Below are 57,671 nucleotides of genomic sequence, written 5' to 3'. Positions count from 1 at the left end.
TTCAGTATCACATAGCGATAAGCACGTGCCTCGGCACTGAAACGAGCATGGAACTCGGCAGGCATGAGCTTTGCCCAGGTCACCCGGATATCCGATGGCAATCGGGTGTTGACGCCCTGAACCCAGGCTTTGTTCGGTCGCTCGGCCCGGGTATCAAAATGCGCTACCTGACCCAACGCATGCACACCGGTATCGGTTCGACCCGCACAGGCCATTTCCACCGGTTCATTGGCAATAAAGGCCAACGCGTCCATCAATTGACCCTGGACCGAATCGCAGTGAGGCTGGTACTGCCAGCCACAATACCGTGTGCCAGCGTACTCAACCCCTAGGGCAATGCGTTGAGACATCGGAACGATTCGATTGCCGCTTACAAGTGATCTTTGATCAAAAGTTCCGCAATCTGAACGGTATTGGTCGCCGCACCTTTACGGACGTTGTCTGCCACCACCCAAATGTTCAGCCCGTTATCGCAGGTGATGTCCTCACGCACGCGCCCAACGTACACAGGGTCGGTATCCGCCGCATCGGTCACAGCCGTCGGATAACCGCCGTCTTCATGCTGATCCATCAGCACAATCCCATCGGTCTTTTCAAACAGGGCCTTGGCTTCGTCTGCGGTAATTTTTTTATCGGTTTCCAGGTGAATGGCTTCGCTGTGTCCATAGAACACCGGCACACGCACCGCCGTCGGGTTCACCAGCACTGATTCGTCTTCCAGAATCTTTTTGGTCTCCCACACCATCTTCATTTCTTCCTTGGTGTAGCCATTGTCCTGAAACACGTCAATCTGCGGGATACAGTTAAACGCGATCTGCTTCGGATAAACCTCCGTCTTGACCGGCTTGAGATTCAGGATGTCACGGGTCTGCCCGGCCAGTTCTTCAATCGCTTCTTTCCCCGAACCCGACACCGCCTGATAGGTCGACACATTGATACGTTTGATGCCCACTGCGTCGTGAATCGGCTTGATGGCCACCATCATCTGAATGGTCGAACAGTTGGGGTTGGCAATGATGTTACGCTGAGTGTAGCCCGCCACCGCATCGGGGTTGACCTCCGGGACCACCAGCGGTACATCGTCGTCATAACGAAACTCAGAGGTATTATCAACCACAACACATCCTGCCGCCGCCGCTTTGGGGGCGTATTCTCGCGAAACACTGCCACCGGGTGAGAACAACCCAATCTGGACTTTGGAAAAGTCAAACGTAGCCAGATCCTGGATTTCCACCCAGCTGCCGTTGAATTCTATTTTTTTGCCAGCTGAGCGACTGCTCGCCAGAGGATACAAGTTACGAACCGGAAAGTTGCGTTCCTCCAGAACTTTCAGAATGGTTTCGCCTACGGCACCGGTGGCGCCAGCAACGGCAATGTCATACTGTTTTGTCATCATTCAACCCTTCGTTTCACATTCAAATTCAATTCGTTCAAAACCAACCAGTCCCTTTCGGAATGAGGCGTTCAATCAACCTTAACGACCAGCTTCCTGCAACACATCTTCACTGGGCGCAGGCTGGCTTTGCTGTTTTTTATGCTCGACCACCTTTTTGGCTTCCAACACTTCATCGGTTGGCTCATAAAAGGTTTTTTCTTCGGCCTCGGGGAAGCTGACAATCAAGCCGCCCTCGGTCAGCTCACGGCTTTCACCGATGAACTTGCCACCGGCTTCAATCATCATCTCGCCGCAGACCACTTCGCCCATCAGCTTGCCGGTCGACAAAATATCGATGCTTTCACACACCACCTTGCCTTCAAGCACACCACTGACAACGATGTTTTTGGCGCGAACCAGCCCACTGACGGTGCCCTGGTCGCCGATTGAAATCTCATGCTCGGTTTCCAGAATGCCATCAATTTCACCGTCTATGTGCAGCGCGCCTTCGAGGTCACGCACTTCGCCCTTTAATTTACATCCCGCAGCGATAATTGTTTTTCCACCCGCTGGACGCGACCCTGAATGATTTGACTTAAAGATCCCCATGGAACACCTTCCACTTCATTAAAAATTTCGTTGTAGTTTTTCAAGTCCCAATGCACAAACGCAGTCGGGTTGAGTTTGCGCTGCACAAACGACACTTCATAATGCAAATGCGGCCCGGAAGACAAACCGGTCGACCCGATAAACCCAATCTCCTGGCCTTGACGCACCACTTCACCGGTTTTGACCTTCAACCGACTCATATGACCGTACAGCGTTTTAAAGCCATGATCATGCGACAATATGACCAAGTTACCATAGCCGCTTTTTTTATGGTAGCCGGCGTATTCAACCACGCCATTGGCGGTGGCAATCACCGGGTCTTTTGCATCCCCCCGATAATCAATGCCGCGGTGGTATTCACGCGTGCCCTTGACCGGGTGACGTCGCCAGCCAAAACTGCTGCTGACCCCTTTGAAATTTTTAACCGGGCGCCCACTGGGTAAATCTTCCAGCAAAAGCTGTTTTTCCAGAGTGGTCAACTGGGCCAGTTTGACCCGATCGGTCACCAGTGCATCTTCTTCCGGCTGCACACCGATCAAATCTTCCAGTCCCTGCAGAGTCTGATCGAGAAACTGAACCTGCTTGGTTTTGTTGTCCAGCTGGTCCTGAATCATTTGTTTTTCTTTTTGCAAACTTTGGTACGCATTGCGACTCTTTTCCAGCACACTCTGATATTCAGCCTGAGCATGCTGGCGTTTGCTCTCGATCACCTCAATTTCCTGGTTGAGCCACCAGATGGTCAGCGCTGCCGCCGCAAACATGAGCACAATGGTAAACACCACAAAAACGGCAAACTTTCGTACAAACTGCTTGAACGAAAAATGCCGTGATCCGTGAACGTCACTGATCGTAATGGTAAAGTGGTTTTTCATAATCGCTCAGTTGATTCGGCAGACAGGCTGCCAGGCCTGGTAAAAACTATACTCCCAGCGCCTTCACGACGGCATCGCCCATTTCACGTGTGCCCACAACGGTATCACCTTCGCCGGCAATGTCACCGGTCCGCAACCCCTGATCCAGTACCTGGCTGACCGCCTGCTCAATCTTGTCCGCCAGCTCGGGACGCCCGAGACTGAAACGCAACATCATGGCCGCCGAAAGAATGGTCGCCAGCGGGTTGGCTTTGTTCTGTCCGGCAATGTCGGGCGCCGATCCATGACTGGGCTCGTACATGCCTTTATTGTTCACATCCAAAGACGCCGAAGCCAGCATACCAATTGAACCGGTCAACATCGAGGCTTCGTCTGACAAAATATCGCCGAACATGTTGCCAGTGACCACCACATCAAACTGTTTTGGGTTGAGCACCAACTGCATGGCCGCATTGTCGACATACATGTGAGACACTTCCACATCGGGATAGTCACAGGCCATCTCATCCACAATCTCGCGCCACAGTTCTGTCACCTCCAGCACATTGGCCTTATCGACCGAACAAAGCTTTTTGTTGCGTTTTTGCGCCGCTTCAAACGCGACTTTGGCAATGCGGCGGATTTCGGACTCTCTGTACACATAGGTGTTGTAGCCTTGACGCTCGCCGTTTTCTAGAGTGCGTACGCCACGGGGCTGACCAAAATAAATCCCCCCGGTCAGTTCCCGCACAATCAGAATGTCCAACCCCGCGACCACTTCAGGCTTCAGGGTCGAGGCCGAGGCCAGCTGCGGATAAAGATACGCGGGACGAAGATTGGCAAACAGTTCCAAATCGGAGCGCAAGGTCAGCAGTCCCTTTTCAGGGCGAACGGAAATGTCCAGCGATTCCCACTGGTAACCGCCGACGGCACCCAGCAAAATCGCATCCGCCTGCCGGGCTTTTTCCAGGGTTTCATCTGCCAGAGGCTTCCCGTGTGCGTCGTACGCCGCGCCACCGACCAGATCTTCGCTTAAGGTAATATCCAAGCCGTCGGCTTGACGCAACGCGTCCAACACCTTGACGGCTTCTGCGGTAATTTCAGGCCCGATGCCATCGCCGGGCAACACCAAAACTTGCTGTGTCATCAAATGGTTCCTGTCTCTTTCTGCGCCCTCACGCAGGGCATATTATGGATAAAACTCACTGTGCCGGTTCGGCAAACAACCAAGGCGCTCGCTGACGGTAGTCGGTTTCAAACGCTTCGATCTCGTCACGGTGCTGCAATGTCAGCCCGATGTCATCCAGGCCGTTGAGCAGACAGTGCTTGCGAAAGCTGTCGACGTCAAACGCGATCGGCTCGCCATCAGGCTGGATCAGTTGCTGATTTTCCAGGTCCACCGTCAAGGCATAACCTTCCTGGTCATACACCGCCTGAAACAGCCGCTCTACAGTGTCCGCTGGCAGCACAATCGGCAAAATGCCGTTTTTAAAACTGTTGTTAAAGAAAATATCGGCAAAACTGGGTGCCACAATCACATCAAACCCATAATCTTTCAGGGCCCAGGGGGCATGCTCACGGCTGGAACCGCAGCCAAAATTTTCACGGGCCAACAATAATTTTGCCCCCTGATAACGCGGCTGATTAAGCACAAAATCCTTTTTCAACGGACGCTGACTGTTGTCCATACCCGGTTGCCCAACATCTTCATAACGCCATTCATCAAACAAATTAGGGCCAAAACCGGTGCGCTTGATCGACTTCAAAAACTGCTTGGGAATGATGGCATCGGTGTCCACATTGGCTCGATCCATGGGGGCGACCAACGCCTCGAATTTGGTAAATTTCTGTAAACTCATGCGCTGGCCTCCTGCATCAAGGGACGAACATCAACAAAGTGCCCGGCCACGGCCGCCGCCGCTGCCATCTCGGGGCTGACCAGGTGGGTCCGACCACCGGCGCCCTGGCGCCCTTCAAAATTCCGGTTGGAGGTCGAGGCACAGTGCTTGCCGGCCGGCAACTTGTCCGCGTTCATCGCCAAACACATGGAGCAACCGGGATTTCGCCATTCGAACCCGGCTTCGAGAAAGATGCGGTCCAATCCTTCGGCTTCCGCCTGCTGCTTGACCAAACCGGAACCGGGCACCACCATAGCCAGTTCGACACTGTCGGCGACTTTACGCCCTTTCACCACCTGCGCCGCCGCACGCAAATCTTCAATGCGCGAATTGGTACAGGAGCCGATAAAAATATAATCCACCCCAATATCCACAAAGGGCGTGCCAGGCTGGAGCCCCATGTATTGCAAGGCCTTACGGATGCTCTCAGCCTTGACCGAATCCGACGCCTGATCCGGGTCCGGGACCCGACCATTGATCGCGCCCACCATCTCTGGCGATGTCCCCCATGACACCTGCGGTTCAATGGCCGACCCATCCAGCTCAACCACCTTGTCAAACTCAGCGCCCTCGTCAGACTTGAGAGTCCGCCAGGCCTCAACTGCCTGATCCCAAAGCGCACCGGACGGCGCATAGGGACGACCTTTCACATACTCAATGGTCTTTTCGTCCACCGCTACCAGACCCACACGCGCCCCGGCTTCAATCGCCATATTACAGACGGTCATGCGGCCCTCAATCGACATGTCACGGAACACCTGACCACCAAATTCGATCGCATAACCCGTGCCACCGGCGGTGCCGATCTCTCCGATCACCGCCAGGATCACATCTTTGGGTGTGACACCGGGGGCCAGTTTGCCATCCACCTTGACCAGCATGTTTTTCATTTTCTTTTGAATCAGGCACTGCGTCGCGAGGACGTGCTCGACTTCAGAAGTGCCCACGCCATGGGCCAGCGCACCCAGCGCACCATGCGTCGCCGTATGCGAATCACCACACACCAGCGTCATACCGGGCAGGGTAATCCCTTCTTCCGGCCCCACAACATGCACAATCCCCTGACGCGGATCCCCCATTGGAAATTCCAGAATGCCAAATTCCGCCGCATTCTTATCCAGTGTCTGCACCTGAATGCGGGACACCGGATCTTCGATGGAAGACACCCCGCCTTTCAGGGAGGTGGTCGGCACATTGTGGTCACAGGTTGCCACATTGGCCTCAACCCGCCAAGGTTTTCGACCGGCCAGGCGCAATCCCTCAAACGCTTGCGGCGAGGTCACTTCGTGCAGAAGCTGGCGATCAATGTAGATCAATGCGGTGCCGTCGGATTCCTCTCGAATCCGATGCGAGGCCCACAATTTGTCATACAGAGTCTGCGGGGCGGTCGTGTCTGTCATGCTCTGTTTTCTCCGGCGATGAATTAAACGATCTATCCTGGTTCGGTAAGCGATTTTTGCTCACCGGCCTGTTAAAATGGTCCAATATTGTAGCATTTTCGCGACTTGACCAGGGCAATTTTTCACCTGGGTTGAGATGGGTGAGAGGGACCTGACAACGATGGCGTACCGCATCAAAGAAGCATTTTATTCACTGCAGGGCGAAGGGTTTCATTCCGGCCGCCCCGCCATTTTCTGCCGGTTTGCTCACTGCAACCTCTGGACGGGCCTTGAAGCGGATCGCCACAAAGCCGTGTGCCAGTTCTGCGACACCGATTTTGTGGGAACAGACGGTCAGAACGGTGGGCGCTTTGACACCGCAGAGGCACTTGTCAGCCACCTGCTGGGCCTTTGGCCCGATGAAGTCGAACAAGACAAAACGGCGCCCTTTGTCGTCCTAACCGGCGGTGAACCGCTGCTACAGGTCAATACTGATCTGATCGACGCCTTTCACCAGGCTGGCTTTGAAATTGCCGTGGAAACCAATGGCACGCAAAAAGCGCCGCCAGGCATTGACTGGTTATGCGTCAGCCCCAAAGCGGGTGCCCCGTTGATTCAAGACCATGGCGACGAACTGAAACTGGTATACCCCCAACCCAACCTGCACCCGCATCAGGTCGCAGACCTGGATTTTGATTTTTTCTATCTTCAACCCATGGCCGACCCGAACACCCCCTCGCAAAACACAAGCGCCCATTTAAAAGACACGCTGGCCTATTGCCTGGCTCACCCCCAATGGCGCCTGAGCTTGCAGACCCACAAATTACTGGGCATTGACTAAGGCCTCAGGGGGTTGAAGCGGCCAACGCCTGGTCGCCAGTCTGCAAAGCCCGACGGAACCGTTGAGCAAATTGCCAGCGCGCATCCAGTGGCCCTGTGTCATTCAACAGCCACACAAACGGCACCACCGACTGATCACAACTGGTCGGACACACATATCCGGCGAGGGTACGCACGCCTTGCAAGGTGCCGGTCTTGGCCCACACCCCGGTTCGCTCCTGTGGCAACAATGAACGCCAGGGAGCAAACGCGTTCAATACCTGCCCGAGCTGTCGTGCGCTCAGTCGATTCTGACGACTCAGTCCGGCGCCCTCGTAAACCGTTACTTCCGCCCAGCCAAAACGCGCCTTCAACGCATGCGACAGGTAGCGCCTGACACTTGCCATGGTCGCTGGCGGGCCGAAACGCTCCGCACTGAGCTTTAAAATCAGATGATGCGCAATCAGATTGGTTGAGTATTTGAGCATGGCACGCACCTGCTCTGCCAAAGGCTTGGGGTTTTCAAAACGCAAAAAGGGGGTTTTTGACCAGGCCTGGTTTTCCGACAGCGCGACCGAATCCGGCGTCCGACGCGAGACGCTCTGCACAGTCACGTCTTCACGCGCCAGAAACGTCTGCAGCAACTGGCCGAAATACACCGCACTGCGCTCGGGGCGCTGCCCCAGATTGATTCGTCCGACAGCCTGATCCGCGGGCAAACGCTCTGACGCGATCGATGCCGCCAAAGCGGTCAACGGGGTTTGCGGCTCGCCACTTCGAATACGACCGTCTTCGCGTCGCACCTTGAGGGTATTGAAATTGGCCATCAGGGCCGTTGGCAGCGCATCGTATGGATTGTCTGTCTGCGACAACCCGGGGACCGTTTCCGGAGCTACATCAAAATACCCATCATCCAATACCAAACGCTCAATGCGGCCAATACCCTTTTGCTTCAAACGTTCGGTCAAGCGAGCGGCCAGTGTGGCCAAGGTTTCTGACACCAGAAACGGATCGCCATACCCTTTGACCACCAGCTCCCATCCGCGCTCGGTAGACTGCAGATGCACGTCCGTATGAAAGCGATGATCTGGCGACCAGGTCTCCAGTGCCAGAAGGGCAGTAATGAGCTTGACCGTGGACGCCGGAATTCTGGGAACCTGATCCTGCATGCGCCAAACCGTCGATATCGCGCCCGCCTCCGCAGTCCAGACAGACAGGGCATCAGACGAAACCAACGTTCCCGGCAGAGACCGGGACTGATCCGCCCAGGTCAGCTGGGTGGCACCGGCAACCCAGAACAATCCCGCGGCACAGACAATTGAGACGATCCATTTCGAAAAATTCGTGGCCAAAATGCTATACTCTGCTGTAAAGAACGTCACCGACTCAACCGACAAAAAAGCGAACAATACGGTGACCAAAATGAGCTGCTTTTCATAAATGCTCTGAGATTATCATACACCAATCCTGACCGATCTGACCCGGCCTTTGGCGAATAGGAACCCCATGCAACAACATGATCTGGAAAAATTTTCGCAGATAATGACCACCGTCTTTGCCTATTATGAAAAAGACTTGACGGAAATGACCTTTGAACTTTACTGGAACGGCTTGAAAAACTATTCAATCGAGCAGGTCCAGCAAGCGTTCAATGCCCATATGCAACACCCGGAAGAAGGCAAATGGTGGCCCAAGATTTCCGACATCATCAAACACTGCAAAGGTGGCAGCCAGGACCGGGCCCTGAACGCATGGAATCTGGTGGAAAACGCAATTCGTCGTGTCGGGGCCTATCAGGACGTGGTGTTTTCCGACCCGCTGATTCATCACATCATCCATCGCATGGGCGGCTGGATCGCACTGTGTAATCTGCCGGATGAAAAATCGTTAACTTTTAAAGCCAATGAGTTCAAAAATGCCTATCGGGCATTGTATGGAACGCCTGCGGCCCAGCATCTGCCCGAGGCACTCACCGGCATCGTGAATCAGCAGAATGCCAAAATCAAAGGCGCTCGGCTGCAACCACCGGTTTACATCGGGGATGCCGAACAGGCACGGCAGGTCGCGCGCCATCTCAAGACACCTCAGGCACCGATTGAAGTCGCCAAAGCCAGTTCAAAATGGCTGAGCCAACAGCCCCCATCGGATCCGGCGTAAACCGCTCAGGATGACTGTTTTATGAACATCACCTTTGACACTCAGGTTGCCCAGACCCTTTCCATGCACGAAGCGGTGTTTCTCGGCTGGATGAACGAACACTACGACCAGCGCCCACTGAAAACCCAAGAGCTGGTGGAAGTCTTTGATTTCTGGAAACCCGAACTGGTCTACAAGGTCCTGTTGCGACTGGAAGAGCGCGACATCTTGCACGTCAAACGCGACAACCGGGGATTCTGCCGCCTGTCACTCAATCCGAATGCCTACCAGGCCCAAACCGGACAGACCTGCCCGGTGCACGCCACTCCGCCAGTGATGGACGACAACCTCAAGCGCCACCTCAAGCGTTTTCAGGGAACCGACAACCTTCTCCATCAAAAGTTGTCGGAGCTGGTTGCGCACCACAGCGCACAAATGCTCGATTACGCCCAGCAGGAAGGATTGAATGAACCCACAGCCAAACAATCACTGGATAAGTTCCTGCATTATGTCAGTGCCGACCCTGATCGGTTCTGGAACTCGGATCTGATCGCTTATTGGCGCTTTTGGGTCAGCAACACTCTGGAACGACAACCCTCCCCAAAATACCCACAGGACGGCAAACGGGCCCAGATGGAACGTTCCGCGCAACACGCCGCCTCCACTTGGCTCAAGAAAAAATCCATGGCCAACGACCTGCACACCACCGTACCCATCGAAACCGGCAAAAAAACCTGACTACAACACACCCTATACAAAAACAATACAAAACACTTCAAAAAACCCTTTCTATCATGGACAGGCCTGGTCAAAACATGAATAATGATTAAAAGGCCAAGGGTTCGGATGAATCCAACAGGAGGTCCCATGATCAAGTCATTACACACTCAGCTCGCCCGCCCTGTCAGAAGGGGGCTGCTCCTCTTTTTCCTGCTGAGCAGCTCTGTCGCGGTTGCGAGTCAGGCGCTATCGATTGGACAGACCGCACCGGATTTTCGCTTGATGGATCAGCACAACCAGCCCCATCAACTCTCCGACTACCAAGGCAAATGGCTGGTTTTGTACTTTTATCCCAAAAACGATACCCCCGGCTGCACCACAGAAGCCTGTAGCTTCCGCGACAACATCAACCGCCTGATCCAGCAGGACGCAGTGGTCTTGGGCGTGAGCGTTGATTCTCAAGCCAGCCATGCGGCCTTTGCTGAAAAACATGACCTGCCGTTCTCACTGCTGGCCGATACCGATGCAGACGTGGCGGCGCAATACGGTGCCCTGCTGGATCTGGTCGTGGTCAAATTTGCCAAACGCCAGACCTTTATCATTGCTCCAGACGGGACATTGGCCAAAATTTATCGGAATGTTGATCCGGACACACACGTCAAACAGGTTTTGACTGACTTGAAACAATTGAAAACGGTTGCCACACTGGAGGGAGATTGAAATGCTTACGTTCCGCACCCTTTTGCTGGCGCCATGGCTGGCTTTTTCACTGAGTTTAACTGCTTGCGCCAAGGAGGCCCCCATGAATGACATTGCTGTCTCACAACTGCCCGACAACGCCGAGTCCATCGTGCTCGGCATGGGATGTTTCTGGGGCGCGGAAAAACGCATGGGCGAAATTGACGGCGTGCTGCGCGTGGAAAGCGGCTATGCCGGAGGCGATGACCCGGACGCAGGTTACTACGACGTACTGGGGTTGGAAAAACAGATCCGCATGGGAGTAAGCGACCAACGCAATCACGCCGAAGTGGTGCGGGTGTTTTTTGACCCGGAAGCCGTCAGTCTTGAACGAGTGCTGGCCGGATTCTGGGAAAACCACGATCCCACCCAGAAAAACCGTCAGGGCAACGACGTCGGCACCAACTACCGCAGCGCGATTTACACCCAAAATGACGACCAGATGACTGTGGCACGTCAAACCATGGCGCGCTATCAGCAAGCCCTAACCGAGGCCGGAAAGGGCACAATCCAAACCGAAATTGCGCCTTTGAAAAATTACATCACCGCTGAAGACTACCATCAGGACTATCTCGCCAAAAACCCCAACGGCTATTGCGGCCTCGGCGGTACAGGCGTGGCCTACCCTGGACTGGCCAGCAGGGAAAAAGCCGCCGATGTGGCCCCCGCCCTCGATGGCGAGGCTCTGAACTTTGAACAGCAGCTGGTGGTGTTTGAAGCCAAAGACTGCGCCTTCTGCGATCAGTTCAAGCGGGAAATCCTCAACGACTGGCAGTCTGAGGTAGCCGTCACCACCACCCTCACCCCCGAGGCACCGACGGGTTGGGAGCTGGCCAAACCACTGTTTGCCACGCCGACCATGGTGCTTTTCAAGAATGGACGCGAAGTAGCGCGCTTTACCGGCTACAAAGGCGAAAAAACCCGTTTCTGGGAATGGCTCGGCTTTCAGATCCTGACCCCGGAGCAGCAGCGCATCGCGTTCGAAAGTGGGACGGAGCGCCCCTTTACCGGCTCGCATCTGGATGAAAAACGTCCAGGTACCTTCGTTGACCCGATTACCGGCGCCCCGCTGTTTCGCACCGACACCAAGTTCGAAAGCGGGTCCGGCTGGCCCAGCTTTTTCAATCCCGTGCCCGGTGCCATCACCGAGCACCCGGATGACTCACATGGTATGAATCGAATCGAAGTACGCAGCGCCAGTTCAGGCATTCATCTGGGACACGTCTTCAACGATGGTCCACCGCCGACCGGCAAGCGCTATTGCATCAACGGCAATGTCCTGACATTTGTACCGGATGAAGACGAGGCGACCCAATGAAAATCGTGATTACAGGCGGCACAGGTTTGATCGGGCAGGCGCTGGCAGCCCATTTTGAACGCCACCACGAGGTCATCACCTATGGGCGTGAAGCCTTTGCCACGGACTTTGACCTGTCCAAAGCGCTGCAAGGCGCCGATGCCCTGTTTCATCTGTCTGGCGCCAACATTGGCAAGCGCTGGCACAAAGGGTATGAAGACGAACTCTGGCACAGTCGCATCGACACCACGCAGGCCCTCGCAAACGCATTGAAAACGCTCGAACCGGAGCAACGGCCCCAACGCATCATCAGCGCCTCAGCCATCGGGTTTTACCCGGAACGCTCGTGTGATGCACCACTGGATGAAACCCACTCCCAGGCCGGCGAGCATTTTCTCGGACGTCTGTCCGAGGCCTGGGAAGCCTCGGCTCAAAAACTGAGTGATGACGTCCTGATCTTTCGTTTTGGCGTGGTGCTCGACACCAAAGGCGGCGCACTCGCTAAAATGCTGCCCGCTTTCAGGCTCGGGCTGGGCGGGCCGGTGGCTGGAGGTAAACAATGTTTCAGCTGGGTCTGTATTGATGATTTGGTGAGAGCGTTTGGACACGCCCTGAATCATCCGGATCTGACCGGCGTGGTTAACCTCACCGCGCCGACCCCCGTGACCCAGCATCAATTTGGGCAAACACTGGCTAGAGTACTCAAACGCCCTTTTGGCTTGCCTTTGCCAGCCTGGCAACTAAAACTGATGTTCGGGCGTGGCGCTCAGGTGTTGATGCTGAGCCACGCGGTTTTGCCAACCCGGCTTCAGGCTTACGGGTTTGTCTTCCATTACCCCACGCCCGAAGCAGCTCTATCTCACCTACTAGAAAAAAATTGACCTTCACCAAGCCTGGTAAAAACATGACATAAAAAGGAACCGAGTCAAGAAAAACGGCTCTCAAAAAAGCATGGAAGGCAAAGACAAGCATCATGAAAAGAACCATGACTCAAAAAGACACATGAAGTCAGTGTGGGCAGTCGAGCCAAGGATTAAGCTCGACTTGTTTTGCCAAAGTTGGCAGAACTTACTTCATCATACAGTAGCGATATTGAATGCCGAACAAAACGCTTTGACTGTCGACATCCCATTCATTCGATCCAAACACTTCATCACCACTTGAGCGCTGATACTCAAAAGAGGCAGAAAGCATATCTGTTAATGCATATTTCATACCTAAACCGTAAGTCATCGTATCAATGTCTTCTGAATCACTGCTAGAGCTGGTAGAAATTTCAATTTGACCGATACCAAAACGCCCGTAGGCTAATAAATTCCGAGTGATGTAGTAACCTGGAATCAACGACGCATTCCAGATCTTATCCGCTTCGACCTTTCCACTCCAACTGCCAGAGCTGTTCAAATCAGCATATCCCAGACCATTATCTAAATATTGATAACTGGCCCCCAGATATAAATCATTAAAGCTTCGTCCCAGACCGGCCTCAAAACCGATACCCGCTTCCATTCCATTGCTGTCAAAACCAATTTTGCTTGACGTTGTTTTATTAGTAATGTCGCCATCCAGTTTCGAACCATTCAATGTCAACCCAGCGTACACACCATCCAGTGAACCGGGCTCGGCTGCATTGGATTGCAAAGGTATTGCGCAAGCCAGTGCCAGAGTCGCCATTGATTTTGCGATATTTCTTGATTGGTAAGTAAAAGTCACACAGTCTCCATTTCGTTTAGAACCCTAATCATAACTCTCTTTTAAGGAACTTGGGATACTCCCTAAGATCATACCTTAAAAGCTTAAATATTAGCATAAACACTTACCAGCAAACAACAAAGAAAATCCATTCCTCTAAATCCATAAGACTGAAATCAAATTTTGACTGGTGCTGTAAAAAAGTCGATGCCATTTAGGCCTCAGGCGTCTTGACGCAACAATGAACTGAGTATACGGGCGGTCATGTCCACCCGGGGCACAATGCGATCGTATGGCATGCGGCTCGGCCCAACCACGCCCAAAACCCCCAGCACCTGCCCGTCGCGTTCATAGGGTGTGGTGATCACACTGCAGTCCTGATACGAATCCGCTCCGCACTCTTTGCCGATAAAGACCTGAACCCCTTTTGCATCCATGCTCTTGTTGAGCAGCTGCAACATGTGCGAATGCTCTTCGAACGAAGAGAAAAGCGCCTTGAGCTTGTCTGATTGGGCCAATTCTTCATAGTTGAGCAGATTGGACTGACCGGAAACAAAATACGGCAAGTCCTGCTGCATTTTCTGCTCGATCACCTGATCGGTTGCCTCGACAATGGCCAGCATCAGCTGGTCCATATTCTGGCGCAATGTATCCAACCGCGCCACCATGTGGTGCTTGACGTCCGACAGCGGCAACCCGCGAAAATGCTCATTCAGATAGTTGGCCGTCTGAATCAGGTGGCTTTCCGATACCGGCGCGTCAAACTCAATGATCCGGTTCTGAATGTCCTGATCGTTCAGGACCAGCACCACCAGCACCCGGGTCTCACTCAGGCGTACAAAATCAATGTGGCGCAACACTTCCTGTTCTTTGCGCGGCACCATCACCAGACTGGCCATGCCGGTCAAACCGGAAAGGATGTTCGAGGCCGAGCCCAGCAATTCATCCTGCGTCTGAGCCTGCTCGAACCCTTTTTCGATGCGAGCTTTAAGCTGCTGATCCAACGGCTGCAGCGTCAGAATCGAATCCACAAACACCCGAAACCCCTGATCCGTGGGCACACGCCCCGCGGAGGTGTGGGGCGCATGCACCAGCCCCAGACGTTCCAGGTCGGCCATCACATTGCGCACCGTGGCGGGACTGACCCCGACATCGGGCATTTTCGCCAGCGCAGTCGACCCGACTGGCCGCCCCTCGTTCAGGTATAATGCCATCAAGTGCTTAAACAACAATTGCGCGCGATCGTTAAACGGGTCTCTCATACTGGATTTCCTGAATACTCGTGCGACATCGACAAGTGCACGTGGGCCCGGTCATTGCAAACCGGACATGAAACGTTATTATGGGGGCGTTTCGACATTTTTCAACGGCAGAACAGACATGTTTCAAACCATTGGCATTTTTGGCAAATACAACGGCATCCAATCCTGGGAGCTGATCGACAAGCTGGTCTTATACTTTCAGACCCACAAAAAAGACGTTCTGCTGGATGCCTCCTCCTGCAAAGACTTTCCGGTGGATCGCTACGGGATAACGCTGGCTCCCAGAACAGAACTGCTGGAACGCATCGATTTTGCGGTGGTGGTCGGCGGTGACGGCACCTTTCTGGACGTGGCCCGTGCTCTGGTGGATTATGATGTGCCGGTGCTGGGGGTTAACCTGGGTCGACTGGGCTTTTTAACCGATGTATCGCCCGAATACATGATGATCACCTTGGACGAAGTGCTGGCCAACAACTACGAATGCGAAGAACGCACTCTGCTGGAAGTTTTGATCAAGAAAGATGGCAAAGCCCTCTACCGGGACGTCGCTTTCAATGACGTGGTGCTGCACAAAAACGATTCCCCACGCATGATCGAGTTTGAGACTTTCATAGATGGACGCTTTCTCAACAGCCAGCGCTCCGACGGCCTGATCATTGCCACCCCCACCGGATCGACCGCCTACGCCCTGTCGGCTGGCGGCCCCATCATCGAACCCGACTTGAACGTGGTCACCCTGGTCTCGATCAACCCGCACACCATGAGCAACCGTCCAATTGTCACTTCGGGGGACAGCCAGATACTGATTCGCCCGCACGAAAACTGCTGTGGCACTGCCTCGATCATTTGCGACGGGCAGGTGACCTATCAGTTCAGCGCGGGCACCGAAACCCATGTCACCCGTCATCCCAAATTCATCAAAATGGTGCATCCCAAGGAACATGATCACTACAAACTCTTGCGCGCCAAACTCAACTGGGGACAGAAGTTTTAATGTTACAAGCCTTAACCATCCAAAACCTCGCCTTGATCAGCCGCCTGCATCTGGAATTTACCGCAGGCTTTACCACTCTGACCGGTGAAACCGGGGCCGGGAAATCGATTTTGCTGGATGCGCTTGGGCTGACGTTGGGCAATCGGGCCGATGCTGGACTGGTTCGCCACGGCACCGACAAAGCCGATGTCACCGCCGATTTTGACATTCAGAACGTGCCTGCGGCACAAGCCTGGTTGGCCGAACAGGAACTCAATGCCGAGGGCGACTGCCTGCTGCGACGCACCCTGAGCAAAGAAGGACGCTCCAAAGCATACATCAACGGGCTGCCTGCCACCGTGGCTCAGTTGAAACAGCTCAGCGCTCTGCTGATTGACATCCACGGTCAGCATCAGCACCAAAGCCTGACGCACAGCCGCGAACAGCTCGCCCTGATCGATGCCTACGCGCAACACGACGCCAAGCTGACCGAAACCATGCAAACCTACCAGGCCTGGTCAAAACAGCAACAAACCCTGGCGGCACACCGTGAGAATCAAGCCGATCGCCAGAGTCGCATTGAACTGCTCACATTCCAACTGAGCGAATTTGACCGGGTCGCGCCGCTGGCCGAAGAATACGAACAATTATCTGCCGAACAACAGACGTTGTCCCACGCCCATGACATCAAACAGGCTTTGTTACAGGGCCAGGACCTCCTCAACGGCGACGGCGGCGCCTCTGAAAGAATCGCCGCCGCCGTGGCGGCCCTCGAAGGGATTCAAAACGTCCACGCCCCCATCGAACCGATGCTGGAACAACTGCGCTCGGTACAGATTGACTGCACGGAAGCCGCCAACGACCTGCAACACGCCGACCATCAGGTCACACTCGACCCCGAGCGACTGGCATTTGTGGATGAGCGCCTGGGCGAATTGTTTGCCCTGGCCAAAAAATACCAGCTGGACCCCGAGGCTCTGGAAAGCCGCCATCTGGCCCTGCAAAATGAATTGCAAGAGCTGACCGGCGAGGGGACCTCATTGGAAGCGCTTGAAGCGAAAGTGGCTGACGCCTGGCAGGCCTATGAAAAGGCCGCCTACGCCTTAAGCGCATCGCGAAAAAAAGCGGCCAAACGCCTGTCTCGTGCCGTCAGTGAGCGCATGCAGACGCTTGGCATGGAAAAAGGCCGCTTTGAGATTGAGATCACAACGGCTCAGACGCCGGGAGAACAGGGGCTGGATAAAGCCTCTTTTGAGGTCACCACCAATCCCGGCCAGCCACTGCAGGCCTTGAGCAAGGTCGCCTCCGGGGGGGAACTGTCACGCATCAGTCTCGCTATCCAGGTCGCCAGCGCGGAAGTCGCCAGTCTGCCTACGTTGATTTTCGATGAAGTGGACGTTGGCATTGGTGGCGGCATTGCCGAAGTGGTGGGCCGCACCATGCAGCAACTGGGACAGCACCGTCAGGTCTTGGCGATCACGCACCTGGCCCAGGTTGCGGCCTGCGCTCAGACCCAGTACGCCATTGAAAAAACGACACAGAAAGGCACAACCCAAACCCAGGTCATCCCTCTTTCTGTCTCCGAACGCACCGAAGAACTGGCGCGAATGCTGGGGGGCATGACGCTGACCGAGCAGACGCGCAAACACGCACAGGAGATGCTGGAGCTGGCGCAGTCAGACAGCGCCTAACGCGGGTTGCGCCCGGCTGGCGACGTGGGCAGATGCGATTGCCATTGCGACTGCAGAGCTTCCAACACCTGCAATAAATCCGCATAGCCATCAGGCCGCTGTTCCAGCGCATTCAATGCCTGCACCGTGGCCTCGAGCGTCGAGCGCTGATGAGACTGCCTGGCCTGTCGTATTTGATAACGCGAATAACCTTGTTCCGGCAATGGATAGCGTGGCAACGCCTGCAAAGCCGGATTCTGATAAATCATACGGTTGGTTTTCTTCCAGGTCCCATCCAACACCACCAGTTGCAGCGAAGACAAGGCGTGCGGCTGACGGTTTTCACTGCCTGACCAGACAGGGCCACCACCGGCTGCATCGGGCGGATAGAGCAACACACTCTGAACGCCAGGCGCCGGACACAGCCAACGCTGCAAAGTCACCGGATCGAATCGCTCCCCCACCTCCAATCGACTGCCAGCCAAACACAGGTGCGTCAGCCACGCAGTGTTTTTGGGATGGCGTTGTTCCAGCGGATGTTGCAAAAACAAGACCCGAACTTCGGGCGATTGTGACACCAGCGCGTCGCAAAGGCACAGCGCCTGCAACCGCTGGCAGTGAGGACAGACGGGGCGACTCATCCGTCCTGACGACGCGTAAAGACCCAGTTCGTTTCATTGGAAAGGTCCGGCGCAAACCCGTAGCCATCCAGATCAAAATATTTCAGGTCTTCCACCTGCTCAACTTGCTGTTCGGCCGCATAACGCGCCATCAGTCCGCGGGCTTTTTTGGCATAAAAGCTGATCATCTTGTATTGACCGTTTTTCCAGTCCTTAAACTGCGGGGTAATCACTTGAGCGTTCAGTTTCTTTTTTTGCACCGCTTTGAAATATTCATTCGATGCAAGATTGACCACCACCCGACTGTCCAAGTCGGCCAGCGTTTCATTAAGAACGCTCGTGATGCGATCGCCCCAAAACTCATACAGGTTTTTGCCCCGTTCTGTGGCCAACTTGGTTCCCATTTCCAGCCGATAGGGCAGCATGCGATCCAAAGGTCGCAACACGCCATAAAGCCCCGACAGAATTCGCAAGTGCGTTTGCAGGTAATTCAATGCAGATTCAGACAACCGCTCTGCCGCCAAGCCCTGATAAACATCGCCCTGAAACATAAACGCGGCCTGCTTGGCCGCTTTCTTATCAAACGGTACCTGCCAGGCCTGAAACCGCTCGTAATTGAGTTCCGCCAGCGCATCACTCAGCTTCATCAACTGCGCAATGTCCACCGGGCCAAGTGGTTTCAGGGTTTGCATCAGCTGCGCCGCTTGATCCAGCAAAATGGGCTCGGAAGCCGTCACGTTTTTAGGCGCCGGGGATTCATCCAGTTTCTTGGCGGGGGACACAAGCATCAACATGATTTCATCTCCTTTTGATCACAGTGAAGCGCGCAGCGCTTGCAAACGTTCAGGGGTGCCCACATCCAACCAGCGCCCCCGAAAAATCTCGCCCGAGACCCGGTCCTCTGCCATCTGCGCCCGCAATAGCGGGGCCAGCGCGTGACGCTGAGACTCACCGCGCCAGGGAGCAAACAAGGCCGGGCGCATCACGCTCAGCCCTGAAAAGGTCCAGTCTCCGGTCTGAGTGACTTGATCGGCTTGCAAGCCAAAATCGCCTTCGGACTTTTCCGGTGGCTTGGGCACCAGCACAAGATGCGCCTGCCGGTCACCGACTAAAGGCGGGTTGGCCTGCCAGGGAGTAAAGTCAAACGCACAAAACACATCGCCATTGATCAGCATAAACGGCGCCTCTGGTTCATGATTGACCTTTTCAATCAGAGGCAGCGCATGGGCCACCCCGCCAGCCGTCTCCAACCCGCCTGGCGGTTCGGGCGAATAATGAATACTCACTCCCCATTGGGTGCCCGAGCCCAGGGTCTGTTCGATTTGCTCACCCAGCCAAGCATGGTTGATCACCACCTGTTCAATCCCGGCCGCCGCCAATGCCTGCAGGTGCCAGGCGATCAGCGGCTGTCCGCCCACCTCGACCAAGGGCTTGGGGCAGGTATCGGTGATCGGGCGCAGGCGCTCCCCGCGTCCAGCTGCCAGAATCATGGCCGTGCTGAGAGGTTTGGACGAACTCACCCAGCCTCCCGCAGCGCATCGCATTCGGGCAATACCCGACTTTCCAGCGCGTCCAATAACCAACGCATGCCCGGTCGTTTGGCATACAACTGGCCGACCTCATACAGATAAGAGAGCGTATTGGGAATGTCCGCCAGGTAGCCCGCTTTGCCGTCTCGGTGCCACAAACGCGCAAAAATGCCAGCGGCTTTGAGGTGACGTTGCATGCCCATCAAATCAAAGGCAAGCACAAAATCATCCCAGTCACGCCGGGCCTGCAGCCCGGCCTCGACCAGCGACAGAAAATAAAAACGGCGCCATTCGTTGACCGCTTCATCCGGCCAGCGCACATAACAATCGCGCAACAGCGACACGGCATCATAGGTCAGCGGTCCTTTGACCGCATCCTGAAAATCCAGAACGCCCAGCCCGCCCTGGTCATCGGCGTCCAGCATCAGATTGCGGCTGTGGTAATCCCGATGCACCGCCACGGTAGGCTGCGCCAATGCCGCCTGACTCAACGTCTGCTTCACCTGATGCCAGCCCTGCCGTTCAGAATCTGTCAACGACCACTGCAACTGCTCGCCCAGCAACCAGTCCGAAAACAGCGTCATTTCTCGGTCCAGCAACGCCGCATCATAAGCCGGCAGCCCCTCTGCCATTGACATGCCTTGCGACTGCAGCCGCACCAGCGTTTGCAAGGCCGCACGGTAAAGACGGTCCGCGCTGTCTTCATTGACGCCGGACAAAAACGTGGTCTGCCCCAGATCCGTCAGCAATAAAAATCCCTGTTCCTCGTCGGCCTCCAACACCCGCGGCACCGTAATGCCCATGTCATCCAGCTGCCTGCTGACACGCACAAACGGGCCGGTGTCCTCTTTGTCCGGTGGGGCATCCATAATCACATAAGTACGTCCGCTGTCGGCATCCTGAGTGCGAAAGTAACGCCGAAAACTGGCATCCGCCGAGGCCGGTGCCAACTGGGTCGGTTTTGATACCTGCTGGGACGTGGCCAGCCACTGAATCAGTGCCTGCAAACGATCATCCTTAACCAAAGTCGACGAACCGCTCACCATTGATGCGGCATTTGATTGGGGTAAACTCATAATCTGTGTCTGTGAATTGCTGTCATTGCTGATAGAATAGCGATTTTTAGTCATTTCATCCCCGAGGCCATGGCTCGATTCCGTCACGCACCCACGCTTTCTATTCGACCGAAACCGTTTCAGCGCACCCGCCTGAGTCACTGGGTGATGGCCTTGAGCGGCCTGACCGGGATGGCGTTTAGCCAGCCTATTCTAGCGCAAACCGAGTCCAACTGCGCACCCGATTGGATTGCGCCGCCCGTTGAAGTGGCCACCGAACCGGGACCCAACACCGCTCAGGCCGATTTTGTTTCACAACCGCACTCGCTCGAATATGATCTGACCGGCCAGGTCCGGCTCACCCAACCAGGCCTGGTCATTCTGGCAGACCGGGCTCGACTGCAACGTGATCAACAAACCGCCCAGCTGTTCGGTCAGGTGGTTCTGCAGCGCCCTGATCTGATCGCGACAGGGCAGCGCGCCGATTTAAATCAGGTCAGCGAGGTCGCCACGCTCGATCAGGCACGCTTTCAGTTCAAATCTTCCCGTGCGCATGGTCACGCAGCGCGCATTACGTTTGACCAGGCCGCCGATCAGGCATTACTCACCGAGGCGGGGTTTACCACCTGCAAACTGGAAAAACGCCTGTTTCAATCCGAGCCGCTGACCCGGGAAAACGGCACATACGATTGGACGCTTACCTTTGGCGAACTCGACATCAACAATGCCAAACGTCGGATTTACGGCTACGATACCTGGCTGCACTTTCACGAAGTGCCGGTGTTTTACACCCCCTACATCAACTTCCCCATGGATGAGCGTGCCACGGGCTTTTTGTTTCCGCGCTTCGGCGGTCATCAATCTCTAACCCAGGAAGCCAGCCAGTCCTATCTGGCCGTGCCCTATTATTTCAACCTGGCGCCGCACTACGACGACACCCTCACTGCCATCGCCATGGAAAAGCGGGGGCTGGTGCTGGATAACGAATTCCGCTATCGCCAGCCGGCGCATCAGGGCGTTTTGACCCTGAGCGCGCTCAATGACAACCTCACAGCCAGTGAGGGCCTGGCCAGATTGGACGATCAAGGCAACGTCTATTACGGCGACAAAATTGACACCCGCTGGCGTGCCAAATTCGAAGGGCGTCAGCAGTGGGCTGAAGGCGTTCAAAGCCATATCAACTGGCAGGAACTGTCCGATGAGTACCTCTACAGCGATGTGCCACTGGATTCAAGACTGGACACGGTCACCTATGTGCCTCGACACCTTCAGCTCAGTGCCTCTCGAGGCGACTTAAACGCGGGGATCCGTTTGCAGGATTACCTCAAACTTCGCGACAGCGACGTTCTCAACTACGAAAAACGCCCGCAGATCACGGTTCAATATCGCCCCTCCGAAATCAGCCAACTCACCCCGGGGTTGAATCTGGATCTGGGCCTCAATACCACTGAGTTTGCAATCCAGGGCAGCGACCATAACCGCCCTGAAGGTCGGCGTGATCACCTCACCTCCGGCTTACGCTACGAACTGTTTCGACCTTACGGTCGTTTAAAAGCCGAAACACGCTGGCATCACGTCACTTACGATGTGAATACGCCGTCACAAGCGGACACTCAGCGTGAACAAACCCAAGCCGCCCAGTACGCCCTGCGTGGCAACCTGATTTTTGAACGGGATCTCGCTCTGGGCGACACCGCCCTCACCCAAACACTGGAACCGGAACTGCAGTACCTGTATGTGCCTTATGTCAATCAAAGCCAACAGCCCTTGTTTGACACCGGCCGGCGCTCGCTGCATTTCAGCAACCTGTTCAGCTACAACCGCTTCAGCGGAGTTGACCGCTTCGGTGACACCCAGCAAGTCACCGCCGCACTGACCACCCGGTTTCTCACCCGTGATGGCCGCCCATTGGCGGAAGCAGGTATTGGCCAAATTTACTACCTGCAAGATCGCAAGGTCACGCTAAACGACAGTGAAGACGAACGCGACGCCAATCGGCTTAGCACATCGGATTATTTCGTCAAGCTCGGCCTTCAGGCCGGTCCGGTCCGGTTTGCCTCCACCAGCCAGTACGACCGCGACGACCAGAGCCTGATCAGTGCCAGCAGCCGGGTCAAATACCAGCATCAGGACCGCTTTCAGTTACTGATGGCGCACAACCTGACCAACCGTGGTGAATCCAATGAGCGAGAAGATCTGGTGGCCGGCGCCTTCTGGCAGGTGACCCCAACCTGGTCGGCCGGTGGTTACCTCAATTATGATTTTGCCGCCGACCGTAACACCGAGTCACGCTACGCCCTGCGCTATGACGACTGTTGCTGGGCCACAGAGCTGTCGATCAAACAGACAGAGCTTGACAATGGCTTGTATAATTACAGCATAATGTATTTGATCGAACTCAAAGGCTTAAGTGGCATGGGCACGCCTTTTAATCAGTTTTTAAACGATGAGCTGAACTTCTGACCGCCCGGACCGCGAGAGGACGGGGCCAAACCAAGAGAACACGCATGAAACAAATCAACGCCTTCGCTTATTTCGACCACCAGGCCTGGTCAAAACCACGCCGCTGGCTGGCCGCATGCCTGACAACCCTGCTCCTGATCGGGAGCGTGCCTGCCAGTGCTTCGGCGCAAAACACACAACTGCTGGATCAGATCATTGCGGTGGTCAATGACGAAATCATTCTGCAGAGCGAACTGGCTCAGCGGGTCGCGCAAGCAAGGCAGGATCTGCGCCGTCAGAACATTGCCATGCCCAGCCAACGCGAACTGGTGGAAAAGGTCTTGGATCGAATGATTCTGCAGCGCCTGCAGATGCAACGCGTCCAGCAACTGGGGCTACAGGTCGGTGACCAGGCCGTACTCGAACAAATGCAGCAGATCGCCCGACAAAACAACGTCACCCTGGCGCAGTTGCGCGACAACCTCAATCGCCAGCAACCTCAAGGGTTTGCCCAATTTCGTGAACGCATCCGTGAACAGATGCTCTTTCAAAAGCTGCAGGAAACCGAAGTCCTCGCTCGCACCCAGGTCACCGAAAATGAAATCGAACGTTACCTGCAACGTCAGGCACTGATCGACACCGCCTATGAATACCGGTTGCGTCACCTGCTCATCAGCCTGCCCGAAGCCCCGACCACCGAAGAACGTGATCAGGCCCGCCAGGAAATCGAACAGCTTCGCCAGAGCATTCTTCAGGGGCAGTCTTTTGAATCCGTTGCCGCATCATCATCCGACGGCCAGAACGCTCTTGAAGGGGGCGACCTCGGTTGGTTGACCCAGGATCAGATCCCCACTTTTTTCACGGCCGTGGCCACCCAGTTGCAGTCGGGAGAAGTGTCTGACATCATTCGCAGCCCCGTGGGTTACCATCTGATCAAGCTTGAAGACAAGCGACGCACCGATGACCAGGCTCTGGTCGACCAGTACCGTTTGCACCGTTTTCTGATTCTGTCGGACGATGCCGCAAAGCAGTCAAAACCGCCCCAATCCCTGGTGGAGGTTGCTCAAGGCATCGGCTCTCTCGCAGACTTTGAAACCCTTAAAGGTGACTATCCAGACATGCCGGCCAGCGTCAATGCCAATTCAGACATGGGTTGGTTAACACTGGACGAACTCTCGGTTACGCATGCCCGCCTGGTCGAACAACTGTCACCGGGTGAAGCCGCCCGCCCCTATGCCACGCAGGAAGGTTGGGAAATCCTTTATCTGGATCAAACCCGACAGACCGATCCCAATGCGCAGGATCAACGCCAGCAGGCGATTGAAACACTGCGCCGACAGAAGGCCAATGAAAGCTTTGATGTCTGGCTCAGACGCTTGAAAGATCAAGCCATCATCGACATCCGCCTGGACAAACTTCGCGCTGAAGGAGCTGGGACGTGAGTGATGCCTGTCCGCGCCTGATTGTCACGTCAGGAGAACCGGCGGGCATTGGCCCGGAACAGGTGGTCAAGCTGGCACAAAAGGCCAGACCTTATGAATGGGTGGCTCTGGGCGATGCTCAGCTGTTTTCTCAGACGGCCCGGCGCATGAACCTGCCGCTTGAACTCTCCGACTATGACCCGGCTCAACCGCCCCGCCCGCACCGTGCAGGCACCCTGGTGTGCCTGCACGAACCCTTAAAGACCGACGTCACGCCGGGCACACTGGCGGTTGAAAACGGCGCCTACGTGCTGTCCATGCTGACTCGGGCCACTGACGGTTGTCTCAACGATGAATTCGATGCCATGGTCACAGGCCCCATTCACAAGGGTATTATCAATCAAGGCGGACAGCCATTTACCGGTCATACTGAATTTCTGGCCGAACGGGCCGGCGTGGCTCAGGTGGTGATGATGCTCGCCACCCCGGGGTTGCGCGTGCCACTGGTCACCACGCACCTGCCATTGCGCGAGGTGGCCGACGCCATCACCCCGAAGCGCCTGGAAAACGTTCTCACGATCCTGGAACAGAGCCTGCGGGTCGATTTCGGACTGACCGCACCCAATATTTACGTCATGGGACTTAACCCGCACGCCGGAGAAGACGGCCACCTGGGGCGCGAAGAAATCGACGTCATTCACCCTGTGCTGAACCGACTGCGCCAGCAGGCCGGCATGCAGTTGACCGGCCCTTTGCCCGCCGATACGATTTTTCACCCGCACAACCTCAAAAAAGCCGATGCCTTTCTGGCCATGTATCATGATCAGGGCCTGCCGGTCCTAAAATACGTCGGTTTTGGCAACGCGGTCAATGTCACACTCGGCTTGCCGTTCGTTCGCACCTCTGTGGACCATGGCACAGCGCTGGATCTGGCCGGAAGCGGTCAGGCAGACATCAACAGTTTTGAATACGCTTTGCAGGTTGCCGGCGAAATGAGTCAGAACAGGGCTGCTCAGTCAGCATGAGTCATCAGCATAAAAAACAGTTCGGCCAGAACTTCCTCAACAATCAAGCGGTCGTGAACCGGATCATCAAGGCCATTGCGCCCAAGCCCGATGACCACATGGTGGAAATCGGACCGGGTGAAGCCGCATTAACCGGCCCCCTACTGGAACAAGTCGATCACCTCGACATCATTGAAATCGACCGGGATCTGCTCCCCGGACTGAACCGGCAGTTTGGCACGCATCCCGCATTTCATCTGCATGCCGCCGATGCATTGAATTTTGATTACGCACAATTAATAACAACCGAGGAAAACCAGCCGTCTTTGCGGGTGGTGGGCAACCTTCCTTATAATATATCCAGTCCGCTGCTGTTCCATCTGATGACCTATGCCGATTCGATCATTGATATGCATTTTATGCTGCAAAAAGAAGTGGTGGAGCGCATCTGTGCTCAGCCAGGCAGCAAGACGTTCGGGCGACTCAGCGTGATGATGCAATACGCCTGTGAAACCGAACACCTGTTTGATGTCGGCCCGGCTAATTTCACACCACCACCGAAAGTGGACTCAGCCATTGTGCGACTCAAACCGCGTCGGACGCACGCCATTGAAGCCACCGATCCGAACCGGTTGGCAAACGTGGTCAAACAGGCGTTTGGCCAAAAGCGCAAGACGTTGCGTAACAACCTCAAGCCGATTATCACTGCGGCGTTACTGACCGAACTGGGCATTGACCCCGCTTTACGGGCCGAGCAACTTAATGTGGACGCGTTTGTGCGCATCAGCAACCAACTCAGTCTCGAGGAGGGCTTATGACCACGTATGTGATCGGCGACCTGCAGGGTTGCTTTGAACCGCTCGAATCGCTGCTGTCTCAGATTGATTTCGATCCCCGTCAGGACCGATTGTGGTTTGCCGGGGATGTCATCAACCGCGGTCCCGACTCGCTGGCCTGCCTCGATTTTGTCAAAAACGCCTCTGAACAAGGGCACGCCCGCATGGTGCTCGGCAACCATGACTTTCATCTGCTCGCCGCCTACGCAGGCCTGACCCGCTATCAATCCAAAACTGACACACTCAGTGACATTCTGAACCATCCCAACGTTCAGGATTACGTAAACTGGCTCCGTCAGCAACCACTGCTGATCCACGAACAGAGTGCGGTCATGGTACACGCCGGCATCCCCCCCCAATGGAATCTTGACCAAGCCAAAACCTATGCTGCTGAAATCGAGACAGCTTTACAGCGGCCAGACTGGGACACGTTTGTGATGGCATTGTTCGATAAAAAAGGACAGCAGTGGTCGGACAACCTCACAGGGATGGCTCGGCAGCGCTACATCGTCAATGCGTTCGTGCGCATGCGCTATTGTGATGCGCAGGGAGCACTCGATTTTGCCAACAAATCCGCCCCCCAACATCCAGTGCCCGAAGCCGACGCGACCACCGACAGCGCTCCCTGGTTTGCCTTTAAGCAGCGACAAACCCGCAACTGGCCGATCTTTTTCGGCCACTGGTCAACCCTGGGCGCCATGGACGCGTTTAATGTTCACGCCACCGACACTGGGTGCCTGTGGGGCGGCAAATTGACGGCTTATGCCCTTGAAACACATCAGCGCCACACCGTCCGCTGCCCTCAGGCGGCGCAACCCAAACGCTCTCGATCTTAACGGAACCGATCACATGGCTCAAAGCAACGATCCCACCCAATCCGAATTGCCACCGCAAACCGACAACGACGAAAATACCACCGACATTCCAGATGCGGAAACCATGCTCAAGCGTCTACAAACGGTCAACGTGGATGATTTCGACCTGAGAACGGTCACGGACGAAGTCAAAGGCAACCAGGCCTGGTTGTTTGCCATGACTCTGCCGATGAGCGCTTTGCTGCTGGTCAGTTTCACCCTGCTCGGTGCGTTTCTGAGCGGTCACTTTGTGCTCAGTTTTCTGGTGACGGCGTTCGTTGTCTACGGACTGGGCAAACTCATTGATCAGTACGAACAAAAATTTCGCTATCAGGCACGCCTGGAAGTCATGGACCGCATTCGACGCGCAGAAGGCGAATTCGGACTGGTACCGCATTTTCGTGATTTTCTGCCCAAAAAATACCGGCACCTCTGGCAGAGTCTGCGCCGTTACAATTATGCCTACATTGATCAATACATCGCAGCGATTCGTTTATTGCAACAACGCCTTGATCCTGATAAATTTATTCGAGTGTGGCGACTGAAATACCCCGAAACCGCACCACTCGACGAAGACGACGATTCATACGATCGAGTTGAATAAAAAAACAGGTCTCCCCCAAAGCGATTGCTTTGGTTTTCACCAGGCCTGGTCAAAAAAGGATCAGCATGCACCTGAAAACACGCCCCCACAATTTCAATGATCATGTACTGATCGTGTTGGGAAAACAAGGTCACCCCACCTTCAAAACCATTCACTTGGATGCCGGCTACCTGGAAAAACTGGGTAAATACCTGGTCAGTGATCCGCACTCGCAATACCGCGACTACAAAGTGGTGGCCTCACACAACGTCTTCACCCAGACCAATCGAGACCAGCCCTTTGATCACGCTCTGGATGAAATGATCCGCAATCTAATTCTGCATAAAGTGGAAAAGTAATCCCGGGTCTGTCGGGCCATGTGACACGACTCTCAGAGAGGCGCGCTTAATAGCGCTGATTCAGATAAGATCGAAAAACCTGAAGTTCTTCTTTAATTTGATAAAGCTGTTTAAGCGCGGGCGAGGCATTGCTTTGACGCGGCTGCTTACGCGCCTCATTCAGCTTTGCCTTGGCGCCGGGGATGGTAAAGCCTTCCTGATGCAGCAGGTTTTTGATCTCAAATACCAATGCCACATCCGAGCGCTGATAATAACGGCGGCCTCGACGTTTATTGGGTTCCAGCTGCGGAAACACCTGCTCCCAATAACGCAGCACGTGCGATTTCAACTGGCAAAATTCGCTGACCTCACCAATGGTAAAGTACTTCTTTTCCGGCAGATCAGCGTCAAGCTGTTCAAAGCTATGATAGGCCTTAATTTTCGCCATAATTGTCCACTTGGGCCCGCAGTTTCTGGCCGGGCTTGAAGGTCACCACACGCCGTGCCGAAATCGGCACGTCTTCACCGGTGCGCGGATTGCGGCCGGGACGGGCATTTTTGTCTTTCAGTTCAAAATTGCCAAACCCGGACAGTTTGATTTGCTCACCCTGCTCCAACACATCTGACATTTCCTGATAAAACTCTTCCACCAATTCTTTCGATTCACGCTTGTTAAAGCCAAACGTGTCACTCAGTGTCTGGGCAATATCTGCTTTCGTCAAGGCCATTTTAGTCCCCTTTTCTAACTGAAATCAATGGGCGTCATCACGAAGACGCGCACCCGTGGTCTCGCCAACTTTCTCGATCACGGCAGAGATCAAGGCTTCCACTTCCGCGTCTTCCAGCGTCCGATCGGTGCGTTGCATGTGCAATGACAGGGCCACGCTTTTTTCGTCATCCGCGAGTCCTTCACCTTGATACACATCAAAAATATCCACGGCACGCAACCAGTCACTGGGGACTAAGGCAATCGCATCTTTCAGTGCCTGAACCGGTTGTGCTTGCGGCATCACAAACGCCAGATCCCGTTGCACCGCAGGGAAACGGGAGATGGTTTCCGCCTGAGGCAAGGGTTTTTCGCGCAATGCATCCAGTTCGAGTTCAAACACAAACACCCGCCATTGCAAGTCCATGTCTCGGCTCAGCTTTGGGTGCAGCTGCCCCAAATAACCGATGCGCGAATCCCCGCGAACAATGTCGGCCGATTGCCCAGGATGCAAACTCTTCAGTTCGCTTGCCACAAAACGAATCTGTTCCAGCAGACCGTTCATATTGAGCAACGCTTCCACATCGCCTTTGAGGTCATAAAAATCAACCGGCCGGTCCTGGCCTTCCCATCCGCGTGGATGAGCCAGGCCGGTGACGACACCGCCCAATCGCTCGACCTGTTGCAGGCGATCCGTCTCGGGCAGGAACACCCGTCCGGACTCGAACAAACGCACTCGGCCCTGCTGCCGCGCCTGGTTATAGGCCACGGTCGCCAACAGACCTGGCAGAAGGGAGGCGCGCATGACTTTCATGTCATCGGAAATCGGATTCTGCAGCACCAACGGCTCAATTTCCGGGGTCAACTGGCGGTGACGGGCTTCAGAAATGAAGGAATACGTCATCACTTCGTAATAACCACGCTGCACCAGAGCGCGGCGAAGCAGATTAACTTCCTGCTCGGTTTCTGGCACATGCGGCAATCGCATGGGCGCTGTTACCGGTGTTTCGGGCAAATGGTTGTAGCCGTGGATACGACCGATCTCTTCCATCAGGTCGGCTTCAATGGTCATATCAAAGCGCCAGGTCGGACAGGTAACCGTCCAAGTCTCGGTCTGCGCATCGCCCTGCACCGAAAACGCCAGACGCGCCAGAATCGCTTGCATGTCCACCGGTGAAATCTGAGTGCCCAAACGTTGATTGATGGCGGACGGACGCATCTCAATCGTAGTGGCTTTCGGCAAATGTTCGGCATTAACGCACGCAACACGTTCACTGAAACGGCCTCCGGCAATGCTCAGCAGCAGCTGTTGAACCCGGTCCAGTGCCTCTTCAGGCAAAGCCGGATCCACGCCACGCTCAAACCGATGTGACGCATCGGTATGCAGTCCGTAAGCCCGTGCTTTGCCAATGATCGCGCTCGGAGCAAAATGGGCCGATTCAAAGAAAACGCGCTGCGTTCCCTCTGTCACCGCAGAATCACGCCCGCCCATAATGCCGGCCAGTGCCACAGGCCCCTGCGAGTCGGCAATCACCAGTGTGTTTGCGTCCAGCGTCACGGTTTTGTCTTCCAGTGTGACCATTTTTTCACCGGACTGGGCCCAGCGGACAGTCACCGTGCCCTGCAAGGCATCGGCATCAAACGCGTGCAGCGGCTGCCCCAGCTCCAACATCACATAATTGGTGACATCCACCATCAAAGCTTTTGGCGTCACACCACTGCGTTGCAAACGCTGACGCATCCATAAAGGGGTGTCTGCCGTCGGATCAAACCCTTCATACATGCACCCCAGGTATTTGGGACAGGCTTCGGAGTGAGACACCGTGACGGCCTGCTCACAAAGGCCTTGACCCGGCTGTTCGGCCAGTTCAAACGGTCGCTGCCAGGCGGTATTGGCCATGGCAGCCAAATCACGTGACAGACCGGACACACTCAAACAATCCGCACGGTTGGGCGTTAGATCAATGTCAATGACGTGATCATTCAGTGCCAGATAGTCGCGCACGTTTTCACCCACCGGCGCATCGGGCGGCAACACCATCAAACCGCCACTGCCATCATCGGGCAACCCCAGTTCGGTTGCGCCGCACAGCATGCCATGAGACGGTACGCCTCTGAGCTTGGCTTTTTTAATTTTAAAATCACCCGGCAAGACCGCGCCCACCTGAGCGCAACAGGCCTTCATGCCCTGGGTCACATTCGGGGCACCGCAGACGATCTGCAACGGTTCGCCCTGACCCACCTCAACCTGAGTGACATTCAATTTGTCCGCATCGGGGTGCTTTGCCACCGACACCACTTCCCCCACCACAACCTGTTCAAAATCGGGGGCAACCGGGTCAACGGCGTCCACTTCCAGGCCAGCCAGACTCAACAGCTCTGCCAGGGCATCGGTTGTCAGATCAGGATTCGTCCATTCTCTCAACCAGCGTTCACTTACTTTCATTGGTTACCACTCACTGCTTAAAACTGTTTCAAAAAACGTAAATCGTTTTCAAAGAACTGACGAAGATCCCGAACGCCATAACGAAGCATGGCCAGTCGTTCAACCCCCAGACCAAAGGCCAGGCCGGTGTAGTCATTGCTGTCAATGTCGACGTTTTTCAGTACATTGGGGTGCACCATCCCGCATCCCAGCACCTCAATCCAGCGCCCATCCCCAAACAGACGAGTGGAAATATCCACTTCAGCCGATGGCTCGGTGAACGGAAAATACGACGGGCGGAAACGCACTTTCAACGCGTCGTCTTCGAAAAACTGGCGCAAAAATTCAATGATCAGCGTGCGTAACTGGGCAAAGGTCGCTTCCGACTCGATAATCAGGCCTTCCACCTGGTGGAACATCGGCGTATGAGTTTGGTCGGAATCGCAACGATACACGCGCCCCGGCGCGATCACACGCATCGGAGGCTGACGGTTTTCCATGGTACGAATCTGAACACCGGAGGTGTGCGTGCGCAGCAATGTCTGGGCATCAAAATAAAACGTGTCATGCATCGCTCGGGCCGGATGCGTTTCCGGAATATTGAGCGCCTCAAAGTTGTGCCAGTCGTCTTCCACTTCCGGGCCGGTTTCAATGTCGAAACCGGCCTTGGCAAAAATGGCTTCAATGCGCTGCAATGTCTGTGTGACCGGGTGGACATGGCCCAGATCAGCCCCGCGTCCGGGCAAAGTGACATCCAACGATTCCGACGCCAACTGCTGGGCCAGTTTCTGGTCCTGAAGGCGTTGCTTGCGTTCACTCAACAGTGCTTGAACCGATTGCTTGGCTTCATTGATCTTTTGTCCAGCCTTGGGTTTTGCTTCCGGAGGAAGTTGGCCCAGTGTTTTCATCATTGCGGTCAGAGCGCCTTTTTTGCCCAAAAAGCGCACCCGAATTTGATCGAGTTCCGCCAGATCGTCCACCGCATCGATGGCGCCTTTGGCCTCTTCGACCAGTTCATTCAAGGAATCTTGCATGCGTATTTTCCTTTTGTGTGCCCTACCCGCCAAGCGGGCGATCCAAATCCGTTTGCATCACCAGCCTGCAAAAGCCTGTGATGGAAAAGGACTCAATCAATGAAACGTAATGCTTGGGATTTCCATGACCTTAAATCAGAAAAACCGCACAGAGGCGGTTTTTCTAACAAAGCTCACTGAGCACCGATGTGTCTCAGTCAACGGCCAATCAAGCCAACGCCGCTTTGGCTTTTTCCACCATCGCAGAAAAAGCGGGCGCATCGTGAATGGCGATGTCAGACAGAACTTTACGATCCACTTCAATTCCCGCTTTGTTCAAACCGGAAATAAAGCGGCTGTATGTCATGCCATTTGCGCGGGCAGCCGCATTGATACGGGCAATCCACAAACGTCGAAACTGACGTTTTTTCTGACGACGGTCACGGTAGGCGTACTGACCGGCTTTGATTACCGCCTGCTTGGCAACGCGGAAGACTTTACGACGTGCACCGTAATAGCCTTTGGCCTGCTTTAGAACTTTCTTATGTCGTTTGCGTGCAATCACGCCTCGTTTAACTCTTGCCATTGTCCTTCTCCTTATGCGTAGGGCAACATGCGACGAACCATTGCCACATCACGATCGTGGATCATGCTGGGCGCACGTAGCTGACGCTTACGTTTAGTCGACTTTTTGGTCAGGATATGGCGCAAGTGAGCTTGCTTGCACTTGTAGCGACCGGAACCGGTCTTTTTAAAACGCTTTTGAGCGCTTTTATTGGTTTTCATTTTAGGCATGGCTAAAACTCCATTTTCGACCCGGCTGCTTCAGACCAGACAGGTCATCAGTTTAAAAGGGTGCAGAGCCACTCTGCACTCGACAATCAACAGCACTGAAGAGCTGCACCGGAAGGTCGGCACAACGCCAAACCCCCAGTTATTGTCATCGTTTGATGAAAGGCAGTCGATGAATCAGCGCTTAATCGGCGCCATCATCATCTGCATGGATCGGCCTTCCATTTTCGGCATCTGTTCCACGGTCGCCAGATCCGACAGATCATCGCGCACGCGTTCCAGTACCTTCATACCCAGTTCTTTGTGGGTAATTTCTCGTCCTCGGAACCAGATGGTCACCTTGGTACGGTCACCTTTTTCCAGGAATTTGATCAGCTTTTTCAGCTTGACCTGATAATCCCCTTCTTCGGTCCCGGGTCTGAATTTGACTTCTTTGACCTGGACTTGCTTTTGTTTTTTCTTCGCTTCATGCTTTTTCTTTTGCTGCTGGTAAAGGTATTTACCATAGTCCATGATGCGACAAACAGGCGGATTGGTTTTTGCAGAAATTTCGACCAGATCCAGTTCCGCATCGCGTGCGGTTTCCAGGGCTTCTTCGATTGGTACCACACCGACCTGCTCGCCATCCGAAGCAATCAGACGAACCTCTTTGGCTCGAATGCGATCATTAACATTATCTTTCGGGGCTTCTGGTTTTTGTGGTCGGCCACGACCTCTTCTAACTGCGATAGCGTCTCTCCTCCTGTTTACAAATCATTAATCAACGCGACCCAGGCGGGCAATGTCGTTGTTCAGCTGATCCAAAAGCTGGTCAAACGTCAAACTGCCTAAATTCTCTCCGCCTCTGGCGCGGACATTAATGGTGTCATTTTCCATTTCTTTGTCGCCCACGACCAGGATATAGGGCACACGATTTAATGTGTGTTCGCGGATTTTAAACCCAACCTTCTCATTTCTCAAGTCCGTTTCCACTCTAAATCCATGTTTTTGCAATTTTTTGGCAAACTGGGTCACATAATCATTGTGAACATCGGAAATGGACGCCAGCACCAGTTGCACCGGTGCCAACCAGGTTGGGAACTTACCTTCGTAATGTTCCACCAGGATGCCGACAAAGCGTTCCAGCGACCCAAGGATCGCCCGGTGGATCATCACCGGGTGATGCTTCTCATTGTCCGCCCCGACATAAACCGCATTCAACCGTTCGGCCTGAGTCATGGAAAAGTCCAACTGAATGGTGCCGCATTGCCAGACACGGCCGATGCAGTCTTTCAGCTGGAATTCGATCTTCGGCCCATAGAATGCACCTTCACCGGGTTGCAGCGCATAATTAAGACCGGCTTTTTTAAGCGTGGATTCCAACGCCGCTTCCGACTGATCCCAGACCTCGTCCGACCCAACACGCTTGTCTGGGCGCGTGGAAAACTTCACCTCGATCTGGTCAAAGCCAAAGTCCTGATAGGTTTCATAAACCAGATCAATACACGCTTGAACCTCTTGTTCAATCTGATCGGGCGTACAGAAGATGTGCGCATCGTCCTGGGTAAAGGAGCGCACCCGCATCAGACCGTGCAGGGTCCCGGATGGCTCGTTACGGTGCACCAGACCAAACTCGGCCAGACGAATCGGCAAATCGCGGTAACTGCTGAGCTGACGGTTATAAACCTGGATGTGCCCCGGACAGTTCATCGGTTTGACGGCATAATCCCGGTTTTCCGTCTCGGTGGTAAACATGTTGTCCTTGAACTTGTCCCAGTGACCGGATTTCTCCCAGAGAGAACGATCCATGATCAACGGGGTGCGAATCTCTTCATAGCCATTCAGGCGCAACTGCTGACGCATGTAATCTTCCACCACCCGGTACAGCGTGCTGCCCTTCGGATGCCAGAACGCCATCCCCGGGGCCAGCTCATCCACATGAAACAGATCCAGCTGCTTACCGAGCTTGCGATGGTCACGTTTTTCGGCCTCTTCCATCATGTGCTGGTAATCTTTCAAGGCCTGTTTGTCCGCAAACGCCAGCCCATAGATGCGCTGCAACATTTTGTTATCCGAATCCCCACGCCAGTAAGCACCCGCTACATGGGTCAGTGCAAACGCTTTGATAAAGCCCATGTGCGGCACATGTGGGCCACGACACATGTCAATGTATTCCTGGTGGTAATACAGGCCAAACTCGGTTTCGTCCGGCATGGCTTCGATCAGCTCAATTTTGTAATCCTCACCCCGTTCACGAAAAATCGCCAGAGCTTCGTCGCGTGGCGTCATTTTTTTCACCACCGGATACTTGGTCTTGGCCAATTCTTTCATTCGTTTCTGAATCGCGCCCAGATGTTCCGGGGTGATCTTTTCTTCCAGATCAATGTCGTAGTAAAAGCCATTGTCAATCACCGGACCGATGGCCATTTTTGCGTTCGGATACAACTGCTTGAGCGCATGCCCCAACAAGTGCGCACAGGAGTGACGCATAATGTGCAGGCCATCGTCATCCTTAAGCGTCACCATTTCCACCGAGGCATCGTGATCCACCTGGTCACAGGTATCAGCCAACTGGCCATCGATGCGACCGGCCACCGTGGCTTTTGCCAGGCCTGCTCCAATGTCCTGAGCAATGGTTTCAATGCTCACCGGGTTGGCATAAGTTTTGACGGACGCATCCGGAAGGGTAATGTTTGGCATAGCACGACTCATTTATGTTGGGTCAGAAAAACGCGATAGTATACCTTGCAACAAGGTCTTTGACAAAAAATCAAACCAACCATCGCTCTTGATTATTGGTCTAATTCAAAGGCACTGTGAAGGGCCTGCACGGCTTCATCCAGTCGCCCTTCATCAATCACCACCGATATTTTGATTTCGGTTGTGCCAATCATTTGAATGTTGATTTGGTGTTCAGCTAGGGTTTTAAACATATTGCTGGCAATACCGGAATGGGATTTCATGCCGATCCCCACCATGGACAGTTTGGCGATTGAGTCGTCACTGAGCACCTGGCGTGCATTCAAACGCTCAGCGGTCGCCTCCAGCAACGCCTTGGCCTGAGCCAAATCGTTTCGGGTCACGGTAAACGTAAAATCCGTGGTGCCATCCACACTCTGGTTTTGAATGATCATGTCGATTTCAATGTTTGCCTCCGACACCGGTCCCAACAGCTGGTAGGCTATGCCCGGTTCATCCGGCACGCCCAGCACCATCAGCTTGGCTTCATCCCGACTGAAGGCAATGCCCGAAATCAATGGCTTTTCCATGGCTCTTTCCTCAAATTCTTCTTCACTGATCAGTAAGGTCCCGCCCCCTTCCTGCATGGAAGAAAGCACGCGCAAAGGCACCTGATATTTGCTGGCAAACTCGACCGACCGTATCTGCAACACTTTCGCCCCCAGACTGGCGAGCTCAAGCATTTCATCATACGTGACCATTTCCAGACGCTTGGCCTCCGAGACCACACGGGGATCGGTTGTGTACACCCCATCCACATCAGTGTAAATCTGACATTCATCGGCATTCAGTGCCGCTGCCAGCGCCACCGCGGTGGTGTCCGAACCGCCCCGGCCCAGCGTGGAAATATCACCCTGATCCGTCACCCCCTGAAAACCGGCAATGACAACCACTTTTCCCTGACTTAACTGCCAGTGAATTTTGTCGGCTTCGATGGACTCGATGCGCGCCTTGGCATGGACATCATTGGTGTGAATCGGCACCTGCCACCCGGTATAGGAAATCGCAGGCTGACCCTGTGCTTCCAGTGCCATCGACAACAGTGCAATGGTCACCTGCTCACCCGTGGTCAGGAGCACATCCATTTCACGCCGGTTCGGCTGCTTCTGGATTTCCTTTGCCATCGCCGTCAGACGGTTGGTCTCGCCACTCATGGCGGAAACCGCCACCACCACCTGGTCACCATTGGCCACCGAACGGCAAACTTTTTGCGCCACATGTTGAATGCGCTCAATGCTTCCTACCGAGGTGCCGCCGTATTTTTGAACGATCAGTGCCATCTATGCTCGATCCTTACAGACACAAAAACCCCGGCACCGGCAGGTACCGGGGTTGCGTTGATATGATTACAACTGAGTTTTAACCCAGTCACTTACCGAAGCCAGCGCACCAGGCAACGCCGCCGGATCTTTGCCGCCAGCCTGCGCCATATCAGGACGTCCACCGCCCTTGCCACCGACCTGCTGCGCCACATGGTTGACCAATGGCCCGGCTTGAATGCGATCCGTTGCCTCTTTGCTCACCCCGGCCACCAGTGTGACCTTGTCATTGTTCACCGCAGCCAGCACCACCGCCGCCGGCGCCAATTTATCCTTGAGTTTATCCAACGTATCGCGCAACGTATTGGTGTCGGCGCCTTCGAGTTGCGCGGCCAATACCTTGATGCCATCGATCTCCTGCGCCTGTGACGCCAAGTCATCCCCCTGACTGGATGCCAGCTTGGCCTGCAACTGTCTAAGCTGCTTTTCCAGTTCTTTTTGCTCCGACACCAGTTGTTCGGCTTTGGTCGCCAGGGTCTCTGGATCGGTTTTCAGGTGTTGCGCGGCTCGCAGCAGGGTTTCATCATTGCGATAAATGGCGTCCCAGGCCGCCTGACCGGTCACGGCCTCAATGCGGCGGACACCGGAAGCAATCCCTGTTTCACCCACAATGCGGAAGGGGCCGATTTCGCCCGTGGCGCAGACATGCGTGCCGCCACACAGCTCAATCGAGAACTCGCCCATATCGACCACTCGCACCACATCGCCGTATTTTTCTCCGAACAACGCCATCGCCCCCTTGGCTTTGGCGGCTTCAATGTCCATTTCTTCGGTGACCACGCGTCGGTTGTTCATGATGTGATCATTGACCAGTTTTTCAATCTGCAACAACTGTTCCGGCGCAATCGGCTCGGAGTGCGAAAAGTCAAAACGCAAACGATCCGGCACTACGAGTGACCCTTTTTGGGCCACATGCGTGCCCAGAATCGTGCGCAAGGCAGCATGCAGCAAATGCGTGGCCGAGTGATTGCGTTCACTGGCTCGTCGTGCTGCCACATCAATGCGCGCTTCCACCGATTGGCCAACTTCGAGTTTGCCAGCCGTGGCTTCACCAAGGTGCAACCAGGTCTGCCCCTGTTTGAAACACTGGTTCACATGAAAACTGTGCATGCCTTCGGTCAGGCTGCCGCAATCACCCACCTGACCGCCGGATTCGGCATAAAACGGTGTGCGATCCAGCACCACGATTCCTTGCTGACCTTCTTCCAGAACGTCTACGGCTTCGCCCTCCACAAACAGGGCTCGAATCTGCGCATCCGCCTGATCAGCGTGATAACCAACAAACGTGGTGGGCTCATCAAAATCCACCGACACATTGCCTTGAGCTGAAAACTGACTCGCTTCGCGTGCCCGGGCACGCTGCTCGGCCATGGCCGCTTCAAATCCGGCCTCATCCACGCTCAAACCACGTTCACGCGCCACATCGGCGGTCAAGTCCAGGGGAAACCCATAGGTATCATAGAGTTTAAAAGCGGTGTCACCGGAAATGGTCTTGCCCGACAGGTCGGCGATATCCGCTTCCAGAATCTTCATGCCATGGTCCAGGGTCTCCGCAAACCGGTTTTCTTCCTGCGAAAGGGCCTTGATGACTTTATCCTGTGCCTCCGCCAACTCCGGATACGCCTGCCCCATCTGCTCAACCAGAACCGGGACCAGCTTATGGAAAAACGGCTTTTCCTGACCGAGCTTATAACCATGACGGATCGCACGGCGAATGATGCGACGCAACACATACCCCCGTCCCTCATTGGAAGGCAAGACACCATCCACAATCATGAACGCGCAGGAACGAATGTGATCGGCAATCACACGCAAAGAGGCGTGTGATAGATCCTTTTCACCGGTCAACTCACTCGCTTTGGCCACAATGGCTTTAAACAGGTCGATGTCATAATTGTTGTGCTGATGTTGCATGACCGCAGCCAGGCGTTCCAACCCCATGCCGGTATCCACGGACGGCTTGGGCAGCGGCGTCAAGGTGCCATCGCTGGCACGATCAAACTGCATGAACACCAGATTCCAGATCTCAATGTAACGATCCCCGTCTTCATCTGGGGAACCCGGCGGCCCACCGGCCACGTCCGGGCCGTGGTCATAAAAAATTTCTGAACAGGGACCACAGGGCCCCGTCTCGCCCATGGACCAGAAGTTATCTTTGGCGCCACAGCGCGAAAAACGTTCCGGGCTGACCCCCATTTCCTCCAGCCAGATTTTTTCCGCGTCGGCATCTTCTTCAAACACCGTCACCCAGAGCTTGTCTTCAGGCAACCCCAATGTCTGCGTCAGAAACTCCCAGCCGTACTGAATGGCTTCACGCTTGAAATAATCCCCAAAACTGAAATTACCCAGCATTTCAAAAAAGGTGTGGTGACGGGCGGTGTAACCGACATTTTCCAGGTCATTGTGCTTGCCTCCGGCCCGAATGCACCGCTGCACGCTGGTCGCGCGCTGGTAAGGACGTTTTTCCTGTCCCAGAAAGGTTTCTTTGAACGGCACCATGCCGGCATTGGTGAATAACAAGGTGGGGTCGTTGGCCGGCACCACCGGGCTTGAGTGCACCACCTCGTGGCCACGCTCGGCAAAAAAGTCCAAAAAAGCCTTTCTCAGTTCTGCACTGGTCATGATCTAACGTCCATTTCCTAAAATCGTCAAAATTTAAAATTCACTGTTGAGGGCCCGACGGATCTGGTCGCCGTCAAAACCGCGAGAATGCAGAAAACGCTGGGCTCGCTGCTGCTGTTTTCGGTCACCTTTCGCCTGATCAAGCCAGTCGGCACCGTATTTTTTGGCCAGGGCTTCCTGAGCCAGGCTGACCCAAACCTCGGTCTCATACGCCAGATGCGCGTCAATCAACACATCCTGTTCACAGCGCTGGCGCAACCAGTGGCGGATTTTAAAGGGGCCTTGCCGACGTTGCATTTGCTCTCGCACCGCCGCTTCCACAAAGCGCGCCTCGTCCAGCCAGCCCTGTGCTTGGCAATGATCGAGCACACTTTCTACCAGGCCTGGTTGATCTTGCAGAGCCGGAAGCTTCTGCATTAACTTAAAGGCAAGTTCGCGCCGCCCGTGTTCCCGGCGTGCCAGAAGCTGCACAGCCTTTTCCTGGGTTTCGGCACGCAATGCTTCTTGTTCGAGCGGCGTCTCTAACGATTCGTTGCGTTGCAATCAGCTCTCCGCGGCCGCATCCCCTTTGTCTTTATTCGACTGGGGCAGCAGCTTTTCCAACAACTGGGCCTGCAAAGTCTCGTACGTCTCGGGATTGTCTTTCAAAAACTGACGCACATTATCCTTGCCTTGGCCAATTTTTTCGCCATTGTAGGAATACCAGGCACCGGCTTTGTCGATCAGCTTTTCCTTGACGCCCAAATCAATCACCTCGCCTTCCCGAGAAATGCCCTGGCCATAAAGAATGTCAAACTCGACCTGTTTAAACGGGGGCGACACCTTGTTTTTGACCACTTTGACCCGGGTTTCGTTGCCGAGAATCTCTTCGCCTTTTTTGATCGCCCCGATGCGACGAATATCCAAACGCACCGACGAATAAAATTTCAGCGCATTCCCGCCGGTAGTGGTTTCCGGGTTGCCGAACATCACCCCGATCTTCATCCGAATCTGGTTGATAAAAATCACCAACGTATTGGTGCGTTTGATGTTCGCCGTCAGTTTACGCAGCGCCTGGGACATCAGACGTGCCTGAAGCCCCATGTGAGAATCCCCCATATCGCCTTCGATTTCGGCTTTGGGTGTCAGGGCAGCCACCGAATCCACCACCACAATATCGACCGCGCCGGAGCGCACCAATGAATCAGCAATTTCCAATGCCTGCTCACCGGTATCCGGCTGTGAAACCAGCAGGTTGTCGACGTCAACCCCCAGCTTTTCCGCATAAATTGGATCCAGTGCGTGCTCGGCGTCCACAAACGCGGCGGTACCCCCCTGCTTTTGCATTTCTGCAATCGCATGCAATGTCAGCGTGGTTTTCCCGGAAGATTCCGGGCCATAAATTTCCACAACACGCCCTCGTGGCAGACCGCCGATGCCCAACGCAATGTCCAGACCGATGGAGCCGGTCGACACCGATGCGATGTCACGCGCCACACCGGCATCGCCCATGCGCATGATCGAGCCTTTGCCGAATTGTTTTTCAATCTGACCCAGGGCCGCATCCAGAGCTTTGCGTTTGTTTTCATCCATGCTTGTCCACCATTGATCCTGTTGTCTGCTGGCTGGCGTCAAAAGCGACTGAAGCCGCTTTGCCCCATTGGCCAGGCAATAAAAATTCCGGGCGGCAATTATCCCATAATTACGCCAATTTAAAAGTCTTTTTCTGTGAGAAATCAGCGTGCAGCAAGCAGATCCAGCACCCCTTCGAGCGAGGCTTCAACGCAGGCCTGGCGCACCGCATCGCGATCCCCGTCAAACTGATAACGTCTGGCCAGCACCTCATCATGCCCCTGAACCGCCCAAGCGATCCAAACCGTGCCCACCGGCTTATCCGGCGTCCCGCCAGTGGGCCCGGCAATACCGCTGCACGCCACACTGACTTTGGCATGCGATTGCTGCAGAGCGCCAATCACCATTTCCTCGACGCACTCTTTGGAAACCGCCCCTTTTTTTTGAATGGTGGTTTCCCGAACACCGAGCATTTCACGCTTGGATTCATAGCTGTATGTAATGTAGGCACGATCAAACCAGGAACGGCTGCCTGAAACTCGGGTCAAACACTCAGCAATCAACCCACCGGTACACGACTCAGCCGTGACAATCATTTTTTCGTCTGCCACCAGGGCCGCCCCGACTTTTGCCACCAGGGCGTTCAATTCCGAAGGACTGCGCATGCCTACTCCTTTTACTGAACGGCCACACTTGACTCTCAGCGCGGCCCCACAATCGACTGATTCGTTTATTTAAGAGGTTAAGGATAACGTTTTTTGCATCATTTTGACAGCCGGACGCGTCCGAGCCTTCGCCTTCTTCACCCAATGATTTGAATACCTACGCATCTATGATTCAAGCACGTCAGATAGACTTATGCAGAAACTGCGTTTAAGATTGAATAAGACTAAACAACATCAGAAAAGACGTTGCACAGGACCCGCGAAGAAAGGCCTTTCTTTCCACCAGAACCAAAGACATGCATCACAGGTTCTAGCGAACCCTTGTCGGGCCGGATAAGCGAGCGAGCGTCCAAAAAGACACAACACCCATAGGCATCCTTTGCATGGCCAAAAAACAACTCACACTCACTCAGCGACTGATTCTCTACACTCAGGCCACCTTCGTCGGTCTGGCCCTGCTGTTCAGTCTGGCCATGGGGTATCTGGTTTACAGCGACTCCAAAAATAGCTTGTTAACAGAGCAGACCCTTCTAAACCAACAACTGGCCGAACGCATTGACAAAGAACTCGCCACCCGGCGTGACACCCTGATGGCGTTTGCACCGAAACTGACTGATGGCTCGGCGCTGAAACCGCCCGAAGCGATTCAGGCGTTACTGGACAACCGTGTCAAACTGCATGACTATTTCAATGCCGGCCTGGTCGTTGCCGACCCGCAAGGCAACCTCCTGTTTGACTCGCCCAGTGTTCCCGGTCGCGTCGGCCTTAATATCAGTGACCGTAAACACTTTAAAGCCCTGAACGGCCGAAAAACACCTTACATCACCGCCCCGCTCATCGGTCGGGCGGTCAAAGTGCCTGTCTTTCAAATTTACGCGCCCATTCTGGGCGATCGTGACCAGTTACTGGGCTATGTGTTTGGTGTGACCAAACTGGCAGATGACAACTTTCTACTGAACCTGTCACAGGAATTGTTAGGCAAAAACAAACACTTCTACGTCCTGGACCTGGAAAACGATTTAATCGTGACCACCTCACGCCCCGACATGACACTCGTCAACCTGAAAAGATTGAAAGATAGCCAGGCCCTGTCCCTGCTGAAACAGGGCCAGCTCACTGGCATCGCAAAAAGCCAATTCGGCGGCAAAATTTTCTACACCACCCACAAATTAAAATTCAACGACTGGCTGGTGGTGCACACCATCGCCGAGGACGAAATTTTTGTGCCCGTCTGGGCCTTGCTGATCAAGCTAGGCGCACTGGCATTGCTGCTCCTGCTCCTGGCCACGGGCATCACCACGCTTTTCATCCGACGAATTTTGCACCCGTTGCAGGACTCGGCGGATCAGGTCGATGCCATGATCGAGGGCCGTCTTGAATCGCACCAACTGGACATCCCGCGCATGGACGAGCTGGGACGATTGCTCAGTGCGCTCAACCGACTGCTGAGCAAGCAACAAGGGCATATGAGCGATTTGCGTGCGGCCAAACGCGCCTCGGATGAAGCCAGTCTGGCAAAATCTCAGTTTCTGGCAAACATGAGTCACGAAATTCGCACGCCGCTCAACGCCGTCATCGGACTGGCCGACCTCCTCAGCCAGGATCCATCACTCTCCAGCCGGGCCAGTCGCCGCGTTGAGCAGATCCACAGCTCCGGCAAGCTATTACTGGGCATCATCAACGATGTCCTTGATTACTCCAAAATCGAAAGCGGTCGGCTGGAACTGGAAACCGAGCCGTTCAACCTCAACACCGTTTTGGAACAGCTGTCTATTTTGTTCTCCGACCTGGCCAATCACAAACAGATCGAACTGTTGTTCCACCTTCGCCCCGACGTGCCCACAGCACTCAAAGGCGACAGCCTGCGTCTGACCCAGATACTGACCAACCTAGTCAATAATGCGATCAAATTCACCGAAAAAGGCGAGATCGAGGTTTGCATCCGCCTGATCGATCAAACCACCGACACGGCCACCGTACGATTTGCCGTGCGCGACACGGGCATTGGCATGAGCGCGGCGCAACAACAGCGCCTGTTTCATGCCTTCATGCAGGCCGATAACTCCACCACGCGCAAACACGGCGGGACAGGCTTGGGCTTGGTAATCAGCCAACGCCTGGTGCACCTGATGGGCGGCACCGACATGACGGTCGAATCCGAACCCAACCGGGGGTCCGTGTTTTATTTCGACCTGACGCTCCCAACGAACGCTGAAAGCGCTCAACCCCAGCCGCACTTTTTGTGCGCCCCTAGCCCCTGCCGGGCGCTGGTGGTGGATGATCAGCCCACCAGTCGCACCATTTTGCGAGAAATCCTCGAATCCTGGCAATTTGAAGTGGAAGAAGCGGAAAACGGTCAACAGGCACTGGAAAAAGTTCAATCTCACCTGGAAGACGATCGTTTTTACAAAACCATTCTGATGGATTGGGAAATGCCGGTTCTCAACGGCTTATCGGCCTTGCGCCAGATCCAATCGCTGTATAAGGACTACGGTCACGATGCAGACCTGCCGGCCTTGCTGATGGTCAGCGCCCATGATCAGGCAGAAATTAACATGGGACGAGACGACACCTTCACTTTTTTACACAAACCGTTTAACCCATCGCAACTGTTTAATGCCATCAATGCAAGCCACCGACTGGATCAACTGGGCATCCACCAGGACAACCAGACCATCCAGTTTGAAAACCAGCCCATACTGGTCGTGGAAGACAACGCCATCAATCGCGAAGTCATTGGCGAAATGCTCAAACAGTTCAACTTGAATCCGCATTTTGCTGAAAACGGCCAGGCCGGTGTGGACGCGGTCAAAGCCACATCCTACGACCTGGTGCTGATGGACATCCAAATGCCGGTCATGGACGGGTACAAAGCCACCGAAATCATTCGCCGCTTCGATGCGGACCTGCCCATCATCGCCTTAACGGCGGCAGCCATGATCGAGGACAAGCAAAGAGCCCTGGATGCGGGCATGAACGCGCACTTAGCCAAGCCGATTGAACTCAAAGCCTTGCAGAATCAGCTGATGCAACACTTGTCGTGGCACCCGGTAACGCCCACAACAAACCCCCATTCAGGGGACGCCTCGCCAGCGATTGAAGTAGCCAATCAGAGTCCGCCTCCTGACAAAACCCAGGACGTTTTACAACAGGAGAAACCGGTCATTCTGATCGTGGACGATGAACCCGCCAATGCCCGCATCCTGGCCAACGGACTCAAAAACGACTACAAACTCCTGATCGCCAACAGTGGCGAAAAAGCGCTGGCTCGGGCCGCAAAACACCCCAAGCCTGACCTGATTCTGCTCGACATTGTCATGCCGGGCATGGATGGCTACGACGCCTGTAAGGCTTTGAAAAACGACCCTCAAACTCAGGACATACCGGTGATATTCGTCAGCGCCCTCGATCAGGCTGAAGACGAAGAAAAAGGGCTCGACCTGGGGGCCGTGGACTTCATTGCCAAACCCTTTCATCTGCCGATTGTGCGCTCCCGTGTCCGCAACCACATTTCATTGAAACTCAAAGCCGATCTGCTCGATCACCTGTCACACATGGACGGCCTGACGCACATTGCCAACCGTCGACAGTTTGATGAACAACTGGAAACCGAAAGCCACCGCCTGGCTCGAAACCGCAAACCGCTGGGACTGATCATGATCGACATTGACTTCTTCAAAGCCTTCAATGATCACTACGGTCATGGCCAGGGCGATGTCTGTCTGCAAAAAGTCGCGCATGCCTTGAACGAACACATCCAGCGCCCGACCGATTTGCTGGCACGCTATGGGGGTGAAGAATTTGTGGTCATGCTGCCTGAAACCGACGCGGCCGGGGTTGAGTCTGTGGCCCAGACCCTGCGCCAAGCCATTGCCGACCTTGAAGTGCCGCATGCCTTTTCTTCGGCGGCCGATCATGTGACCATCAGCGTTGGCGGGGCCGCCCATCGCATTGACCGGCCCGAACAGGCCGCTGCCTTGCTGACTCAGGCCGATAAAGCACTTTATCAGGCCAAAAAACAGGGACGTAACCGGGTCATCATCCAGTCATAGCCGCCGCACAAATTTGCTAGAATACGCCATTCTTTTCAACGCACAGAATGCTCTGAACTATGGCAAAACCGACCGCATCGTCCACGTCGTCCTCGCACACGCCCATGATGGCGCAATACCTCAAGGTCAAGGCCGACTACCCGGATCAGTTGCTGTTCTATCGCATGGGCGACTTTTACGAGCTGTTTTACGACGATGCCAAACGCGCCGCCGAACTGCTCGACATCACCTTGACAGCACGCGGCAAATCAGCGGGCGAACCCATTCCCATGGCGGGCATTCCCCATCACTCCTCCGAAGGCTATCTGGCGCGTCTGGTCAAGCTGGGCGAATCGGTGGCCATCTGCGAACAGACCGGCGATCCGGCCACGTCCAAAGGCCCGGTGGAACGCAAGGTCGTGCGCGTGATCACCCCCGGCACACTGGTCGAAGACGCCCTGCTGGAAGAGCGCCAGGACAATCTGCTCGCCGCGCTGCATTTTGGCTCACCCGCCGATGAACAAACCGGCCTTGCATTTCTGGACGTGGCCAGCGGCCGCTTTGAAACCACACAACTGAAGGACCTGGCGCAACTGCTCAGCGAAATGGAGCGGTTGCAGCCCGCCGAGGTGCTGGTGGCCAAACCCGACGTTGAGCGCCTGCCCGAGACACTGCAAAACTTACCAGGCCTGGTTAAAATGGATCCTTGGCACTTTGATGCCGAAAGCGGACGCGATCAGTTGCTGGCCCTATTCAAAACCCAGGATCTGAAAGCATTCGGATGCGACGATCAACCGTTATCACTGGGCGCGTGCGGCGCCATCCTGCATTACGCCCAGAGCATGCTGCAGACCTCGCTGTCGCACATTGGCGGCCTGCAAAGCTACCAGATCGACCAAACCCTTGTACTGGATGCGGTCAGCCGCCGCAACCTGGAACTGGACACCAATCTGCAGGGCGGGCGGGAACACACCCTGCTTTCGATCATGGATCACACCGCCACCGCCATGGGGTCCAGACTGTTACGGCGCTGGCTCAATCAGCCCCTACGCACTCAAACCATTGTCCAGCATCGACTGGATGCGATTGACTGGCTGCAAACCCGACAGGCCACGGAACCATTAAAAGCCAGCCTCAAACCCATCGGGGATCTGGAACGCATCCTCAGCCGCGTGTCACTTTATTCGGCCCGACCACGCGACCTGCTGCAACTGGGACGCAGCCTGACCCAGCTGGAGACCATCCGTGACCTGATCCAACCGCTTGAAGGCGACAAATGGCAAAACCTCAAACCGGCGCTGCAGCCCTGGCCGGAACTGGCCGCCCAGCTCGACGCCGCACTGGTAGACAACCCGCCCATGCTCGCGCGCGATGGCGGCGTCTTTGCCGAGGGGTACGACGCCGAACTGGACGAGCTGCGCAACCTGCAAAACGAGGCCGGGGATTTCCTGCTGAATCTGGAAGCTCAGGAGCGTGAGAAAACCGGCATCACCACACTCAAAGTCGGCTACAACAAAGTGCACGGCTACTACATCGAAGTCAGCAAGGCCCAAAGCGACAAAGTGCCGGTCGAATACGTGCGCCGCCAGACACTTAAAGCACAGGAACGCTACATCACCCCGGAATTGAAAGGGTTCGAAGACAAGGTCCTCAGCGCCAATGAAAAAGCCCTGGCCCGTGAAAAACACCTCTATCAGCAACTGCTGGAAACCCTGAATCAGCACCTGACCGATCTGCAGAAAACCGCCGCCGCGCTGGCCGAAACCGATGTGCTGGTCAATCTGGCGCAACTGGCTGAGGACCTGAACCTCTGCCGCCCCGAACTCACCGACACGCCGGGACTCGCCATCGAACAGGGACGTCACCTGACGGTGGAAACCCTGTCGGATCAACCGTTTATTCCGAATGATGCCGTCTTTAATGACGAACGACGCCTACACATGATCACCGGGCCTAACATGGGCGGGAAATCTACCTACATGCGCCAGACCGCCCTGATCGCCATCATGGCCTATATGGGCAGCTACGTGCCCGCCGCCTCGGCCAAGCTGGGGCCGATCGACCGCATTTTCACCCGCATCGGTGCCTCGGACGACCTGACCTCCGGTCGCTCCACCTTTATGGTGGAGATGACCGAAACCGCACACATTTTGCATCACGCCACCGATCAATCCCTGATTCTGGTCGATGAAATCGGCCGGGGCACCTCCACCTTTGACGGGCTGGCACTGGCCTGGGCCATTGCCGAACATCTGGCCAAAAAGGTGCAAGGCTATTGCCTGTTTGCCACGCATTACTTTGAACTGACCACGTTGGCAGAACAATTCGACAACACCGTCAACGTGCATTTGAGCGCACTGGAACATCAGGACAAAATTGTGTTCATGCACCAGGTCGAAGACGGCCCCGCCTCGCAAAGCTACGGCTTGCAGGTGGCCGCTTTGGCAGGCATACCACAACCAATCATTCTGGCGGCGAAAAAACACCTACGCAGACTGGAACAGACCGCGGTCGAAGAGACCCAAACCAATGCAACCAGCCCTCAACCGACCGACCCCAGTCAGTTCGATCTGTTTGCCGCCCCCACGATCCCGCCTGAAATGATCCAGCTGGCCGATGCCGTGCGAGACTGTGACCCCGACAGCCTGACCCCAAGACAGGCACTGGATTTACTCTATCAACTCAAGCCGCTGACCAACACAGAGGAGCTTTAATGACCCTGACTCACACCCAGTTGTACGAACTGCCCGTTTTCGGCGTGGCCGGCAATTTTGCCGATCACCTCTCTCAAGCCGGTGAGAGCGGGTTCGACACCATCACCACCGCCGATCCCAAAGCGCCCAAAGGCGTGTTCCCCATCTACCTGCCTGGTGATGATTCCTATCTGGGCACCTACCCGCTGTCGCACGATGTGATCGAAGCCGATTTTGAAGAGGAAGAATGCGGCCTGCAACTGGAAGCGGAAATCTGCGTGCTCTGCGACATGGCCTATGACGATCAGGGGGCCGTCACCCAGTGCCAACCCAGCGCTTTCAGTGTGTTCAATGACTGCACCCAGCGCCTCAACCCGGCAGCCAAACTCAGCGCCAAAAAGAACTGGGGCCCCGCCAGCACCGGCATCGCCCGTCAATGGCAGCCCATCGATGCCTTTGAAGCCGATGGCGTGCTCGACCAGTATCATCTGGCCTCCTTTCTCAAGCGCGGTGACGACATCATCCCTTATGGCGAAGACTGCCCCGTCAACGGCTACCAGTATTTTTATCAACGCCTGCAAAACTGGCTGATTCACCAATTTAACCACCAGCCTGAACAAGGACCTTTGCAAAAATTACCAGGCCTGCTTGCCGAGCAGCCAGCGCAAATCATTGTTTCACTCGGCGCGACGCGTTATACGCCCCAAGGCGAAAACACCTATCTTCAGCCGGGTGACCAGATCGCCATCTTTGCCTACCCCCCACAGAAACTCACCACGGATGACCTGATCGAACTGGTACGCCGTGAAGCCGACGAATACGATGACACCGTCATTCTGGCCCAGGACATCTGCCAGCGCAGCGACGAACAAACCCTCTAGTGTTACGACCCAACCCCGATAAAAACGACTAAGACTTCGCTTTCTCTGTGCTCATAAAAATTCGACCAAGGCATCCTATATATTGCTGGCTCTGCCTTGACCCGACCATTCCCCCAAATTTAGCTCGCTACTGACTTGTACGAAAAGGCCCTATCATCAACGGGTCAAATTCTCTCTTCCCCCCGCCTCCACTCAATGCCCGTTCAAAATAAATTTGCAAATACCGGCATGAACCATAAAATAATTAACCAAGACTAATTATTTATTTAGCCCAAAATAAAGAATGCACAGGATCATTAACATGAAACAACACATTCTATTAACCGGAATGATATTGGGTGCCCCCTCCGCCTTAGCCGATACATTACGCCCGCTGGCGGCAGACAGACCCGATGCAACCGAGTCTCCACAGACGGTGGACCCGGGGCATTTTCAACTTGAAACCAGCTTCATCTCTTATACCAAGGACGATTCGAACGCTGTCAAACAAACTCGTTTGAGTTTTTTCAACACACTCTTCAAATATGGCATCAGTCAGAACATTGATTTGCATATCGGGGTTTCGCCTTATCAGGAAGAAACAATCAAAGCTTCGGGGAATTCTCAAACAACCGCATCACACGGAGATTTTGAAATCAGAAGCAAAATCAACCTTTGGGGAAATCAAGGCGGACAGACTGCCCTAGCTTTACTGCCCTACCTAAAAATTCCAAGTGGTGACTTGAGCAATGACAAACATGAAGGCGGTCTGATCGCGACCTATGCCGGAAGCGTGCTGCAGCATGACTATGGCCTCCAGCTTCAGGTTGACAGAGCCTATAAAGTTGCGGCGTCTGAATACGACTGGGCGGGGAGTCACACATTGGTGACGGGTTATAACTTAAATACTGATATCTCAGGTTATCTGGAATATTTGGGCGAGTACACGGTTGAGGACGACTACCTGCCTTATGCGAGTCTAGGGTGGACGTGGCAAAACAGCGCCAACAGCCAATGGGACCTTGGCAGCCGCTTTGCCTTAACTGAAGAAGGGGAAGACCTCACTCTGTTTGCAGGCTGGACTCGACGCTTTTAAGAGAATCAACCAACAGCAAACAATGGTTTTCAAAAAATCATCACGCTCCATTCACGGTTTTCATTTGCAATTTTAATGAAAAGCCGCAGAATGAGCCTAGTGATCGCCCGGGCAAAAGGAGTCAGATGATGTACATGAACATAGGTTTTATTCTGGAAGACTGGGATCAGATTACACCCACCAAAAATTCCACCCTGCGCATCATCAAGGAATGCCTGCAACGCGGCCATAAGATTGCGATTCTGACCCCCAGCAACCTCACCGTGCGCAACAACGTGACCCATGGCTATGTGCGCCGCATCGAACCGATGGACAAAATCCCGGACAACATGACCCAGTTCTACAAAAAGGTCAAATTTCAACTGCAGATGATGCCGTTGCACGGGCTCGACTGCATTATGATCCGCCGCGACCCGCCGATTGACCCGATGGTGTTCAACTTTCTGGATTCGGTGAAAAATCAGGCGGTGATCGTCAACGACGTGGACGGCATTCGCAAAGCCAACAACAAGCTTTACACCACCACCTTCAACGACCCGCACAACAGCTATTTGCCGATCACGCATGTATCCAAAAACAAGGACTACATTCGTCAGATGATCGACGAAATGCCCGGCGACAAAGTCATCCTCAAGCCGCTCAATGCCTCCGGCGGGCATGGCGTAATTGTGCTGGAAAAAAACGCCCAGACCAGTATCAACTCGATTCTGGATTTTTACATCCACAGCACCGACAAAAGCTATGTGATTGTGCAGGAATACATCGAAGGCGCTGAAGAAGGCGATGTGCGCGTGCTGATGCTCAACGGCAAATTCATCGGCGCCTACAACCGCAAGCCGCCCGAAGGCGACGTGCGCGCCAACATTCAGATCGGCGGCACCGCCCACAAATACAAAATGACCGATTCACAGATGGCAATCTGCCGCAAAATCGGTCCCAAACTGGCCGCCGACGGCTTGTACTTTGTCGGTGTGGACATGATCGGCGACAAGATTCTGGAAGTGAACGTCCTCAATCCGGGTGGCATCACCAATATCAACGCCCTGAACAAATTAAAACTGCACAAACAGGTGGTTGATTTCCTGGAAGAAAAAGTCCACGAAAAAGAAGAAAAACACGCCGAACTGGAATTCCTGCTGCACCGCCTCAACGAATTCCGCCAGAACGATCATATGGGGTAAACCCGCCTGACCCAGCTTTAACCAGGCCTGGTTAAAAAGGCATCGATTACGGACTTAAAACCACTGCCAGCCGAAGCGTGAAATGAGGACGGTCAACCAGACCAGTCCCACCAGCGCCATCATGACAAACACGGCGGCCGAGCCCATGTCTTTGGCCAATTTGGCCAGTGGGTGCCATTCTTCGCCGTGACGATCCACCACCATTTCAATCGCGGTGTTGAGCAGTTCCACCACCAACAACAGCACCACGGAGCCGATCAGCAACAGGAATTCGGCGGCATTGGTCGACAACCACATGGACAAAGGCGTCAGCACTACCAGCAACCAGAGCTCCTGCCGAAAGGCGGCCTCGTTTTTGTAACAGGCCTTGATGCCGTGCCAGGAATAGCCCGCCGCTTTGATGATGCGGACAAAGCCGCGATGCCCCGGCTTCATGGCATGTGCATGCACCGAGTCGGTTTGTTTGTGCGAATCAGGTGGGGTCATGCAACGCCTCCTGATTGGCCGCAGGTGCCGCAGCCGCGCCATCCGCCGCGTTCTGCTTATTTTGCGCGTGCTGGATGTCGACCCATTTAAGCAATTTCAACTCGCCGCTGGCGGTTTCCACCATGGCGGTGCACGACTCAACCCAGTCTCCGCAATTGTAATAGTCGATCTCGTCGATCTTACGGATTTCCGGGTGGTGGATGTGCCCGCAGACCACGCCGTCATAGCCCTGCTCACGACAGTCTTTGACCACGGCTTCTTCGTAGGCGGTGATGAACGACACCGCCGATTTGACCTTTTGTTTGACGTAAGCCGACAAAGACCAGTAGCCCATGCCGAACTTCTGACGCAAACGGTTGAAATACCGGTTAAGCACCACCAGGGTTTCATAGCCCCAATCGCCCACCACCGCCAACCATTTCTGGGTCTGGATCACACTGTCGTACTTGTCACCGTGCACCACCAGCAGACGGTCGCCGTTGAGGGTTTCGTGTTCCGCTTCATCGGTGAGCTGAATGTTGCCAAAATCAATGCCGGAATAGCGGCGCAGAAAGTCATCATGGTTACCGGTGACAAACACGACCTCGGTGCCGCGTTTGGCTTTGGTCAGAATCCGACGGATCACATTGGTGTGGGTCTGAGGCCAGAAAATGCGTTTTTTCAAACGCCAGCCGTCAATAATGTCACCCACCAGGAACAGCTTGTCGCACTGGTGGTATTTCAGAAAATCTGCGAGAAACTCTGCTTTGGCGCCTTTGGAACCCAAGTGCACATCGGAAATAAAAATGCTGCGATACCAGTTGGTCTGATGATCGTTTTCGGCCACGATCAAGTCATCCGACTCGATGGAGGCCATCCAGTCGGGCATGGCATCGAGTTGCAAAACGTTCGGCTCCGTCATAGCAATTGCGTTCACTTCTGTTTGTTTTTGACGCCAGTGTATCGGCCCGACAAAACAGCACCATGACGCCTGGATGACCGTTTCATGACAGTCGATCGATCTATGTCACAAAGCTGTCAACAAAGCTGAAGCCACTTGTCATATTAGGCTGTCATACTTTTCCTCTATGACGCACCCAACTCATCGCTCGCCACGGCAACCAGCCATTCGACGCCTGACAATGGTTACCGACGCATGGTCACCACAGGTCAATGGCGTGGTCACGACCCTGACCCAACTGGTCAAACAGTTGCAGGCTCAAGGCGTGGACGTGGACGTGATTCAACCGACGGACTATCCGAGCGTGCCCCTGCCGACTTATAAGGAAATCCCCTGGGTCTGGCGGGCACCGGACCTGGCCGAACGGCTGCAGCGATTTCAGCCGGAAGCGCTGCACATTGCCACCGAAGGCGCTCTAGGGTGGAAGGCCCGCAAACTGGCCCTGAGATGGGGCTGGCCCTTTACCACGGCTTATCACACACAATATCCGCAGTATGTTCGGGCCCGGGCCCCGATTCCGGAGCGCTTGACCTATGCGTTGTTGCGACGTTTTCATCAACCCGCCACGCGAACATTCGTGCCCACCGCCTCCATGCGCCAATCCCTGACCCGGGCCGGGTTTGAAGGCTTGACCCATATGACCCGCGGCGTGGACACACAATTGTTTCATCCCGCGGCCCATCAGAGCCCGGCCTATCAGTCACCGCGCGGCCTTGAATCGCTTTACTATCTCTATGTGGGGCGTGTGGCCCCGGAAAAAAATCTGCGCGCCTTTCTGGAGCTCACCCTGCCGGGCCAAAAAGTGGTGGTCGGTGATGGCCCCGAACGCGACCGACTTGAAACCGATTTCCCAGAGGTCCTGTTTACCGGCGCCCAATCCGGCGCAACCCTGGCCGGGCTTTACGCCGGAGCTCAGGCTTTTGTCTTTCCTTCCCGCACCGACACTTTCGGGGTCGTCAATATTGAAGCCATCGCCTGCGGCACGCCCGTTGCCGCCTTTCCGGTGACCGGGCCCAAAGACATCATCACCCCACAGGTCAATGGTGTGCTTTCAGACGATTTGTACACAGCCATCATTCAGGCCCAGGACTTGAAAAGCCCGGCACTGGCCAAAACCATCCCTGAGTACACCTGGCAGGGCGCGGCCCAACAATTTTTGCGCAATCTGGCCTATATCCCTCAGCCAATGCCAAAGTGGCTGGCGCAGGATTGACACCCGAGCCCGCCTCGGGCATGATTGAGCCGAACAACACTCGAGCATGCCATGATTACGCGCAAAACGTTTCTGATCACATTATTGGGCTGGGCCTTTGGCCTACTTGGCCTCGCACTGGGCCTGACCGTTGATCCCACCTGGTTTGCCCGTGCCGGCAGCCTGATGGTGCTGATGGCGGTCATCAGCGAATACTCTCTTCTCCACGGTGAATTGGCACGACTTTATCAAAAGCTGGATCAAATCGATGCCGACGATGACATTCCCGACCTCAGCCCTTCAAAGTGGCACCGGCGCAAACTGCATCTCACCCATATCACCGTGATCCTAGGCACGCTGATCTGGGGCTTTGGCGATTTGCTGCTTCCCCCTTTGTCATAAAACCTTCAAAAAAGCCTCATCAACCGATGAGCGACACGCCTGAGCATTCACCCTAGACTGGTTGAATCCCACAGCAACCAAGGCCGACTCCATGCACCGCGTCAGTTTGTTTACCGATACCCTGGGCGACCTCAATGGGGTCTCCCGTTTTATTCAGGACATGGGCGAATTGGCGGCCAAAGACGATCAGTTGGCCCTCCAACTGAATACCAGCACGGCCAAGTCCCTGCCAACGCACCCGTGGATCACCAACCTGCCCTGGCGGTTTCGCATGCCCATGCCGTTTTATCAGGAAATGGATCTGGTCTGGCCACTGCGCCAAACCATTCGCCAACAGCTGATCGAACAGCGACCGGATTCGGTTCACATCTCCACACCCGGCCCCTTTGGCTGGGTCGCCAAACAGGAAGCGCAAAAACTGAGATTGCCCCTGCTCGGCACCTACCACACCGATTTTCCGGCTTATTTGCATGACCTGACCCGGTCCAACTGGGTCAAACGGCGCACCGATCGGGTCATGGCCGACTTCTATCGCCCTTTTCAAAGCGTCTTCTCTCGCTCTCATGCTTACGACGCGATCATGCAACAGGACATTGATCTGGCCCCCGACGTCATTCATACGCTCCCTCCCGGGACACGACTGGATCGTTTTCATCCCGGTCATCGGGACCGCAGTCTCTGGACCGAATTCGGCTTACGGCCCGATCGCCGTAAAATCCTTTATGTGGGGCGCATCAACATTGAAAAAGGCGTCCCGTTTCTGCTGGACGTCTGGCAGCGATTGCAACGAGCGCATGGGGATTTGGGCGCCGATCTGGTACTGGTCGGGGAAGGACGTTATCGCAAACAAGCGGACAAACTGCGCCCCCATCGGATTTATTTCACCGGCCCGGTGCGAGGCCGGTTGCTGTCCATGATCTATGCCAGCGCCGATTTGTTTGTGTTCCCGTCGGTGACGGACACGCTGGGACAGGTCATTATGGAGGCGCAGGCTAGCGGCCTGGGCTGTCTGGTAAGCGATCAAGGCGGTCCGCAAACGCTGGTGACCGACCACCGGACCGGGCGCATTCTGCCGGCCATGGATCATGCCGCCTGGGAGCGGGCTTTGCTGAATGCCCTTCGCGCCCCCGATCAGTGCCGGGATTGGGGGTTGGCGGCGCGTCAACCTATGCTAGACTACGACATTCGCCAGTCTTATGACGCGTTTAAACACCAGCACCTGAGCATTTAAAACGGAGGCCGTTTGTCGCAATCCAATCGACGTCAGCACCAGGGGGAAGCCTATGCCATTGCCCTGTCGGTGATTGAAGCCCACTTTCCGATTTTTGCTTTTTTTACCGTCACCGCCCTTGGGGCGCTGCACGCCTACTTCTACAGCCTGCTGATTGCCACCGTTCTGCTGGTCGGTTGGGTGAGCCTGCGCGGCAAGCTCAACGAATTGCGCCGCACCCAGGCCTGGCGGGATTTGGCCCTCACCAGTCTCTTTATCACCTCGTTGTTCAGCCTGATTTTCCTCGCACTCAACCACACCTCGCCCTCGCATGTGGCCATCATCCTGTTTTTGCAGGTACTGTTCAGCTACCTGTTTCTGGGCCGACGCCGAGGCGAGACACTTGACCCACCGCATCTGATCGGTGTAATTCTGATGACACTCGGTGCCCTGATTATTCTGTTTCCCGGCGAGCTGACACTCAATCCCGGGGATGCACTGGCTCTGCTCGCCGCGATGATTGCCCCGTTTGCCAACCTGTTCCAAAAGCGGGCGCGCAGCCATGTTTCCAGCGAAACCATTCTCATGGTGCGCAGCCTGATCGCTCTGCCGGTGTTGTATCTGCTCGCCACCCTGATTGAAACCAAGCCTGCGTGGCCCGAGATTGAAGCCCAGTGGTTGTGGCTGTTTCTGACCGGGGCTGGTGTGTTTGTGGTGTCGAAGATTTTCTGGATTGAAGCCCTGCACCGGCTGCCCATCACCAAGGTCAATGCGCTGTTTGCCTTCTCACCATTGCTGACCATGGGCCTTGCCTGGTGGTGGTTGCAGGACGCCCCGACCTGGACGCAGATACTGGGCGCGCTGCCGGTGCTGGTCGGCAGCTACTTCATTACCCAAAAAATCCAACCACCCAAAAGCATTGAGCAAGACCGTGAAAAATCTGGATAATGAAAGGTATGAATACGGTTATTGCTCCCCTCTCTCAAGTCTGGCGCCTAGGGTTGCTGGCAAGTTTACTGATTGGTCTAGCCGGTTGCAGTACGGTGGAAGTCAGTCAGGATTACGCACGTCAAACCGATTTTGACCGAATCCAGACCCTGGCCTGGTTACCGGCCGCGCAACAGACGCCACCCAAGGCGGCGGAATTTGCCCGGCAAAACCCGCTGATTGCCCAACGCATTGAACAGGCCATTGCCTCGCACCTGCAGGCACGCGGTCTCACGCTGACCGACTCGGAAAATCCACCGGATGCCTACCTCACCTATCACGCCAGCACTGAACAGGAACTGAGCGGCGGTGCCCCATTTGGCACCACCATCGGCATCGGAACGGGCACTGGTCGAACCTTCGGCAGTGTCTTCTGGCGTGCCTATCCGGATTGGGAAACCTACAACCAGAGCGTCTTGAAAATTGACCTGCTCACCCCCGATCAGCAATTGATCTGGCGAGGAATCGGTACCACCCGATTGCCTGACCACCCAACGCCGGAGACCCTGGATGAGCGGATCACAGAGATGGTGCAAACAATTCTGATGCAGTATCCGCCCAACGCGGCCAAACAACCGTAACCGAAGGACCGCCCGCCATGTCGACACAACAAGCCGACGCCCCACATCTCTCTGAAGACGATCGCGCCCGCATTATTGAAATGGCCTGGGAAGATCGCAC

55 protein-coding genes (2 of these 55 running past the window's edge) are annotated in these 57,671 nt (G+C 54.9%); 26 read left to right on the top strand and 29 right to left on the bottom strand.

Annotated elements, in window-relative coordinates; genetic code table 11:
• The 7 genes from truA to leuC all read right to left on the bottom strand — a co-directional run.
• Positions 1–350 carry the start of a tRNA pseudouridine(38-40) synthase TruA gene (truA, locus tag AVO41_RS04985; protein WP_068583662.1) on the bottom strand. It extends 451 nt beyond the left edge of the window, so 350 of the gene's 801 nt are visible here — the first part of the coding sequence; its start codon is at positions 348–350; its stop codon lies beyond the left edge, outside the window.
• A 20-nt stretch (positions 351–370) separates the two neighbouring features.
• The gene (locus AVO41_RS04980) at positions 371–1,393 is read right to left on the bottom strand and encodes an aspartate-semialdehyde dehydrogenase (protein WP_068584765.1); all 1,023 of its coding nucleotides are present in this window, start codon (positions 1,391–1,393) and stop codon (positions 371–373) included.
• A gap of 81 nt (positions 1,394–1,474) precedes the next feature.
• Positions 1,475–1,897 (bottom strand): polymer-forming cytoskeletal protein, encoded by a 423-nt coding sequence (locus AVO41_RS04975; RefSeq protein WP_068583659.1) that lies wholly within the window; start codon positions 1,895–1,897, stop codon positions 1,475–1,477.
• Between the two features lie 8 nt (positions 1,898–1,905).
• Complete coding sequence (locus AVO41_RS04970) at positions 1,906–2,856, bottom strand: peptidoglycan DD-metalloendopeptidase family protein (RefSeq protein WP_068583656.1); 951 nt, start codon at positions 2,854–2,856, stop codon at positions 1,906–1,908.
• Positions 2,857–2,902: 46 nt separating this feature from the next.
• Positions 2,903–3,982: a 3-isopropylmalate dehydrogenase gene (gene leuB / locus AVO41_RS04965; protein WP_068583653.1), complete on the bottom strand. Its 1,080-nt coding sequence runs from the start codon at positions 3,980–3,982 to the stop codon at positions 2,903–2,905.
• Between the two features lie 55 nt (positions 3,983–4,037).
• A complete protein-coding gene (gene leuD / locus AVO41_RS04960) occupies positions 4,038–4,694 on the bottom strand; it encodes a 3-isopropylmalate dehydratase small subunit (RefSeq protein ID WP_068583650.1) in 657 nt (218 codons plus the stop codon).
• Complete coding sequence (gene leuC, locus AVO41_RS04955) at positions 4,691–6,133, bottom strand: 3-isopropylmalate dehydratase large subunit (protein ID WP_068583647.1); 1,443 nt, start codon at positions 6,131–6,133, stop codon at positions 4,691–4,693. Before leuC ends, leuD begins: the two co-directional genes overlap by 4 nt.
• Before the next feature lie 160 nt (positions 6,134–6,293).
• Here leuC and queE point away from each other — a divergent pair, with 160 nt between their 5' ends.
• Entirely contained in the window at positions 6,294–6,953 is a 660-nt protein-coding gene (gene queE / locus AVO41_RS04950; RefSeq protein WP_068583644.1) for a 7-carboxy-7-deazaguanine synthase, read from the top strand.
• A 4-nt stretch (positions 6,954–6,957) separates the two neighbouring features.
• Here queE and AVO41_RS04945 read toward each other — a convergent pair whose 3' ends face one another.
• A complete protein-coding gene (locus AVO41_RS04945; RefSeq protein WP_153003490.1) occupies positions 6,958–8,283 on the bottom strand; it encodes a D-alanyl-D-alanine carboxypeptidase/D-alanyl-D-alanine-endopeptidase in 1,326 nt (441 codons plus the stop codon).
• A gap of 154 nt (positions 8,284–8,437) precedes the next feature.
• On the opposite strand from AVO41_RS04945, the gene AVO41_RS04940 reads away from it, so the two are divergent.
• From AVO41_RS04940 to AVO41_RS04920, 5 genes are all read left to right on the top strand, one after another.
• A complete protein-coding gene (locus AVO41_RS04940; RefSeq protein WP_068583636.1) occupies positions 8,438–9,088 on the top strand; it encodes a DUF6475 domain-containing protein in 651 nt (216 codons plus the stop codon).
• Between the two features lie 21 nt (positions 9,089–9,109).
• A complete protein-coding gene (locus AVO41_RS04935) occupies positions 9,110–9,805 on the top strand; it encodes a hypothetical protein (RefSeq protein ID WP_068583633.1) in 696 nt (231 codons plus the stop codon).
• A 129-nt stretch (positions 9,806–9,934) separates the two neighbouring features.
• Positions 9,935–10,507 (top strand): peroxiredoxin, encoded by a 573-nt coding sequence (locus AVO41_RS04930; RefSeq protein ID WP_068583630.1) that lies wholly within the window; start codon positions 9,935–9,937, stop codon positions 10,505–10,507.
• A gap of 82 nt (positions 10,508–10,589) precedes the next feature.
• Positions 10,590–11,843 carry a peptide-methionine (S)-S-oxide reductase MsrA gene (msrA, locus tag AVO41_RS04925; protein ID WP_068584763.1) on the top strand — a complete coding sequence of 418 codons (1,254 nt, stop codon included), beginning with the start codon at positions 10,590–10,592 and terminating at the stop codon, positions 11,841–11,843.
• Positions 11,840–12,703: a TIGR01777 family oxidoreductase gene (locus AVO41_RS04920; protein WP_068583627.1), complete on the top strand. Its 864-nt coding sequence runs from the start codon at positions 11,840–11,842 to the stop codon at positions 12,701–12,703. The genes msrA and AVO41_RS04920 overlap by 4 nt, the downstream gene beginning before the upstream one ends.
• A gap of 187 nt (positions 12,704–12,890) precedes the next feature.
• On the opposite strand, the gene AVO41_RS04915 is transcribed toward AVO41_RS04920, so the two are convergent.
• Both AVO41_RS04915 and hrcA read right to left on the bottom strand, forming a co-directional pair.
• Positions 12,891–13,535, bottom strand: a complete 645-nt coding sequence (locus AVO41_RS04915) for an outer membrane protein (protein WP_153003489.1) — start codon at positions 13,533–13,535, stop codon at positions 12,891–12,893.
• 200 nt (positions 13,536–13,735) lie between these two features.
• Positions 13,736–14,776, bottom strand: a complete 1,041-nt coding sequence (gene hrcA, locus AVO41_RS04910; protein WP_068583617.1) for a heat-inducible transcriptional repressor HrcA — start codon at positions 14,774–14,776, stop codon at positions 13,736–13,738.
• A gap of 118 nt (positions 14,777–14,894) precedes the next feature.
• Here hrcA and AVO41_RS04905 point away from each other — a divergent pair, with 118 nt between their 5' ends.
• Positions 14,895–15,770 carry an NAD(+) kinase gene (locus AVO41_RS04905; RefSeq protein WP_068583613.1) on the top strand — a complete coding sequence of 292 codons (876 nt, stop codon included), beginning with the start codon at positions 14,895–14,897 and terminating at the stop codon, positions 15,768–15,770.
• Positions 15,770–17,440, top strand: coding sequence for a DNA repair protein RecN (recN, locus tag AVO41_RS04900; RefSeq protein ID WP_068583610.1), 1,671 nt, complete (start codon positions 15,770–15,772; stop codon positions 17,438–17,440). Before AVO41_RS04905 ends, recN begins: the two co-directional genes overlap by 1 nt.
• Here the strand turns inward: recN and AVO41_RS04895 are convergent.
• Genes AVO41_RS04895 through AVO41_RS04880 form a run of 4 tightly spaced genes read right to left on the bottom strand, consistent with a single transcriptional unit; the run spans position 17,437 to position 20,644 of the window.
• Positions 17,437–18,060, bottom strand: a complete 624-nt coding sequence (locus AVO41_RS04895) for a tRNA-uridine aminocarboxypropyltransferase (RefSeq protein WP_068583605.1) — start codon at positions 18,058–18,060, stop codon at positions 17,437–17,439. The genes recN and AVO41_RS04895 overlap by 4 nt on opposite strands.
• Complete coding sequence (gene yaaA, locus AVO41_RS04890; RefSeq protein WP_068583602.1) at positions 18,057–18,833, bottom strand: peroxide stress protein YaaA; 777 nt, start codon at positions 18,831–18,833, stop codon at positions 18,057–18,059. The genes AVO41_RS04895 and yaaA overlap by 4 nt, the downstream gene beginning before the upstream one ends.
• 18 nt (positions 18,834–18,851) lie before the next feature.
• Positions 18,852–19,559, bottom strand: a complete 708-nt coding sequence (gene murU / locus AVO41_RS04885; protein ID WP_304437701.1) for an N-acetylmuramate alpha-1-phosphate uridylyltransferase MurU — start codon at positions 19,557–19,559, stop codon at positions 18,852–18,854.
• Complete coding sequence (locus AVO41_RS04880) at positions 19,556–20,644, bottom strand: aminoglycoside phosphotransferase family protein (RefSeq protein ID WP_235584674.1); 1,089 nt, start codon at positions 20,642–20,644, stop codon at positions 19,556–19,558. Before AVO41_RS04880 ends, murU begins: the two co-directional genes overlap by 4 nt.
• A gap of 69 nt (positions 20,645–20,713) precedes the next feature.
• On the opposite strand from AVO41_RS04880, the gene AVO41_RS04875 reads away from it, so the two are divergent.
• The 7 genes from AVO41_RS04875 (at position 20,714) to AVO41_RS04845 (ending at position 28,122) form a co-directional block, all read left to right on the top strand.
• On the top strand, positions 20,714–23,086 hold the full coding sequence (locus AVO41_RS04875) for an LPS-assembly protein LptD (RefSeq protein WP_068583591.1): 2,373 nt from the start codon (positions 20,714–20,716) through the stop codon (positions 23,084–23,086).
• A gap of 44 nt (positions 23,087–23,130) precedes the next feature.
• The gene (locus tag AVO41_RS04870; protein ID WP_082676565.1) at positions 23,131–24,507 is read left to right on the top strand and encodes a peptidylprolyl isomerase; all 1,377 of its coding nucleotides are present in this window, start codon (positions 23,131–23,133) and stop codon (positions 24,505–24,507) included.
• A complete protein-coding gene (gene pdxA, locus AVO41_RS04865) occupies positions 24,504–25,511 on the top strand; it encodes a 4-hydroxythreonine-4-phosphate dehydrogenase PdxA (RefSeq protein ID WP_068583588.1) in 1,008 nt (335 codons plus the stop codon). Before AVO41_RS04870 ends, pdxA begins: the two co-directional genes overlap by 4 nt.
• Entirely contained in the window at positions 25,508–26,308 is an 801-nt protein-coding gene (gene rsmA / locus AVO41_RS04860; protein ID WP_068583584.1) for a 16S rRNA (adenine(1518)-N(6)/adenine(1519)-N(6))-dimethyltransferase RsmA, read from the top strand. The genes pdxA and rsmA overlap by 4 nt, the downstream gene beginning before the upstream one ends.
• Entirely contained in the window at positions 26,305–27,162 is an 858-nt protein-coding gene (locus AVO41_RS04855; protein WP_068583581.1) for a symmetrical bis(5'-nucleosyl)-tetraphosphatase, read from the top strand. The genes rsmA and AVO41_RS04855 overlap by 4 nt, the downstream gene beginning before the upstream one ends.
• 13 nt (positions 27,163–27,175) lie before the next feature.
• Entirely contained in the window at positions 27,176–27,784 is a 609-nt protein-coding gene (locus AVO41_RS10765) for a hypothetical protein (protein ID WP_068583579.1), read from the top strand.
• A gap of 65 nt (positions 27,785–27,849) precedes the next feature.
• The gene (locus tag AVO41_RS04845) at positions 27,850–28,122 is read left to right on the top strand and encodes a hypothetical protein (protein WP_068583577.1); all 273 of its coding nucleotides are present in this window, start codon (positions 27,850–27,852) and stop codon (positions 28,120–28,122) included.
• Between the two features lie 46 nt (positions 28,123–28,168).
• Here AVO41_RS04845 and AVO41_RS04840 read toward each other — a convergent pair whose 3' ends face one another.
• The 13 genes from AVO41_RS04840 to AVO41_RS04780 form a co-directional block, all read right to left on the bottom strand.
• A complete protein-coding gene (locus AVO41_RS04840) occupies positions 28,169–28,549 on the bottom strand; it encodes a MerR family transcriptional regulator (protein WP_068583574.1) in 381 nt (126 codons plus the stop codon).
• Positions 28,536–28,829: an integration host factor subunit alpha gene (locus tag AVO41_RS04835; protein ID WP_068583572.1), complete on the bottom strand. Its 294-nt coding sequence runs from the start codon at positions 28,827–28,829 to the stop codon at positions 28,536–28,538. The genes AVO41_RS04840 and AVO41_RS04835 overlap by 14 nt, the downstream gene beginning before the upstream one ends.
• A 24-nt stretch (positions 28,830–28,853) precedes the next feature.
• Positions 28,854–31,253 (bottom strand): phenylalanine--tRNA ligase subunit beta, encoded by a 2,400-nt coding sequence (pheT, locus tag AVO41_RS04830; protein WP_068583569.1) that lies wholly within the window; start codon positions 31,251–31,253, stop codon positions 28,854–28,856.
• A 17-nt stretch (positions 31,254–31,270) separates the two neighbouring features.
• Entirely contained in the window at positions 31,271–32,266 is a 996-nt protein-coding gene (gene pheS / locus AVO41_RS04825) for a phenylalanine--tRNA ligase subunit alpha (protein WP_068583566.1), read from the bottom strand.
• A 208-nt stretch (positions 32,267–32,474) separates the two neighbouring features.
• Positions 32,475–32,831, bottom strand: a complete 357-nt coding sequence (gene rplT / locus AVO41_RS04820; RefSeq protein ID WP_068583563.1) for a 50S ribosomal protein L20 — start codon at positions 32,829–32,831, stop codon at positions 32,475–32,477.
• Between the two features lie 11 nt (positions 32,832–32,842).
• Positions 32,843–33,040, bottom strand: a complete 198-nt coding sequence (rpmI, locus tag AVO41_RS04815) for a 50S ribosomal protein L35 (RefSeq protein ID WP_068583560.1) — start codon at positions 33,038–33,040, stop codon at positions 32,843–32,845.
• Between the two features lie 174 nt (positions 33,041–33,214).
• Positions 33,215–33,766 (bottom strand): translation initiation factor IF-3, encoded by a 552-nt coding sequence (infC, locus tag AVO41_RS04810; RefSeq protein WP_082676563.1) that lies wholly within the window; start codon positions 33,764–33,766, stop codon positions 33,215–33,217.
• A 27-nt stretch (positions 33,767–33,793) separates the two neighbouring features.
• The gene (gene thrS / locus AVO41_RS04805; protein ID WP_068583554.1) at positions 33,794–35,716 is read right to left on the bottom strand and encodes a threonine--tRNA ligase; all 1,923 of its coding nucleotides are present in this window, start codon (positions 35,714–35,716) and stop codon (positions 33,794–33,796) included.
• Between the two features lie 92 nt (positions 35,717–35,808).
• On the bottom strand, positions 35,809–37,035 hold the full coding sequence (locus AVO41_RS04800) for an aspartate kinase (RefSeq protein WP_068583551.1): 1,227 nt from the start codon (positions 37,033–37,035) through the stop codon (positions 35,809–35,811).
• Positions 37,036–37,101: 66 nt separating this feature from the next.
• The gene (alaS, locus tag AVO41_RS04795; RefSeq protein WP_068583548.1) at positions 37,102–39,696 is read right to left on the bottom strand and encodes an alanine--tRNA ligase; all 2,595 of its coding nucleotides are present in this window, start codon (positions 39,694–39,696) and stop codon (positions 37,102–37,104) included.
• A 33-nt stretch (positions 39,697–39,729) separates the two neighbouring features.
• Complete coding sequence (locus tag AVO41_RS04790; RefSeq protein ID WP_068583545.1) at positions 39,730–40,239, bottom strand: regulatory protein RecX; 510 nt, start codon at positions 40,237–40,239, stop codon at positions 39,730–39,732.
• Positions 40,240–41,268, bottom strand: coding sequence for a recombinase RecA (gene recA / locus AVO41_RS04785; protein ID WP_068583542.1), 1,029 nt, complete (start codon positions 41,266–41,268; stop codon positions 40,240–40,242).
• A gap of 143 nt (positions 41,269–41,411) precedes the next feature.
• Positions 41,412–41,912, bottom strand: coding sequence for a CinA family protein (locus AVO41_RS04780; protein WP_068583539.1), 501 nt, complete (start codon positions 41,910–41,912; stop codon positions 41,412–41,414).
• A 383-nt stretch (positions 41,913–42,295) separates the two neighbouring features.
• On the opposite strand from AVO41_RS04780, the gene AVO41_RS04775 reads away from it, so the two are divergent.
• The 5 genes from AVO41_RS04775 (at position 42,296) to gshB (ending at position 51,773) form a co-directional block, all read left to right on the top strand.
• Entirely contained in the window at positions 42,296–45,964 is a 3,669-nt protein-coding gene (locus tag AVO41_RS04775) for a response regulator (protein ID WP_068583535.1), read from the top strand.
• A 59-nt stretch (positions 45,965–46,023) separates the two neighbouring features.
• On the top strand, positions 46,024–48,657 hold the full coding sequence (gene mutS / locus AVO41_RS04770) for a DNA mismatch repair protein MutS (protein ID WP_068583532.1): 2,634 nt from the start codon (positions 46,024–46,026) through the stop codon (positions 48,655–48,657).
• A complete protein-coding gene (locus tag AVO41_RS04765) occupies positions 48,657–49,517 on the top strand; it encodes a DUF5718 family protein (protein ID WP_068583529.1) in 861 nt (286 codons plus the stop codon). The genes mutS and AVO41_RS04765 overlap by 1 nt, the downstream gene beginning before the upstream one ends.
• Before the next feature lie 301 nt (positions 49,518–49,818).
• Positions 49,819–50,592: a transporter gene (locus tag AVO41_RS04760; RefSeq protein ID WP_068583526.1), complete on the top strand. Its 774-nt coding sequence runs from the start codon at positions 49,819–49,821 to the stop codon at positions 50,590–50,592.
• 125 nt (positions 50,593–50,717) lie between these two features.
• Positions 50,718–51,773: a glutathione synthase gene (gene gshB, locus AVO41_RS04755; RefSeq protein WP_235584673.1), complete on the top strand. Its 1,056-nt coding sequence runs from the start codon at positions 50,718–50,720 to the stop codon at positions 51,771–51,773.
• A gap of 54 nt (positions 51,774–51,827) precedes the next feature.
• Here the strand turns inward: gshB and AVO41_RS04750 are convergent, their stop codons facing one another.
• A complete protein-coding gene (locus AVO41_RS04750) occupies positions 51,828–52,208 on the bottom strand; it encodes a diacylglycerol kinase (RefSeq protein ID WP_068584756.1) in 381 nt (126 codons plus the stop codon).
• A 37-nt stretch (positions 52,209–52,245) separates the two neighbouring features.
• Positions 52,246–53,160, bottom strand: a complete 915-nt coding sequence (locus AVO41_RS04745) for a UDP-2,3-diacylglucosamine diphosphatase (protein ID WP_235584672.1) — start codon at positions 53,158–53,160, stop codon at positions 52,246–52,248.
• A 220-nt stretch (positions 53,161–53,380) separates the two neighbouring features.
• Here AVO41_RS04745 and AVO41_RS04740 point away from each other — a divergent pair, with 220 nt between their 5' ends.
• The 6 genes from AVO41_RS04740 to AVO41_RS04715 form a co-directional block, all read left to right on the top strand.
• Complete coding sequence (locus tag AVO41_RS04740) at positions 53,381–54,412, top strand: glycosyltransferase family 1 protein (protein WP_235584671.1); 1,032 nt, start codon at positions 53,381–53,383, stop codon at positions 54,410–54,412.
• A 51-nt stretch (positions 54,413–54,463) separates the two neighbouring features.
• Complete coding sequence (locus AVO41_RS04735) at positions 54,464–54,793, top strand: hypothetical protein (protein WP_068583520.1); 330 nt, start codon at positions 54,464–54,466, stop codon at positions 54,791–54,793.
• Positions 54,794–54,884: 91 nt separating this feature from the next.
• The gene (locus AVO41_RS04730; RefSeq protein WP_068583517.1) at positions 54,885–56,024 is read left to right on the top strand and encodes a glycosyltransferase family 1 protein; all 1,140 of its coding nucleotides are present in this window, start codon (positions 54,885–54,887) and stop codon (positions 56,022–56,024) included.
• Positions 56,025–56,036: 12 nt separating this feature from the next.
• On the top strand, positions 56,037–56,951 hold the full coding sequence (locus AVO41_RS04725) for a DMT family transporter (RefSeq protein ID WP_068583514.1): 915 nt from the start codon (positions 56,037–56,039) through the stop codon (positions 56,949–56,951).
• An 8-nt stretch (positions 56,952–56,959) separates the two neighbouring features.
• Entirely contained in the window at positions 56,960–57,571 is a 612-nt protein-coding gene (locus AVO41_RS04720; RefSeq protein WP_068583511.1) for a DUF4136 domain-containing protein, read from the top strand.
• 17 nt (positions 57,572–57,588) lie between these two features.
• Positions 57,589–57,671: the 5' portion of a TIGR03643 family protein gene (locus AVO41_RS04715; protein WP_068583510.1), read on the top strand. The gene runs 193 nt beyond the window's last position; only the first 83 of its 276 coding nucleotides appear in the window; the start codon lies at positions 57,589–57,591; the stop codon falls past the right edge of the window.

It is taken from the genome of Thiomicrospira sp. WB1, from assembly GCF_001507535.1.
Taxonomy (GTDB): domain Bacteria; phylum Pseudomonadota; class Gammaproteobacteria; order Thiomicrospirales; family Thiomicrospiraceae; genus Hydrogenovibrio.
This window is presented reverse-complemented; position numbering and strand designations above follow the sequence as displayed.

Bases quoted from the DNA above. Each gene is read 5' to 3' on its own strand.
- AVO41_RS04980 (WP_068584765.1), bottom strand. From the start codon at position 1,393: ATGACAAAACAGTATGACATTGCCGTTGCTGGCGCCACCGGTGCCGTA.
- AVO41_RS04970 (WP_068583656.1), bottom strand. From the start codon at position 2,856: ATGAAAAACCACTTTACCATTACGATCAGTGACGTTCACGGATCACGG.
- leuB (WP_068583653.1), bottom strand. From the start codon at position 3,982: ATGACACAGCAAGTTTTGGTGTTGCCCGGCGATGGCATCGGGCCTGAA.
- leuD (WP_068583650.1), bottom strand. From the start codon at position 4,694: ATGAGTTTACAGAAATTTACCAAATTCGAGGCGTTGGTCGCCCCCATG.
- leuC (WP_068583647.1), bottom strand. From the start codon at position 6,133: ATGACAGACACGACCGCCCCGCAGACTCTGTATGACAAATTGTGGGCC.
- queE (WP_068583644.1), top strand. From the start codon at position 6,294: ATGGCGTACCGCATCAAAGAAGCATTTTATTCACTGCAGGGCGAAGGG.
- AVO41_RS04940 (WP_068583636.1), top strand. From the start codon at position 8,438: ATGCAACAACATGATCTGGAAAAATTTTCGCAGATAATGACCACCGTC.
- AVO41_RS04935 (WP_068583633.1), top strand. From the start codon at position 9,110: ATGAACATCACCTTTGACACTCAGGTTGCCCAGACCCTTTCCATGCAC.
- AVO41_RS04930 (WP_068583630.1), top strand. From the start codon at position 9,935: ATGATCAAGTCATTACACACTCAGCTCGCCCGCCCTGTCAGAAGGGGG.
- msrA (WP_068584763.1), top strand. From the start codon at position 10,590: ATGAATGACATTGCTGTCTCACAACTGCCCGACAACGCCGAGTCCATC.
- AVO41_RS04920 (WP_068583627.1), top strand. From the start codon at position 11,840: ATGAAAATCGTGATTACAGGCGGCACAGGTTTGATCGGGCAGGCGCTG.
- hrcA (WP_068583617.1), bottom strand. From the start codon at position 14,776: ATGAGAGACCCGTTTAACGATCGCGCGCAATTGTTGTTTAAGCACTTG.
- AVO41_RS04905 (WP_068583613.1), top strand. From the start codon at position 14,895: ATGTTTCAAACCATTGGCATTTTTGGCAAATACAACGGCATCCAATCC.
- recN (WP_068583610.1), top strand. From the start codon at position 15,770: ATGTTACAAGCCTTAACCATCCAAAACCTCGCCTTGATCAGCCGCCTG.
- AVO41_RS04895 (WP_068583605.1), bottom strand. From the start codon at position 18,060: ATGAGTCGCCCCGTCTGTCCTCACTGCCAGCGGTTGCAGGCGCTGTGC.
- yaaA (WP_068583602.1), bottom strand. From the start codon at position 18,833: ATGTTGATGCTTGTGTCCCCCGCCAAGAAACTGGATGAATCCCCGGCG.
- AVO41_RS04880 (WP_235584674.1), bottom strand. From the start codon at position 20,644: ATGAGTTTACCCCAATCAAATGCCGCATCAATGGTGAGCGGTTCGTCG.
- AVO41_RS04875 (WP_068583591.1), top strand. From the start codon at position 20,714: ATGGCTCGATTCCGTCACGCACCCACGCTTTCTATTCGACCGAAACCG.
- AVO41_RS04870 (WP_082676565.1), top strand. From the start codon at position 23,131: ATGAAACAAATCAACGCCTTCGCTTATTTCGACCACCAGGCCTGGTCA.
- rsmA (WP_068583584.1), top strand. From the start codon at position 25,508: ATGAGTCATCAGCATAAAAAACAGTTCGGCCAGAACTTCCTCAACAAT.
- AVO41_RS04855 (WP_068583581.1), top strand. From the start codon at position 26,305: ATGACCACGTATGTGATCGGCGACCTGCAGGGTTGCTTTGAACCGCTC.
- AVO41_RS10765 (WP_068583579.1), top strand. From the start codon at position 27,176: ATGGCTCAAAGCAACGATCCCACCCAATCCGAATTGCCACCGCAAACC.
- AVO41_RS04845 (WP_068583577.1), top strand. From the start codon at position 27,850: ATGCACCTGAAAACACGCCCCCACAATTTCAATGATCATGTACTGATC.
- AVO41_RS04840 (WP_068583574.1), bottom strand. From the start codon at position 28,549: ATGGCGAAAATTAAGGCCTATCATAGCTTTGAACAGCTTGACGCTGAT.
- AVO41_RS04835 (WP_068583572.1), bottom strand. From the start codon at position 28,829: ATGGCCTTGACGAAAGCAGATATTGCCCAGACACTGAGTGACACGTTT.
- pheT (WP_068583569.1), bottom strand. From the start codon at position 31,253: ATGAAAGTAAGTGAACGCTGGTTGAGAGAATGGACGAATCCTGATCTG.
- pheS (WP_068583566.1), bottom strand. From the start codon at position 32,266: ATGCAAGATTCCTTGAATGAACTGGTCGAAGAGGCCAAAGGCGCCATC.
- rplT (WP_068583563.1), bottom strand. From the start codon at position 32,831: ATGGCAAGAGTTAAACGAGGCGTGATTGCACGCAAACGACATAAGAAA.
- rpmI (WP_068583560.1), bottom strand. From the start codon at position 33,040: ATGCCTAAAATGAAAACCAATAAAAGCGCTCAAAAGCGTTTTAAAAAG.
- thrS (WP_068583554.1), bottom strand. From the start codon at position 35,716: ATGCCAAACATTACCCTTCCGGATGCGTCCGTCAAAACTTATGCCAAC.
- AVO41_RS04800 (WP_068583551.1), bottom strand. From the start codon at position 37,035: ATGGCACTGATCGTTCAAAAATACGGCGGCACCTCGGTAGGAAGCATT.
- alaS (WP_068583548.1), bottom strand. From the start codon at position 39,696: ATGACCAGTGCAGAACTGAGAAAGGCTTTTTTGGACTTTTTTGCCGAG.
- recA (WP_068583542.1), bottom strand. From the start codon at position 41,268: ATGGATGAAAACAAACGCAAAGCTCTGGATGCGGCCCTGGGTCAGATT.
- AVO41_RS04780 (WP_068583539.1), bottom strand. From the start codon at position 41,912: ATGCGCAGTCCTTCGGAATTGAACGCCCTGGTGGCAAAAGTCGGGGCG.
- AVO41_RS04775 (WP_068583535.1), top strand. From the start codon at position 42,296: ATGGCCAAAAAACAACTCACACTCACTCAGCGACTGATTCTCTACACT.
- mutS (WP_068583532.1), top strand. From the start codon at position 46,024: ATGGCAAAACCGACCGCATCGTCCACGTCGTCCTCGCACACGCCCATG.
- AVO41_RS04765 (WP_068583529.1), top strand. From the start codon at position 48,657: ATGACCCTGACTCACACCCAGTTGTACGAACTGCCCGTTTTCGGCGTG.
- AVO41_RS04760 (WP_068583526.1), top strand. From the start codon at position 49,819: ATGAAACAACACATTCTATTAACCGGAATGATATTGGGTGCCCCCTCC.
- gshB (WP_235584673.1), top strand. From the start codon at position 50,718: ATGATGTACATGAACATAGGTTTTATTCTGGAAGACTGGGATCAGATT.
- AVO41_RS04750 (WP_068584756.1), bottom strand. From the start codon at position 52,208: ATGAAGCCGGGGCATCGCGGCTTTGTCCGCATCATCAAAGCGGCGGGC.
- AVO41_RS04745 (WP_235584672.1), bottom strand. From the start codon at position 53,160: ATGACGGAGCCGAACGTTTTGCAACTCGATGCCATGCCCGACTGGATG.
- AVO41_RS04740 (WP_235584671.1), top strand. From the start codon at position 53,381: ATGGTTACCGACGCATGGTCACCACAGGTCAATGGCGTGGTCACGACC.
- AVO41_RS04735 (WP_068583520.1), top strand. From the start codon at position 54,464: ATGATTACGCGCAAAACGTTTCTGATCACATTATTGGGCTGGGCCTTT.
- AVO41_RS04730 (WP_068583517.1), top strand. From the start codon at position 54,885: ATGCACCGCGTCAGTTTGTTTACCGATACCCTGGGCGACCTCAATGGG.
- AVO41_RS04720 (WP_068583511.1), top strand. From the start codon at position 56,960: ATGAATACGGTTATTGCTCCCCTCTCTCAAGTCTGGCGCCTAGGGTTG.